At 65.4% G+C, this 44,194-nt stretch carries 37 protein-coding genes; 16 read left to right on the top strand and 21 right to left on the bottom strand.

Annotated features, from left to right (window positions below; all coding sequences use genetic code 11):
* The coding region (locus AC1DSF_RS29150) for an SDR family NAD(P)-dependent oxidoreductase (RefSeq protein WP_478183960.1) at nt 1-308 on the bottom strand (308 nt) is incomplete at its 3' end.
* A gap of 123 nt (nt 309-431) precedes the next feature.
* Here AC1DSF_RS29150 and AC1DSF_RS29145 point away from each other — a divergent pair.
* Entirely contained in the window at nt 432-2,519 is a 2,088-nt protein-coding gene (locus AC1DSF_RS29145; RefSeq protein ID WP_478126309.1) for an AsmA family protein, read from the top strand.
* Nucleotides 2,520-2,521: 2 nt separating this feature from the next.
* Here the strand turns inward: AC1DSF_RS29145 and AC1DSF_RS29140 are convergent, their stop codons facing one another.
* Both AC1DSF_RS29140 and AC1DSF_RS29135 read right to left on the bottom strand, forming a co-directional pair.
* A complete protein-coding gene (locus tag AC1DSF_RS29140) occupies nt 2,522-2,755 on the bottom strand; it encodes a hypothetical protein (RefSeq protein ID WP_478126308.1) in 234 nt (77 codons plus the stop codon).
* 149 nt (nt 2,756-2,904) lie between these two features.
* The gene (locus tag AC1DSF_RS29135; RefSeq protein ID WP_478126307.1) at nt 2,905-3,858 is read right to left on the bottom strand and encodes a hypothetical protein; all 954 of its coding nucleotides are present in this window, start codon (nt 3,856-3,858) and stop codon (nt 2,905-2,907) included.
* A gap of 198 nt (nt 3,859-4,056) precedes the next feature.
* Between AC1DSF_RS29135 and AC1DSF_RS29130 the strand changes: the two genes are divergently transcribed.
* The 5 genes from AC1DSF_RS29130 (at nt 4,057) to AC1DSF_RS29110 (ending at nt 8,763) form a co-directional block, all read left to right on the top strand.
* Nucleotides 4,057-4,353, top strand: a complete 297-nt coding sequence (locus tag AC1DSF_RS29130; protein ID WP_478126306.1) for a hypothetical protein — start codon at nt 4,057-4,059, stop codon at nt 4,351-4,353.
* A 92-nt stretch (nt 4,354-4,445) separates the two neighbouring features.
* Nucleotides 4,446-5,603: a UDP-galactopyranose mutase gene (gene glf, locus AC1DSF_RS29125; RefSeq protein WP_478126305.1), complete on the top strand. Its 1,158-nt coding sequence runs from the start codon at nt 4,446-4,448 to the stop codon at nt 5,601-5,603.
* A 37-nt stretch (nt 5,604-5,640) separates the two neighbouring features.
* Entirely contained in the window at nt 5,641-6,504 is an 864-nt protein-coding gene (locus AC1DSF_RS29120) for a hypothetical protein (protein ID WP_478183959.1), read from the top strand.
* An 11-nt stretch (nt 6,505-6,515) separates the two neighbouring features.
* On the top strand, nt 6,516-8,060 hold the full coding sequence (locus tag AC1DSF_RS29115) for a mannitol dehydrogenase family protein (RefSeq protein WP_478126303.1): 1,545 nt from the start codon (nt 6,516-6,518) through the stop codon (nt 8,058-8,060).
* A 1-nt stretch (nt 8,061) separates the two neighbouring features.
* Nucleotides 8,062-8,763 (top strand): HAD family hydrolase, encoded by a 702-nt coding sequence (locus AC1DSF_RS29110; protein ID WP_478126302.1) that lies wholly within the window; start codon nt 8,062-8,064, stop codon nt 8,761-8,763.
* A gap of 8 nt (nt 8,764-8,771) precedes the next feature.
* Here AC1DSF_RS29110 and AC1DSF_RS29105 read toward each other — a convergent pair whose 3' ends face one another.
* The 3 genes from AC1DSF_RS29105 to rpoN all read right to left on the bottom strand — a co-directional run bounded on the left by AC1DSF_RS29105 (nt 8,772) and on the right by rpoN (nt 13,099).
* Nucleotides 8,772-9,641, bottom strand: coding sequence for a hypothetical protein (locus tag AC1DSF_RS29105; RefSeq protein WP_478183958.1), 870 nt, complete (start codon nt 9,639-9,641; stop codon nt 8,772-8,774).
* Between the two features lie 112 nt (nt 9,642-9,753).
* Nucleotides 9,754-11,580 carry a glycoside hydrolase family 2 TIM barrel-domain containing protein gene (locus AC1DSF_RS29100; protein WP_478126300.1) on the bottom strand — a complete coding sequence of 609 codons (1,827 nt, stop codon included), beginning with the start codon at nt 11,578-11,580 and terminating at the stop codon, nt 9,754-9,756.
* A 106-nt stretch (nt 11,581-11,686) separates the two neighbouring features.
* Nucleotides 11,687-13,099 (bottom strand): RNA polymerase factor sigma-54, encoded by a 1,413-nt coding sequence (gene rpoN / locus AC1DSF_RS29095; RefSeq protein ID WP_478126299.1) that lies wholly within the window; start codon nt 13,097-13,099, stop codon nt 11,687-11,689.
* 227 nt (nt 13,100-13,326) lie between these two features.
* Here rpoN and AC1DSF_RS29090 point away from each other — a divergent pair, with 227 nt between their 5' ends.
* The 3 genes from AC1DSF_RS29090 (at nt 13,327) to AC1DSF_RS29080 (ending at nt 15,049) form a co-directional block, all read left to right on the top strand.
* Nucleotides 13,327-13,722 carry a hypothetical protein gene (locus AC1DSF_RS29090; protein ID WP_478126298.1) on the top strand — a complete coding sequence of 132 codons (396 nt, stop codon included), beginning with the start codon at nt 13,327-13,329 and terminating at the stop codon, nt 13,720-13,722.
* 169 nt (nt 13,723-13,891) lie between these two features.
* Entirely contained in the window at nt 13,892-14,230 is a 339-nt protein-coding gene (locus tag AC1DSF_RS29085) for a hypothetical protein (RefSeq protein ID WP_478183957.1), read from the top strand.
* Nucleotides 14,231-14,338: 108 nt separating this feature from the next.
* Nucleotides 14,339-15,049: a YebC/PmpR family DNA-binding transcriptional regulator gene (locus AC1DSF_RS29080; protein WP_478126296.1), complete on the top strand. Its 711-nt coding sequence runs from the start codon at nt 14,339-14,341 to the stop codon at nt 15,047-15,049.
* On the opposite strand, the gene AC1DSF_RS29075 is transcribed toward AC1DSF_RS29080, so the two are convergent.
* Complete coding sequence (locus AC1DSF_RS29075) at nt 15,046-17,787, bottom strand: MGH1-like glycoside hydrolase domain-containing protein (protein ID WP_478183956.1); 2,742 nt, start codon at nt 17,785-17,787, stop codon at nt 15,046-15,048. The genes AC1DSF_RS29080 and AC1DSF_RS29075 overlap by 4 nt on opposite strands.
* A 154-nt stretch (nt 17,788-17,941) precedes the next feature.
* Here AC1DSF_RS29075 and AC1DSF_RS29070 point away from each other — a divergent pair, with 154 nt between their 5' ends.
* The 4 genes from AC1DSF_RS29070 to AC1DSF_RS29055 are packed head-to-tail and all read left to right on the top strand — an operon-like array spanning nt 17,942 to nt 23,165.
* Nucleotides 17,942-18,709, top strand: coding sequence for a glucose 1-dehydrogenase (locus AC1DSF_RS29070; RefSeq protein WP_478126294.1), 768 nt, complete (start codon nt 17,942-17,944; stop codon nt 18,707-18,709).
* 5 nt (nt 18,710-18,714) lie between these two features.
* Entirely contained in the window at nt 18,715-20,262 is a 1,548-nt protein-coding gene (locus AC1DSF_RS29065) for a GMC oxidoreductase (RefSeq protein ID WP_478126293.1), read from the top strand.
* A 3-nt stretch (nt 20,263-20,265) separates the two neighbouring features.
* Nucleotides 20,266-21,459, top strand: a complete 1,194-nt coding sequence (locus AC1DSF_RS29060; RefSeq protein ID WP_478183955.1) for an MFS transporter — start codon at nt 20,266-20,268, stop codon at nt 21,457-21,459.
* Between the two features lie 8 nt (nt 21,460-21,467).
* Nucleotides 21,468-23,165: a SulP family inorganic anion transporter gene (locus AC1DSF_RS29055; protein ID WP_478183954.1), complete on the top strand. Its 1,698-nt coding sequence runs from the start codon at nt 21,468-21,470 to the stop codon at nt 23,163-23,165.
* A gap of 11 nt (nt 23,166-23,176) precedes the next feature.
* On the opposite strand, the gene AC1DSF_RS29050 is transcribed toward AC1DSF_RS29055, so the two are convergent.
* Nucleotides 23,177-24,454, bottom strand: coding sequence for an SGNH/GDSL hydrolase family protein (locus AC1DSF_RS29050; RefSeq protein ID WP_478183953.1), 1,278 nt, complete (start codon nt 24,452-24,454; stop codon nt 23,177-23,179).
* Nucleotides 24,455-24,555: 101 nt separating this feature from the next.
* On the opposite strand from AC1DSF_RS29050, the gene AC1DSF_RS29045 reads away from it, so the two are divergent.
* Together AC1DSF_RS29045 and AC1DSF_RS29040 are read left to right on the top strand one after the other, a co-directional pair.
* On the top strand, nt 24,556-25,443 hold the full coding sequence (locus AC1DSF_RS29045) for a LysR family transcriptional regulator (RefSeq protein ID WP_478183952.1): 888 nt from the start codon (nt 24,556-24,558) through the stop codon (nt 25,441-25,443).
* Between the two features lie 147 nt (nt 25,444-25,590).
* On the top strand, nt 25,591-25,959 hold the full coding sequence (locus AC1DSF_RS29040) for a response regulator transcription factor (RefSeq protein WP_478145560.1): 369 nt from the start codon (nt 25,591-25,593) through the stop codon (nt 25,957-25,959).
* Here AC1DSF_RS29040 and AC1DSF_RS29035 read toward each other — a convergent pair.
* The 9 genes from AC1DSF_RS29035 to AC1DSF_RS28995 all read right to left on the bottom strand — a co-directional run bounded on the left by AC1DSF_RS29035 (nt 25,935) and on the right by AC1DSF_RS28995 (nt 37,947).
* A complete protein-coding gene (locus AC1DSF_RS29035; RefSeq protein ID WP_478183951.1) occupies nt 25,935-28,376 on the bottom strand; it encodes an efflux RND transporter permease subunit in 2,442 nt (813 codons plus the stop codon). The genes AC1DSF_RS29040 and AC1DSF_RS29035 overlap by 25 nt on opposite strands.
* Nucleotides 28,376-29,440 carry a WD40/YVTN/BNR-like repeat-containing protein gene (locus tag AC1DSF_RS29030; protein WP_478183950.1) on the bottom strand — a complete coding sequence of 355 codons (1,065 nt, stop codon included), beginning with the start codon at nt 29,438-29,440 and terminating at the stop codon, nt 28,376-28,378. The genes AC1DSF_RS29035 and AC1DSF_RS29030 overlap by 1 nt, the downstream gene beginning before the upstream one ends.
* Nucleotides 29,441-29,453: 13 nt before the next feature.
* A complete protein-coding gene (locus tag AC1DSF_RS29025; RefSeq protein WP_478183949.1) occupies nt 29,454-30,815 on the bottom strand; it encodes a DUF1329 domain-containing protein in 1,362 nt (453 codons plus the stop codon).
* A gap of 41 nt (nt 30,816-30,856) precedes the next feature.
* Nucleotides 30,857-32,692 carry a DUF1302 domain-containing protein gene (locus AC1DSF_RS29020; RefSeq protein WP_478183948.1) on the bottom strand — a complete coding sequence of 612 codons (1,836 nt, stop codon included), beginning with the start codon at nt 32,690-32,692 and terminating at the stop codon, nt 30,857-30,859.
* A gap of 77 nt (nt 32,693-32,769) precedes the next feature.
* A complete protein-coding gene (locus tag AC1DSF_RS29015) occupies nt 32,770-33,573 on the bottom strand; it encodes an SDR family NAD(P)-dependent oxidoreductase (protein WP_478126283.1) in 804 nt (267 codons plus the stop codon).
* Between the two features lie 9 nt (nt 33,574-33,582).
* Nucleotides 33,583-34,824 (bottom strand): thiolase family protein, encoded by a 1,242-nt coding sequence (locus AC1DSF_RS29010; protein WP_478183947.1) that lies wholly within the window; start codon nt 34,822-34,824, stop codon nt 33,583-33,585.
* Between the two features lie 7 nt (nt 34,825-34,831).
* Nucleotides 34,832-35,194, bottom strand: a complete 363-nt coding sequence (locus AC1DSF_RS29005) for a hypothetical protein (RefSeq protein WP_478126281.1) — start codon at nt 35,192-35,194, stop codon at nt 34,832-34,834.
* 45 nt (nt 35,195-35,239) lie between these two features.
* Entirely contained in the window at nt 35,240-36,796 is a 1,557-nt protein-coding gene (locus tag AC1DSF_RS29000; protein ID WP_478126280.1) for a class I adenylate-forming enzyme family protein, read from the bottom strand.
* A 17-nt stretch (nt 36,797-36,813) separates the two neighbouring features.
* On the bottom strand, nt 36,814-37,947 hold the full coding sequence (locus tag AC1DSF_RS28995; RefSeq protein WP_478183946.1) for a saccharopine dehydrogenase family protein: 1,134 nt from the start codon (nt 37,945-37,947) through the stop codon (nt 36,814-36,816).
* Between the two features lie 365 nt (nt 37,948-38,312).
* Between AC1DSF_RS28995 and AC1DSF_RS28990 the strand changes: the two genes are divergently transcribed.
* Nucleotides 38,313-40,859, top strand: coding sequence for a winged helix-turn-helix domain-containing protein (locus AC1DSF_RS28990; RefSeq protein WP_478183945.1), 2,547 nt, complete (start codon nt 38,313-38,315; stop codon nt 40,857-40,859).
* A 34-nt stretch (nt 40,860-40,893) separates the two neighbouring features.
* Here the strand turns inward: AC1DSF_RS28990 and AC1DSF_RS28985 are convergent, their stop codons facing one another.
* The 4 genes from AC1DSF_RS28985 to AC1DSF_RS28970 form a co-directional block, all read right to left on the bottom strand.
* Entirely contained in the window at nt 40,894-42,387 is a 1,494-nt protein-coding gene (locus AC1DSF_RS28985; protein WP_478183944.1) for a DUF1254 domain-containing protein, read from the bottom strand.
* 147 nt (nt 42,388-42,534) lie between these two features.
* The gene (locus AC1DSF_RS28980; RefSeq protein WP_478145549.1) at nt 42,535-42,915 is read right to left on the bottom strand and encodes a response regulator transcription factor; all 381 of its coding nucleotides are present in this window, start codon (nt 42,913-42,915) and stop codon (nt 42,535-42,537) included.
* 41 nt (nt 42,916-42,956) lie between these two features.
* Nucleotides 42,957-43,604: a response regulator transcription factor gene (locus AC1DSF_RS28975; RefSeq protein WP_478183943.1), complete on the bottom strand. Its 648-nt coding sequence runs from the start codon at nt 43,602-43,604 to the stop codon at nt 42,957-42,959.
* The coding region (locus AC1DSF_RS28970; RefSeq protein WP_478183942.1) for a sensor histidine kinase at nt 43,601-44,194 on the bottom strand (594 nt) is incomplete at its 5' end. The genes AC1DSF_RS28970 and AC1DSF_RS28975, both read right to left, overlap by 4 nt.

Raw genomic sequence — 44,194 nt, 5'->3', positions numbered from 1 at the left:
GCGCGGCGCTGCATGCCGGCGTTGTTGACCAGGATGTCGATCGGTCCGATATCGGCTTCGATCCGTTCGACCGCAGCGTTCACGGCATTGCCATCGCTGACGTCGAAAGCCGCGGTGAAGACCGTGCCGCCTTCGCCGCGCAATTGCGCTGCGGCCTTCTCCAGCTTGTCAGGGGAACGGGCATTGAGGATCACGCGGGCGCCCGCCCCTGCCAAGCCTCGCGCGAGTGCGTATCCGATGCCGGCGCTCGAACCGGTGAGCAGAGCTGTTCGACCAGCCAGGGAGAAGTTGTCGAGCACGGATTGCATGGGACCTCCAGGGATGTAAGGGGCTGCGCGCGGGAATCATCCCACACGTCTTTCCCGCCCGCTCCCACGGCCGGGCTGCGCCAAAGCGCAGATGTTGGGGGCTGGCCGTTTCGAAGTCTTGCCATGCCTTCTCGCCTGCCGGTGTTCGTGGGGCGCCATCCTGTCTGGTCCGTCATCGCGGCGCTCTTCGTGGTGCTGGTGGCGTTCGTCCTGGTGTTCGACTGGAACTGGGTCCGCCCTTCGCTCGATCGCTATATCTCCAGGAAGACGGAGCGCGAATTCCACAGCGCCGATCTTCACGTCAAGCTCGGACTGACGCCCACCATCGTCATGCGCGACGTCTACTTCGGCAACGCGGCGTGGTCGAAGGACGCGCCCGCCATGGCGAAGATAGAGCGCCTGGAGTTCTCGGTCGCCTTGCGCGACCTGCCTGAGAAGATCCTGGTTCCGCGCGTGGCGCTCACGCGTCCCGACCTTGTCTTCGAGCGATTGCCAGACAACCGCAAGAACTGGATTCTGTCCGACCCATCGGACACATCACCCAGCAAGTTGCGCATCAGCACGCTGTCGGTGGACCAGGGCCATTTGATCTACATCGACCATGGGGAGCCCTTCACGATCGATATCCAGGGAAGCACCTTCGATCCGAACGCGCAAGAGCAGGTCAAGAATGCGAATACCAAACCGTCCAACAACCGCTACACGACCCAGTACGACTTCAAGGGCAAATACCACGACGCGGCGTTCTCGGGACGCGCGCTCACGGGTGATGTGCTGAGCTTCCAGGAGTCCGGGGTGCCGTTTCCGCTCAAGGGCCAGTTGGACGCGGGCACGACGAAGCTCGCCGTCGAAGGCACGATCGCCGACGCGGCCAACATCACGGCCATCGACACCCAATTGCGCATCGAAGGCCAGACGCTGGCCAATCTGTATCCCTTCCTGCTGTTGCCGCTGCCGGCCTCTCCGCCCTATCGCCTGCAGGGCCATCTGATTCTCAAGGGCAACCGGTACAGCATGGACGACCTTGCCGGGCGGATCGGCTCGACCGACGTCACCGGCAAAGGCGCCTACGTCGATCAGAAGCCGCGCCCGCTGCTGACAGCCGATCTGCACAGCAAGCTGCTGAACCTTGCCGACCTCGGTCCGCTGATTGGTGTGCAGACGAAGCAGAGCGGTGGCAAGCCGAACGTATCGCAGGCCGAGACCCGCGACAGGCCCACAGCCAAGGCGAAGGAAAAGCAGATCGATCCCACGCACGTGCTGCCCGCGGGCACTTTCGACGGCAGCCGATTGCAGAAGATCGATGCCGAGGTCGACCTCGTCGCTACCAGGCTCGAGGTGCCTCAGTTCCTGCCCCTGGAGAGCCTCAAGGCTTCGCTTCGCCTGCACGATTCGATGCTCAAGGTGGCCCCGCTCGACTTCGGCTTTGCGGGCGGCAGCATCGCATCGCAGGTCGCGCTGGACGCGCGCGAGCCCACGTTGAAGTCCGACGTCCACATCGACCTGCAGCGCGTGCGCATCGATCAGCTCGCGCCCGACAGCAAGACGATCGCAAAGGGCGCGGGCCGCGTCGGTGCCACCTTGCACCTGAAGGGCACGGGCAACTCCATCGCCGACGCCGCCGCCAAGGCCGACGGCCGCATCGTCGCTACCGTGGTCAACGGCCGGGTGTCGAACCTGCTGGACGCCGCGAGCGGCCTCAACGGCGGCAAGGTGCTCATGTTGCTGGCCGGCGGCGACAAGGACATCGTCATCAACTGCGGTGGCGCGGCGTTCGACGTGAAGGACGGCCAGGGCAAGTCTTCGCTCTTCGTGGTGGACACCGAGCAGACGCAGGTGCTCGGCGGCGGCACCTTCGATCTCGAACACGAGCGCTTCGACATGACCATTGCACCGAAGCCGAAGGAAGTCGGTCTGCTCTCCCTGCGCACGCCGGTGCGCGTGTATGGCACCTTCAGGCAGCCTCGCTTCGAGATCGAGAAGGGACCGCTCGTTGCGCGCGCGGGCGCCATGGCGGCGCTGGCAGTGGTGAATCCGCTGGCGGCGCTGGTGCCATTGATCGAGACGGGCCCGGGCGAAAACACGAACTGCGGCGCCATTGAAAATCGAACGGCGGGTGCGGTCCAGCAAGCCGAGGGCGGCAAGCCAGGGATTGCGCCCAAGGCCAAGCCCAAGGCCAAGCCCGACCTGGAGGCGAAGGGCAAGCGCTGACGCTACTTGGGCTCTGTCTTGAACAGGCCCCTGACGTTCAGGATGGCCAGGCACACCTGCAAGGCGATGAGTGCCCAGGCGTCGGTGTGAAGCCCCCAGGCCACCCAAAGAACGTTGCTGAGCAGGAAGATCCAGAAGCCCGCATTGCGCCTTCCCCTTGAACTGGAAGCAACGAGGTAGGCGGCCGCGACGGAAGCCGCGAACGCGGGCCACTGCACCAGGTCCAGCAGGTCCACGCCGGTCACTCACCGGACGAACAACGCAATGAGGATGATGATCGGGATCGGTACGCCAAGAAACCAAAGAAGAAGTGAGCGCATGGGAGTTCTCCTGAATTCGAGACGAGGGAGTGAAGTCTTGTCAACGCGTCGCGCGGACCACCGGCTCAGAGATCACGGCGCCGGCCGCCGTAGATGGCCGCGAAGCTCGCGACGAAAGCGCCGATCAGCATCGAGACCACGAGCCAGAGAGACGCGTATGCAGAAGCTTTGCGCGCCGCGTCGGCCGCTTCCTGCGCCTTGGTCTTGGCGTCGTTGAGCGTCGCCTGCGCCTTGTTGTAGGTGTCGGTCACTCGCCTTTCAGCGTCTTGCTGACTGAGCCCTGTGCGCTGCGCGACGAGCTGCCCGACGTACTTGGTGTCTTCGGGCGACAGCGTGCCTGCGCGGAAGCTGTTCACGAAGATGCGGGCGACCTCGGACGCCGGTGCGTTGCCCGCCGAGCTATCGGAGGGCGCCGCACCGGCGGCGCTCGGGTCCCGGCGGAATAACGAGTCGACGAAGTAGCCGACCGGGCCCGAGCTCGAGTTCGAGCTCGAAGAAGAGTCGCCGGTGGAAGATTCCGCTGCCCCAGCGGCCGTTGCAGAAGCTGCGGCGGTTGCTGCCCCACCCGCGGCCGTGGCGCCCACTTGCGCACCCGTACCAACGATCGATCCGACGGCCGACGTAAGGAGCGCTGCGGTAAGCAATGTCGCAACAGCCCAGGCCAGGAAGCCATGCGCTGTGTCGCGGAAGTACACCTCGTCCGTGTGCAAGCCGGCCCATTTGGTGCGCAGCCTGCCCGCCAGATAACCGCCCATGCCGGATGCGGCAAGCTGAACGATCGACAGCCACACCACGGACGCGACACCGATGGTCGTGGCACTGGCGCCCTTGTTGGCCCACGGGCTGACCGTGGACAGGCCAAGGCCGGTGCCAAGCAGCAGAAGGACCAGCGACAACGCCGCAGCGCCGGCCGCGCCCGCGAATATGGCACCCCAGGAAACGCCACTGGCGCTGGACCACTCCTCGACGCGAGCGCTGCCACGCGGCTGCACGGTGGGATCAACTCTGTATTCAGCCATGGGCGCTCCTCATTTGTGAAGGCTGCACTCTGGATTTGGGCGCGACCCGACGTGGTCATCCAGTCACTACACGTAGAGTAGGCAATGGACTCAACAGTCCACTCTGGTCCCTTCCTACATGAGTCCGTCCGGCAACCCGACAGTGGTGCCGATGCCAAAGGGAAGAATGGGTGCACACCCCGACTCGATGGAGACCCAATGGACATCGACCTGATCAGACAACCCTTGAATGACGCGCCAAACGCGCCACCATTGACCGATGCCGATGTGGCGGCATTGGATGCGACGACGCCGGCGCCAACTCCTGATGCGATGGCGCCGAAGACCTTCAGGCAAAAGCTCGATCAAGCGCTCGATGTTTGCACGGTCCGCACAAAGGCCTACATTGCCGAGCGCCCCGTGAGCGCGGCCTTGATGAGTGCCGCTGCTGGTGCTGCGCTGACGATCTTCCTCAAGCGCACCTTGGGCCTGTCCCAGCGCCAACGCCTCGACTGACACTGAAGGATTCATAGCGCAGCGGGCACGCGGTTTGCCGAGGAGAGTGGGTGCATTCACCCCAACCCCCACTCCCAACCTCCACAAACCACATGGCCCACCCCACCACCAGCGCTTCCGCGCGCGACGGCTCCCGTTCTTTCGACTACCTCATCGTTGGAGGCGGCTTCGCCGGCTGCGTCCTCGCCGAGCGGCTTGCCAGCCAACTCGACCGGCGCGTGCTCATCGTCGACCGGCGCAACCACATCGGAGGCAACGCCTTCGATCATCTCGACGAATCCGGCTTGCTCGTGCATCGCTACGGGCCTCACATCTTTCACACCAATTCGCAGCGCGTGCTCGACTATCTGTCGCAGTTCACCGAGTGGCGGCCTTATGAACACCGCGTGCTGGCGATGGTCGACGACCAACTCGTGCCGATCCCTATCAATCTGACCACCATCAACAGGCTGTATGGACTGAAGCTCGATGCCGCCGGCGCGGCAGCCTTCCTGGCGGCGCGCGCGCAACCGACCGAGAACATCGTGAGCTCACGCGACGTCGTGGTGAGCCAGGTGGGTGAAGAGCTTTACCGCAAATTTTTCGAGGGCTACACGCGCAAGCAGTGGGGCATCGATGCCTCTCAACTGGACAAGGCGGTGACCGCACGCGTGCCGACTCGCACGGATGCGGACGACCGCTACTTCCAGGACAAGTACCAGTGCATGCCTTCGCACGGCTACACACGCATGTTCGAGCGGATGATCGACCATCCGAACATCACCTTCCTGCCCAACACCGACCATGCTGACGTGAAGGACGTGATCCCGCACGATCACCTGATCTATTCGGGTCCGATCGACGAGTACTTCGGCTTTTGCTTCGGCAAGCTTCCCTACCGCTCGTTGCGCTTCGAGCACAGCACGCTCGATCAGCCATGGCTGCAACGGGTGGCGGTGGTGAACTATCCCGCGCCTGACGTGCCCTTTACCCGCATCACTGAATACAAGCACCTGACGGGGCAAACGCATGCGCGCACGAGCATCACACGCGAGTTCCCGACTGACGAGGGCGACCCGTACTACCCGATCCCCGCGCCGCATAACGCAGCGCTCTACAGGAAGTACGAAGAGCTGGCCGAACGCACGCGCGGCGTGACCTTCACGGGCCGGCTCGGCACTTACCGCTACTACAACATGGACCAGGTGGTAGCCCAAAGTCTCGCGTTGTTCGCGCGCCTGGAGCAGGAAAGCGACCTGGAGGCGGCCTGAAGGCAGCCGTCCCGCTACCGATGGTCTTCCTATGGCTATGGCACGTCAAAACCTGGTGGTCGCCCGCGTCGGCCGCCACTCGCTCCATCCATCCTGGCTCGGTACCGCGGGCCAGCGCAACTGGGATCTCTATCTTTGCCCCTACCAGGCGCTGCAGCCGCAAGACGATCTCGAATGCACCGTAGGCGACGTGATCCCCGGACCCAAGTGGACAGGCCTGCGAGAGCTTCTTGGGGGTTGGACCGGCTGGCGCGAGTACGAGCGCATATGGCTGCCGGACGACGACATCTTTGCGACGGCAGACGCGATCGACAGGATGTTCACGCACTCAGCGGCGCTCTCCTTCGATCTCTGCGCGCCTGCATTGCACGAGGCGTCCTACTACGCGCACTACAGCACCATGCGCAACAAACGCTGCTTTGCACGGCGCACGGGCTTCGTGGAAATCATGATGCCGTGCTTCAGCCGATGGGCGCTCGATCGGCTTCTGCCGACTCTTGAACTCAGCTCGACCGGGTGGGGATGGGGCCTGGATTCACTTTGGCCGAAGCTGCTTGGTTATCGCAACCTCGGCATCATCGACGCGGCGCCGGTGCTTCACACGCGGCCGGTGGGCATGTTCCGCGATGCCGAGCTCGGCCGCCGCGTGCATGCGGAGTCCGACCGGATCATGGAGGACTTTGATTGCGCGCAAATCCACAAGACCTTCGCGATTGTCGGCCCGGAGCGGGAGACGCTCGGCCTGGAGCCCGATGCACTCGCGGTCATGCTCGCCGACGGCTGGCGTTATTTGCTGCAAAGCAATCCAGCGGTGCTGCCACTGCTCTTGCAGGCACAGCAGCCTGAAGGTGGTTGGGGCGGCTACCCGATCGCGGGGACGCCATCATGCGTGGCAGCCTGAGCAGCAGCTCCTTGCATTGCACAGACCTGGCGCGTCCGCAGCCGTTGCGTCTCTCGCGCGCATGCATGGACCTCGCGCCGCCGGAAGTGCGGCGGCCGGACTTCGGACCCGGCAAGCTGCGCCCGGGAATCCTGCACCTGGGCTGCGGATCGTTTCATCGTGCGCACCAGGCCTTCCTCACGCAGCGCGCCGTCGAATGGGAATACGGCCCCGCAAAACGCCTGCGGGGCAGCGAACCACCCGCCTGGGGCATCGTCGCGGCCAGCCTGGTCACGCCGGGCACCGTCGATACGCTCGCTGCGCAGGATGGCCTCTACACGGTCCTTGAACGAGGGAGCCAGGGAACACGCGTCACCGTGGTGGGCACATTGAGTGAGCTCGTCTACGCGCCGCGCGACCCGCTGCCGCTGCAGCGCGCCTTCGCCGATCCTGCGATCAGGGTCGTGACACTCACCATCACGGTCGGCGGCTATGGCGCGGACGCCTGCGGCAGGCTCGACACGAGCACAGCGGCGCAGGGGGATTGGCGGCTCCCGCAACCCCGCACGGCCATTGGCGTACTCGTCGCGGGCCTTCGGCAGCGGTGGCGGACGGGCACTGCCCCACCCGTGGTCCTGTCGTGCGACAACGTGCCTTCGAACGGGCGCCTTTTGCGCCAGCTGTGCATCGACATGGCCGCGCTGGAGGATGACCGCCTCTCCGCATGGATCGCGGGACACGTGCAATTCCCCTCGACCATGGTCGACCGGATCGTGCCGGCCACCAGCGCGACCGACCTCAAGGACGCGAGCGCCGCGCTGGGATTGATCGATGCGGCGCCGATCTGCGCCGAGCCCTTTCACCAGTGGGTCATCGAGCGCTTCGACGGCGCGCGCCCGCGCTGGGATGCCGCCGGCGCGGAGTACGTATCGGACGTGACGCCATGGGAAGCCTCGAAGCTGCGCCTCCTCAACGGCGGCCATCTGGCCATCGCCAGCCTGGGCCAGCTCGCAGGCTGCGAGACCATCGCCGACGCGATGGCCGTACCCGGCTTCGCAGCCTTCGCGCTGCGCTTCATGCTCGACGAGCAGAAGCCAACGCTGCCGCCCAGCGACCATGACATCGATGCCTATGCGCGGCAACTGCTCGCGCGCTGGCGCAGCCGCGGTATCGCGCATCGGGTCGAACGGGTGGCCCGCGACGGTTCGTCCAAGCTGCCAGCGCGGCTGCTCGCGTCCTTGAGGGACAACCGGCGGGCGCGCCGGCCGGCACCCTGCACCGTGCTGGCAATCGCCGCATGGATGCGCTGCATCGCAGGGCACGATGATTTCGGCGGTCCAATCTTTGTACCGGACCATCTGTGCGCCACGCTGCAACGCAGTGCTGCCGATGCACATGACGATCCCCGCCGGCTCGTCGACCTCCTGCTGGGCCTGCCGAGCATCTTCGGAGACGATTTGCCGAGAGACATCGGCCTGCGCCGGAGCCTGATCGACGCAGTCACCATGCTCCGGCAGCGCGGCGCACGCGGGGCCGTGGCGGCATGCGTTTCTGGCATGCTTGCGCTGGATGACTGACATGGACATGGCACCTGAAACCCTGGATCGACTGGTTGCGTCGGCCGTTGTGTTCGACATGGACGGGCTCCTGCTCAACACGGAGCACCTGGCGCGCCGAGCCCTGAGGCTGGCCGGGGAGGAGGTCGGGCTCGATCTGCACGACGACGTCTGCGCGCTGATGATTGGCGTGCCGGCCGACGGCTGCCGGCGGCTGCTGCTCGAACACTACGGCGAAGGGGCGCCCGCCGACGACCTCTTCGCGGCTTCGTCACGCCACCTGCTCGCGCTCATCGATGGCGGCGGCATGCAGCTCCAGCCGGGCGCGTCCGAGTTGCTGGCGCTGCTCGAAGAGGCGGGCGTGCCGCATGCCGTTGCGACATCGTCGTCGCGAGAAAAAGCGCATCACCACCTCGAACGCGCAGGCATCGTGCAGCGCTTCGATGCCATCGTGACGCGAGACGACGTGGCGCGCGGCAAGCCCTACCCTGACCTCTTCCTGCGAGCCGGCCAACTGCTCGATACATCGCCGGGCGACTGCCTCGCGCTCGAAGACTCCTACAACGGCGTGCGAGCGGCGCATGCGGCTCGCATGCCGGTCGTGATGGTTCCCGACCTCCTGGTGCCAACGGACGAGATGCGTGAGAAGGCCATCGCCGTGCTGCCCGACCTGCATGCAGTGGCCAGGCTGTTGCACTTCAAGCCCCGACCCGCACCGCGATGACCTGACGCTCAGGGCGAAAGCTCGGCGGTTGCAGGAGCGGTCGCGGTTGCGGTCCCGGTCGCGGATCCCGTCGAAATTGCAGAGGCAGCCAGCGCCGCCGCGCCAGCCGTGGTCACCGGCCGTTGCGGCGCGATGGTGCCGCCGCGCGCGAGATGCGCTTCGATCTTGCGCTTCTCCATCCATGCCACCAGCCCCTCTTCATCGAGCCCCGGCAGCTCGCGGCTGTATCGATGGCCATGCTCCAGCGTGCGCATTTCGCCCCACTCCGGAAACGTGCGATGCACTTCCGCGAGTTCTTCATCCGGATCGATGCCCATGCTGCGCAGCCTGCGATAGAACGGACCTTCGACGCGGTCCATCGGCTTGGTGTGGTCCATTGGCACAGCATCGACGATGCTGATGCGGTTCTGCCCGTCCAGCAGCGACGACCACGCGTAATCGATGCCCCAGGTACAGCGGGTGAGCAGAAAGGTCGGCAACAGCACCTCCAGCGCATCGCGCGAGAAGCATGGCGCCATCACCTCGACAAAATTCACCTGGCGGACCGCACAAACCGGATTGCGGATGTTGATCAGGTGGTTGACGTTGCTCCCCCACGCAATGGCCGGTTGGCTCAGGAACAGCCGGTTGGTCTCGCAGATGCGAAAGAAGCGGGACACGTCGCCAGGCGCAAAGCGAAGGTCGTCGTCGATCATCATCACGTAGCGGTAGGGCATGTTGGCGACGGAGCCGCCGAACATCTCATTGAAGGCTTCGAACTTGTTGAGAGCACCGGGCTGGAACAGTTCGGCCCCGAAATCCTCGGCCTTGCTGCCGGGAGGCGCTTCCCACCCGTTGATGCAGCAGTCCCAATTCCGGTCGGGGTCGTTCGCAAGCATTTCGGGGTGCAGGGAATTCCTTCCCGCTCGGACGAAAACAAGATAGTCGCGCATGGATGTGAGTGAAGTGGAGGTCGATCCGCACTTCAGGGCAAGCGGCGTGCCCGCCGGTCTACACGGTGCCTGGGATCCATGAGCGCGACAGGCTGGTCGCGGCCTTGATCCGCTCCAGCGGAATCTTGGGCGTGCGGTCCGCATTCAGCAGACCGTTGGCCTCCTGGAACGTGTCGGCGAACTGGGTGTAGCAAAAGCCACTGAAGATCGCCGCGTGGACGATGGTTTCCAGCAGCCGCGCATACAGCTCGCCGAACTCCTCCGCGCCATGCGCCACCGCGTAGCCCCAGACCTTCTTGGTGTCGTGCCCCACGGGCAATGCCAGCGGCGCGGGCTCGGCCTGCTTCGCATGAAAGGCGATGCCGCCGAATTCGGTCAGCATGATGGGCTGGCCTTCATGCGGATGATCGTCCAGCGTCAGCACGCGGCCGGCCGGCCAGCGATGCTCCAGCAGTGCCTGCCGCGCGGTTTCGGCGCCGCCGTAGCGCTTGCGCAGGTTTTCGGTGTCGGCGTCGTAGTCGTGCACGCCGATGATGTCCGTCGCGCTCGACTCCCAACCGTCGTTCCCAATCACCGGCCGGCTCCCGTCGAGCGTCTTGGTCAGATGGAACAGCGCCTGCACCGCATGCCGGTGCGCCCCGACCGACGGCAACTCGGGCACGCCCCACGACTCGTTGAACGGCACCCAGACGATGATGCACGGATGGCTGTAGTCGCGGTCGATGGCCTCTGTCCATTCGCGCACGGTTCGCTTGATCGCGCCGCGCGTGAAACGATAGGCGGAAGGCATCTCTTCCCACACCAGCAGGCCCAGCCTGTCGGCCCAGTACAGATAGCGGGGGTCCTCGATCTTCTGGTGCTTGCGCACTCCGTTGAAGCCCATTGCCTTCGCGAGTTCGACGTCGCGGCGAAGCGCGTCGTCATCGGGCGGAGCCAGCAGCGTGTCCGGCCAGTAGCCCTGGTCCAGCACGAGGCGCAGCAGGTAGGGCCGGCCGTTGAGCATGAAGCGGTCGCGCAGGATGTGAACGGAGCGAAGCGCGGTGTATGAATCGATCGTGTCGATCACTCTTCCGTTGCGCAGCAGACGCAGCTTGGCATCCAGCAGCGTCGGACGCTCGGGGGTCCAGAGCATCTCGTTGCGGAAGTCGTCGATGCCTGGGTCCGACAGCACGATGGAGCGGTCGACCTCGCCTTCGATCACCTGGTAGCGGTCACGCGCGAGCAGCTTGTCGGCATGCCGCAATTCGATCTCGATCGCCAGATCGTCCGAGATGTCTCCGGCGATGCGAGCTTCGAAATAGAGCGCGTAGCCCTCCACCTTCGGCGTCCAGCGGATCTTGTCGATGTAGGTCCTGCCGACGCGTTCCAGCCACACGGTCTGCCAGATGCCTGTCGTGCGCGGATACCAGATCCCGTGCGGTTCGGCTTGCCAGTCCTGCTTGCCGCGCGGCTTGGTGAGATCGCACGGATCGTCCTCGGCCCGCACCGTGACAACCTGCCGACCCGCAGGGTCGAGCAGATGGGTGATGTCCGCGGAAAACGGCGTATGGCCGCCGTCGTGCGTGACAGCGAGCCGGCCATTGACCCAGACGCGCGCGGCATAGTCGACCGCGCCGAAGCGCAGGATGACCCGGCCACCGTCGGGCGGAAGTTCGACGTCGCGCTGGTACCAGCAGACGTAGTGGAAGCCGCGGTCGCCAATTCCGCTCGCTTCTGATTCAGGCGGAAACGGAACGCGTATCTCACGAGGCCACGCGGAGATGTCGTCCGGGCTGAGAAAGGCGCGTTCGTCGTCGAAGCAGAAACGCCACACGCCATTGAGCGACATCCAGTCATCTCGTCGAAGTTGAGGGCGCGGATAGGCAGGGTTCAAGGCAGAGTCCAAGTCGTGCTCCTTGTGCATTCCCCCGGCCCGGGCGGGGCGCGGCCGGCCGGACAGGTTAGGGGCTCGCCCGACCGGAGCGTGTCGGAGCATGCCGCATATGCCGCATCTAAGGCCGCGGCTGCGCGCCCCTGCGCCGCTGTTCGAGCGGCGCGATGTTCAGGGCCTGCCGGTACTTGGCCACCGTGCGCCTGGCGATGCGAAACCCCTGGGTCGCGAGCGCCTGCGCCAGCGCAGGGTCGCTCAGCGGAGCGTCTTTCTGTTCGCCTTCGATCAGCTCACCGATAAGGATCTGAAGGGCCGCCGGCGCCGTCTCGCCACCGGCTTCGTGCGGCATGCCGCGCGAAAAGAAATGATGCAGCTCGAACACGCCGTGCGGCGTCGTCATGTACTTGTGGTGGACGGCCCGCGACACCGTCGACGAATGCACGCCGACCTCATCGGCGATCGCTCGCAGGCCCAGCGGTTTCAGCGCGAGCGGTCCATGGTCCAGGAAGAGCTTCTGACGGCCGACGATGGCCGTGGCGATGTCGAGGATCGTCGAAACGCGCTGCGCCGCGTTGCGCACAGTCCATCGCGCCTGGTCCAGGCAAGCCTTCATGGCCGAGTCGCCTTCGGTCCTGTGCTTTTCGAAAAGGGCGGCGTAGGCCTGATGCATGCGCACCCGTGGAATCGCGCTTTCGTTCAGCGACGTCCGCCACGCGCCTCGCACCTTGGAGACGACCACGTCGGGAACCACGACGCGCGCGATGCCATCCGCGTAGCGCCAACCCGGGCGCGCATCCAGCGACCGTATGCAGGCGGCGGCGCGCTGCACTTCGGCCTTTGACGCATTCAGCAGCTTGGCAAGCTTGTCCAGCTTGTGAGCGGCCAACAGCTCGAGATGCGCATCGGCGATGGCGCGGGCCATGGCGCGCGTCGGCGAATGCGGCAGCGCGTCGAGCTGAAGCCGCAGGCATTCGCCGAGCGAACGGGCGCCGACGCCCACCGGGTCGAAAGCCTGCACGCGGCGCAACGCGACCCGCAACTCGCATTGCGCATCCGTCCCGGCTTCCCCCAGGGCCGTGCCGAGCTCGTCCAGCGAGATGCGCAGGTAGCCGTCGTCGTCCAGCGCTTCCACCACCGCGTCGGCGAAGTAGCGCTCGCGCGCGTCGAGCCGCAGCACCCCCACCTGCGCGTGCAAATGCTCGCGCAATCCGGCGGGGACGGGCAGGTTCTGCAGGTGGTCCGCGCTGTCCTCGTGCGAGAGGCGCTGCCGGGGGTCGTGCCCCCACATCCGGTCGAGTCCGGCGGCCCAGTCCGACTCCGATTCGAAGCGAGCGGCGGCAGGAGTTGACTGCGGGTTTTCCGGAAGGCTTCCGGGCATGTATTCCAGGTCGAGGAAGGGGTTGCCTTGCGCAACCTCCTGCAGAGTGTCCGCATAGTCCATCGAGGACATCTGCAGCAGGCGCACCGCATGCTGGAGCCTGGGAGAAAAGACCATGCTTTGCGCCAAGCGCGCCTGGAGGTGTATTTCCGTCATCGCCTTCTACATTGAACGTCGAGCGACCGATGCGCAACGATCATGCCAATCGCCTGTTGCCGGCGCTCCAGAGGCGCAAGCCTTCATGCGCCTGAAGCGGCCTGCAAGTTGGCGGCCACCCCTCGCAATCCATGCGGCAAATCTTGCGGGAGACGGAGCGAGCAGGGGGTGCTTCGCGGGCACGGCTATTGCTCGAACGACATGGACGATCACCCCGGAAGAGCGCCATGAAATGGACAGAATGCTACGAGCGAATTCAGATGCTGAGTCCGAAGTCGGCCAAGCTTGCCGCGCGAATGCTCCGCAAGGACCGCCTTGTTCCGTCGAGCTGGGCTTTCTCGCTCGACCTGGCGCTCACGTGCCGCGCAAAAGGCTCAGGGCCCGTCACCGAAGGCGACTTCGAAGTCATCGCCACCAATCAGAAGGCGGAAATGTCGCAGCCGCCTGAGACGCTTGATGGAGATCAGCGGCGGGCCTGGGAGTTCGCAGCAGCGGTGAGGGGGTTCCCTGTTCACAAACCCAGGGTTGAGAGCGAACGCGAACCCATGGAGGCGCGCGAGCCCGCACTGGCGCAAATCGACAGGAGTGTTGCGACCGGCCGACACCGTTTGGCTGCAAAGTAACTTGATGAAGCTCTTTTTGCCGCAAACCTTACCGGCTTCCTGGGGCCGCGGCGTCGGTTTGCGCTTACGACAAAAGGGCTGACCTTCGTGCGCCGCAAGAGCGGCCGGGGCAGTCATGCTGGCAGTCCACGTCCTTGACGTGTTTCGGTTCCACCCGCCTGGAGAATTCATGGACAGCGACAAAGCTCAAGTTTTTCCCTTTCCCACTGCCGAGCATCACGACAAGCTGCCCGAGATGGCTGAGCGGCCCGTGGAGCAGGCGCCGACCGAGTCGGCACTCGACCACGGCATCGAGGAGTCCTTTCCTGCCAGCGACCCGGTGTCGGTGAATGTAAGCAAGGTAAAGCACGCGCCGGTTGCGCCAGTGACGTCGCCGGACGCGAACGCACCGGGCAAGCCGGGCGGCGAGTCGCGATCATTGAAGAACCCGCTGACCTGGGTCTACGCGGCTGCGGCCGTCGGAGCGGCCGTGGTGTATGCGGCGACGCGCCGCAAGCGCCTGTATTAAGGCGCCACGCCCGACGCCTTATGGCGCCCGGGAGCCGCCCGGCAGCCCATGCTTCGCCTGCGGCAGAATCCTTGACCCGCAGCAAGTCGACTTCAAGGAACATCACACATGGGCGCGCAATGGAAAGCCAAGCACAAGGATCTGGCGGCGAACGCCAAGGGGCGCTTGTTCGGCAAGCTGGCCAAGGAAATCATGATTGCAGCGCGCAGCGGGGCCGATCCGGCATCGAATGCGCGCCTGCGGCTGGTGGTCGAGCAGGCTCGCAAGGTGTCCATGCCCAAGGACACGCTGGAGCGCGCGATCAAGAAAGGCGCCGGCCTGACCGGCGAATCCGTGCATTTCGATCATGTGATCTATGAAGGCTTCGCGCCGCACCGCGTTCCGGTAATGGTCGAATGCCTGACCGACAACGTGAACCGAACGGCGCCTGAGATGCGCGTGCTGTTCCGCAAGGGCCAGTTGGGCGCCTCCGGTTCAGTGGCCTGGGATTTCGATCACCTCGGCATGATCGAGGCCGAACCCCAGCAACCCGACGCCGACCCCGAACTCGCCGCCATCGAGGCTGGCGCACAGGACTTCGAGCAGGGCGAAGAAGGCGTTGCGGTGTTCCTGACCGATCCCGTCGATCTCGACCTCGTCAGCCGCGCGCTGCCGGCGCAGGGCTTTTCCGTGCTGTCGGCCAAGCTCGGCTACAAGGCCAAAAACCCGATCGATCCGGCCAGCCTGAGCGCCGAGGCGCTGGAAGAAGTCGAGAGCTTCCTGGCCGCCATCGATGCGAACGACGACGTACAGAACGTGTTCGTGGGGCTGGCGGGTTAACTGCGCGTGAAGTGCGGCGGCACCGGTACCTGTCCGCCTGCGTCTTTCAGCGCGTACTCGCCATGCTGCCGGATCAGCTTGGCGACCAGCCCGGTCCAGCCGGTCTGGTGGCTGGCGCCGAGGCCGGCGCCACTCTCGCCGTCGAAGTACTCATAGAAGAGCACCAGGTCCCGCCAATGCGGATCGCTGTTGAACTTCTCGTATCGGCCATTCGAAGGGCGCTTGCCGTTCCCGTCGCGCAGGAAGATATTGACCAGCCGCTGCGACAGGTCGGTGGTCACCTGCCAGAGAGTCATCGAATGGCCGGTGCGCGCGGGCTCGGGCACCTTGAAATCGTCGCCGAGGAAATAGTGGTGCTTCTGCAGCGCCTCGATCAGCAGGAAGTTCAGCGGAAACCACACCGGGCCGCGCCAGTTCGAGTTGCCGCCGAACATGCCGCTGGTCGACTCCGCCGGTTCGTAGTCGAGCGTGAAGGTCTGGCCCTCGATATTCATTACGCAAGGGTTCTGCGCATGCGTCTTTGAGACGGAGCGAATTCCGTGCGGACTCAGAAGGTGCGCTTCGTCGAGCACGATCTCCAGCAGGCGCGCGAGCTTGTGCGAATCGACGAGAGCCAGTCGCATGCGTTCGTGAACGCCGATATGGGTCATGTCGGCCAGGTTGCGCAGCAGTTCGGGCCGGTTATCCGCAAACCACTGATAGCGTTGTTCGTAGTCGCGGAAGCTGTCGAGCATGTCTTTTTCGCCGACAGCGATCGCGAACAGCGGCACGAGGCCCGCGACGGTATAGGCATTGACGGGAAAGCGGCGCCCGTCGGACAGCAGCAGCACGTCGAAGTAGTAACCGCGCTCCTCGTCCCACAGGCCACGCGTCTCCGTGCCGATGTGGTTCATCGCGTCGCCGATGTAGACGAAGTGCTCGAAGAACTTGGTCGCCACGTCTTCGTAGGTCGGATTCTCGAAGGCCAGCACCAGCGCGATGTTGAGCATGTTGAGGCAATAGGTCGCCATCCAGCTGGTGCCATCGGCCTGCTCCAGATGGCCGCCGCCGGGGAGGCCTGAGGTGCGATCGAACGCGCCGATGTTGTCCAGCCCGAGAAAGCCGCCCTCGAACAGGTTGTTGCCTTCCTGGTCCTTGCGATTGACCCACCACGTGAAGTTGATGAGCAGCTTGCGGAAGATGCGTTCGAGAAAGACCGTGTCCATCCGGCCGGTCATCTTCTGCTCGATCTGGCAGATGCGGATCGCGGCCCAGGCATGCACCGGCGGATTGACGTCCCCGAAGGACCACTCGTAGGCGGGGATCTGCCCATTCGGATGCATGTACCACTCGCGGGTGAGCAGCAGCAACTGGTCTTTTGCGAAGTCGGCGTCGATCATCGCGAACGCGACGCAATGAAAGGCCATGTCCCAGGCTGCGAACCACGGGTATTCCCATTTGTCGGGCATCGACAGCACGTCGCCCGTGGCAAGGTGGGTCCATTCGTGGTCGCGGCCCTGCTTGCGCTCCTCGGGCGGCGGCGACTGCAGCTTGTCGCCTTGCAGCCAGTGCGCAACCACGAAGTGGTAGTACTGCTTGCTCCAGAGCATGCCGGCGAAAGCCTGGCGCTGCACGTTGCGCATGTCCGGCGGCAGGTCGAAGGGCGTGATGCGCTGGTAGAAGGCATCGGCCTCTTCGGTACGGCGCGCGAACACCGCATCGAACCCACTGCCGAGTGCGTCCGAGAGCCGGCCGTCGTTCGACAGCCGCAGCTTGACCACGCAGCTTTCGCCCGGCTGCAAGGTGCGCCGGTAGAGCGGCGCGGCCTTGGTGCCGACGTTCGCGCGATTGACCGCATCGTGGCGCCCGTGCACCACGAAGTCGCCAAAGGCGTCCTTCGCGAATCCCTGCGCCGGACTGCCCCAGAGCCGGGCGGCGTTGCTTTCGTTGTCGGTAAAGAGCAGGTCATCGGAGGGTTCGTGGTAGAGCCAGTACGTACCGAGCCTGGCGTGCGTGGCGGCGATCGCATGAGGCTGCGCAGGGTCCTTGGCGAGCCGCGGCTTGGGCTTCCTGCCGGACCACGACCATTCATTGCGAAACCACAGCGTGGGCAGCAGATCGAGCGGCGCCGGCTCGGCGCCGCGATTGAACGCGCTGATGCGCACCAGCACGTCGTCCGTGCCCGCCTTCGCATATTCGACGAAGACGTCGAAGTAGCGGTCCTCGTCGAAGATGCCGGTGTCGAGCAGCTCGTATTCGGGGTCGTGACGGCCGCGCCGGCCGTTCTCAGCGACGAGCTGGGCATACGGAAAGGCCTGCTGCGGGTACTTGTACAGGTATTTCATGTACGCGTGGCTCGGCAGGTTGTCGAGGTAGAAGTAGTACTCCTTCACGTCCTCGCCGTGATTGCCTTCCTTGCCGGTGAGCCCGAACATCCGCTCTTTGAGGATCGGATCGGCACCGTTCCATAGCGCCAGCGCAAAGCACAGGCGCTGCTGGTCGTCGGAGATGCCGGCGATGCCGTCTTCGCCCCAACGGTAGGCGCGTGAACGCGCCTGGTCATGGGTGAAGCTCTCCCATGCATCGCCGTTGGCGCTGTAGTCTTCGCGCACCGTGCCCCACTGCCTCTCGCTCACATAGGGCCCGAAGCGGCGCCATGGGACCTGCTTGTCGCGAACTTCGGCCAGGCGCTTGTCTTCTTCCGAGGGTTCGGCTGGGGCGGATGGGGTAGGTGCGGTGGGTGTGGTGGGTGTGGTCAATTCGGCTTTTTTCCGCTGCGGTGGGCCCGCCTGCTTTTACTGCCGCCCGAAGCGCCAGTCAAAGTCAGGCACTGCGAGGCAAATCGGGGTACAAATCCGACGGTCGCACGACCAGCGACATCACCAGCCACATCACCAGCCAAAGAGGAACGCCATGTCACTCAAAGGAAAGATCGCCATCGTCACGGGTGGAAACAGCGGAATCGGCAAAGCCATCGCGCTGGGGCTGGCCAAGGCCGGTGCCAACGTCGTGATCGACTATGTCGCCAATCCGGAGGCGACCGACGAACTGGAGCGGGAGATCACGGCGCTGGGCGACCAGTCGATCGGGGTGGAGGCCGACGTCAGCAAGGTCGACGACCTGCAGCGGCTCGTCGATGCCGCCGTCACGAAATTCGGCAGGATCGACATCATGGTCAACAACGCCGGCGTCGAGACCCGCACGTCGGTGCTCGACACGACCGAGGCCCAATACGAGAAGGTGCTGGACATCAATCTCAAGAGTGCCTTCTTCGGCACCCAGTTGGCGGCCAGGCAGATGATCAAGCAGGGCGGCGGCGGGCGGATCATCAACATCACCTCGGTGCACGAGGATTGGCCGATGCCCGGCAACACCGCCTATTGCCTGTCGAAGGGCGGCATGCGCATGCTCACCCGAACCGCCGGTGTCGAACTGGCGCCGCACGGCATCGGCGTCGTCGGCGTCGGCCCCGGCGCAGTGGCCACGCCGATCAATCTCTCGACCATGCAGAACCCCACCTTGCTGGCGGTGCTCAACAAGGCCATTCCGCTCGGCCGCATGGCCCAGCCCGAAGAAATCGCCAACGTCGTGGTGTTCCTCGCAGGCGACGGTGCCAGCTACGTGACCGCCACCACGATATTCGCGGACGGCGGCATCATGCAGAGCAGCCCCGGGCTGTAGCCGCCATGGACGGGCACTACGACGTCATCATCATCGGCAGCGGCGCCGGCGGCGGCACACTCGCGCATCGCCTGGCGCCTTCGGGCAAGAAGGTGCTGATCCTCGAACGCGGCGACTGGCTGCCGCGCGAGGCGGCCAACTGGAGCGTTGCGGAGGTCTTCGCCGACAACCGCTACATCTCGGCGGACACCTGGTATCTGCCCAGCGGCAAGGCCTTTCAGCCGCAGGTGCACTACTTCGTCGGCGGCGCGACCAAGATGTACGGCGCGGCGCTCTTTCGCCTCCGCAAGGAGGACTTCGGCGTGATGCGGCATCACGACGGAATTTCGCCCGCCTGGCCCGTCGGCTACGAAGAGTTCGAGCCCTACTACACAGAGGCCGAACAGCTGTACCAGGTGCATGGCGAACGCGGCACCGACCCGACCGAGCCGCCAGCCAGCGCGCCCTACCCCGCTCCGCCGATCTCGAGCGAGCCGCGCATCGCAAAGCTCGCCGAAGACCTGAAGGCAGCCGGCTACAAGCCCTTTCACGCGCCGTCGGCGGTGATGATGAACGAGGCCGACATGGCCTACAGCCGCTGCATCCGCTGCCAGACCTGCGACGGCTTTCCATGCCTGGTGCATGCCAAGAGCGATGCCGAGGTGATCGCCGTGCGGCCTGCGCTGGAACACGCCAACGTCACCCTGGTGCGCAATGCACGGGCGCTCAAGCTCGAGAGCAACGGGGCCAGCGTTACCGGCGTGCTGGCCAATGTGGCGGGCATCGAGCAGCGCTTCTCGGCCGACATCGTGGTGGTTGCCTGCGGCGCTGCCAATTCAGCGGCCCTGCTGCTGCGTTCGGCGAGCGATGCGCATCCCGCCGGCCTGGCCAATGGGTCGGGCCAGGTCGGTCGCAACTACATGTTCCACAACAGCCAGGCGGTGCTTGCGCTGTCGCTGACGCCGAACGACACGACATTCCAGAAGACGCTCGCTCTCAACGACTTCTATTTCGGCATGGACGGGTTCGACTATCCGATGGGCAACATCCAGATGATCGGCAAGACGCTCGGCGGCATGTACCGCGCCGAGAAGGCGCTGCTGACCGCACTGGTGCCCAGCCGTGCGCTGGACGACATCGCGCGGCATGCGGTCGACTTCTGGTTGACCACCGAGGACCTGCCCGATCCGGACAACCGCGTGACTGTCGATGGCGATGGGCGACTGACGCTTGCCTACACGCCCAACAATCAGGTCGCCAAGCAGAAGCTCTACGAAAAGCTCCGTTCGATGCTCTCGCAGCTCGGCTTCAAGTCCCACCATCTGCTGGGACGGAACGTCTACATGCAGAGCGACATCGCGCTGGCCGGCTGCGCGCACCAGGCCGGCACCTGCCGCTTCGGCGACGACCCGGCCAGCTCGGTGCTCGACCGCAACTGCAAGGCGCATGAGCTCGACAACCTGTATGTCGTGGACACCAGTTTCTTTCCCAGCATCGGCGCGGTGAATCCGTCGCTGACCGCGATCGCCAACGCATTGCGCGTTGGCGACCACCTGCTGCAGCGGCTCGGCTGAAGCGTGGCCCGCACTGCAAGTCGATTCGAAGTCGGCGTCCTCTATGCCGCCGGCGTGGTGCAGGGACTGGCGCTGGTGAGCTTTCCGGCCGCAAGCGCCATCCTGACCAGTCCGTCCGGCTTCGGCTTGTCCAGCACGCAATTCGGGCTGATGTTCGTGCCGCAGGTGGTGCTGGCGATCCTGGCGTCCGCCTTCGGCTCGCGTCTGGCGCTGCGCCTGAGCCTGCGGGGCGTGCTGTTGCTGGGGCTCGTCGGCGATCTGATCGCGATGGCACTGTTGGCCGCGAGCCAACTCTGGATGGGCGCGCCAGCGGCTTTCGTGCTGCTGTGCATTGCCACCGGCGCGCTGGGTATCGGCTTCGGTGCAACGGTGATGGCCCTGAACACGCTGGTGGAAGGCTTCTTCCCGGACAACGCCGACAGCGCCGTCCTGCTGTTGAACGCGCTGCTCGGCGTGGGGACTGCATTGGCGCCGCTGCTGGTTGCGTTGTTCACAGGCTTGGGCGCATGGTGGGGCTTGCCGCTGCTGATGGTGGCGTTGATCGCGTTGCTGCTGCTTGCCACGGCCAGCGCCGCGCTGCGCCTGCCCTACAAGCCTTCCGGCGGCGACAGCCAGCTGCCGCGCCGCTTCTGGTGGTATGCCGCCGCGGTGCTGCTCTATGGTGTGGTCGAGACGCTGAGCGGCAACTGGGCGACGCTCTATCTGTCCAGCCAGCGCGGCGTGCAGGCCAGGGACGCGTCGTTCGCGCTCACCGCCTTCTGGTCGGCCGTGACCCTGGGACGGGTGCTGATCGCCTTCCTCGAACGTGCGGTGCCCGCGCGCTGGATCTACCTGGCGCTGCCGGTGCTGCTGGCCGCAGTCTTCCAGTGGGTCGCCCGGGTCGACGGCGCCTGGGGCGGCATCGCCGCCTTCGGCTTGGCCGGGCTGGCCTGCTCGGCTTTTCTCCCGCTCAGCATCAGCTTCGCCGGCACCGAGATGCCGCGCCAGGCAGCCACGATGTCGGGCGTGCTCATTGCGTTCTATCAAGTGGGCTACGGCGTGGCGGCCTTCGGCGTTGGACCCTTGCGCGGACTCACCGGCCTCGACTACGCGAGCCTGTTCGCAGTCGGCAGCGTGGTTGCGCTGGTACTCGCCGCCGTGGCGGTCGGGCTGGTCCGCCGTCCCCGCCGTCCCCGCCGTCCCGCACCTGCGGCATAGTGCCGGGCATGCAGTTTCGCCTCTTTGCTTCGCTGCGCGGCTATCGCGCGGCATGGTTGTCTCGCGACCTGGTCGCCGGGCTCATGCTGGCGGCCATCGCCATACCCGGACAGCTCGCGACCGCGCGCCTCGCCGGCATGCCGCCCGAGACGGGTCTTTATGCCTTCGCCGCCGGCTCGATCGCCTTTGCGGCCTTTGGCGCGAACCGCTTCATGTCGGTAGCGGCCGATTCGACCATCGCGCCGATCTTTGCCGGCGGCCTGGCCTCGATCGCGGTCGGCAGCGCCCTTGCTTATCCGCAACTCGCGAGCCTGCTGGCGCTGATGGTCGGCATCGTGCTCGTGGCGGTGGGGCTGCTGCGCGCCGGCTGGCTCGCAACCTTGCTGTCGGTGCCGGTCACGACCGGCTTTCTGGCCGGCATCGCCGTACACATCATCGTCGGCGAGCTGCCCACACTGTTCGGCGTGCCGGGCGAAGCGGGGCATGTGCTGGTGCGGCTGGTCCATGTTCTGGCGCGGTTGCCCGATGCCAATCCTTATTCAATGGCGCTGGGCTTGGGGGTGCTGGCGACGACGATGCTCGCCTCGCGCATCAGCGCGCGCATACCGGGCGCGCTGATCGGACTGGTCGCGGCCGGCCTTGCGGTTGCGTTGTTCCATCTGCAGGCGCGCGGCGTGAGCCTGCTCGGCGCACTGTCGGTGCCGCTGCCCCACATCGGTGTCCCTGCGCTGCCCGACATCGGCAGTTTCAGCCGCCTGCTGCAACTGGCGCTGGTGGTGGCGATGGTCTGCATCATGCAGACCGCCGCGGTCGCCAGCACCTTTCCGTCGCAAGAAGGGCGGCCCGACGATGTCAGCCGCGACTTCGCCGCCGTCGGCGCGGGCGGCGTGCTCGCGGGGCTGCTCGGCGCCTTCGCCGTCGATGCCAGCCCGCCGAGCACCGCCATCGTCCGCGAATCGGGCGGCCGTTCGCAGATGGCGGCGCTGACGGCAGTGGCGCTGATCGTGCTGCTGGCCGCCGTGGCCTCCGGCCTGATGGCCTACGTGCCGCATGCGGCGCTCTCGGGCATCCTCGTCTATATCGCGCTGCGCATCTTCCGCGTCGACCAGATGCGCCTGATCAGGCGCCGGGGCGGCAACGAGATCCTGCTGGTGCTGGCCAGCGCCGTGCTGGTGATCGCGCTGCCCATCGAAACCGGCATGCTGCTGGCGATCGTGATGTCTTTCGTGCATAGCCTCTACGTGGTGGCGCGGCCTTCATGCGTCGAACTCGCGCGCGTGCCGGGCAGCACCGTGTGGTGGCCGCCGGTGCCCGGCGCACCGGGGGAGCAGGTCGCCGGCGTGGTGGTGATCGCGCCCGGGGCACCGCTCAACTTCACCAATGCCGAGCACATCTGCGCCTACATCGACGCGGCCATCGCGCGGCAGGTACAGCCGGTGAAGCTGTTGGTGATCGAGGCCACCGGCATCATCGATATCGACTACACCGGATCGCAGATCCTGCGACGGGTGATCACAGAACTCATGCGTGCCGGCACCTCGGTCGCGATCGCGCGGCTCTCGGCCGGCCGTGCACAGGCGCAGGCGCAACGCACCGGCTTGCTCGATACGATCGGTGCCGACCGCGTGTTCATGTCGGTGGAGGATGCGGTGCGCAAGCTTGCGCCCGGTGCGACCGCCATGGCCCCTGCGCTTGCGACTGCCTGAGGCCCCCCGGTTCACCTCGCCAACCCAGCCGCCGTCAACGCCGGAAGCCGCTCGTGGACCTGATCCCCGCCAAGCAACTGCTGCAGGTCGATCGCCTGCCCCATCGCTCGATAGCCCGCATCACTCGGGTGCAGATGGTCTCCCGAATCGAATTGCGCCAGCAGGCGGCTGGGCCGCGCCGGGTCTCGCAGCAGTTGGTCGAAGTCCACCACGGCGTCGAATACGCCGCTCTCGCGGATCCACTGATTGAGCGCTTGGCGGGTCGCGTCCTTCTGGGCGCTGTAGTGGCCTTCGAGCGGAGTGCCCTGCAGGGCATCTTCAAACGGTGACACCGTGGCACCGATCACACGCACGCCCCGCCGATGCGCTTGCGCCACCAGTTGCTGGAAGCCGTCCGTAAGAGCCTTCAGCGTGACCGGCGGCTCGTGCGGCGCGAACGCGCCACCGGGCCAGCCGATGTCATTGGTGCCCAGCATGACGATCACCGCACGCACGCCTGTTTGCTGCAACACGTCCCGCTGCAGGCGCGCCAGGGCGCTTTCGCCCATGCCGTCGCGAAGCAGCCGATTGCCCGAGATGCCTGCATTGAGCATCGCCACGCCATGCGGAGCGAGGCGTTCGGCCAGCACGTCAGGCCAGCGGTGATCCGCACCGGGCGTGGCGCCGTTGCCGTCGGTGATCGAATCGCCCAATGCCACGACGGCGACCGGCGCTCGATCGGACTGCACCGCCACTGCGGCCAGGAACGCACGTGAGTCCAGAGCGTCCCCGCCGGCCGCACCGGCGCGCCCGACGGCATCGCCGGGCAACAGCCACGTGCGCTCGCGGGCGTCCCAATGAAAGCCCGCCGGCCGCGATGTCCCGGGCAGGTGCAAGTCGATGGTCAACCGGGCGCCATCGCCGGCCGCCAGCGCGACCGGGTCGCTCAGCACCTGCGAGCCCGCCGCTATCTCGACCCCTTGCCTGCCCTGGAATGTGACCCGCAAGCCGTCGACGGCGCCTTCGAGCGCCACTTGCGCCCGACCTATCTTCAGCGGCGCCTTTCCGTAGACATTGCTCAGCACCAGCCGGAGGCGCTCGCCGCCCACCGCCAGTCGCAACGACTGGCGCAGCGTGACGTCCTTCATCGTTTCGGGGATGCCCAGCGGGAGCACGAAGTCCGCGTTCCAGGTCGGCTCGGGCGCCGCGATCCAACTGGTGGTCCAGTGCTGCGACGCCGCGCCGCCCCACGCTGCAGTGGCCGCCAGCAGACCGCCGAGCATTGTCACGGTGGCTGAAATTTTCCTCATCGGATGTCCTTGACAGTTTGGATGGTCGGACTTTGAGGTATTCGTATTGGGTATGGAAGACGGCAGAATGGAAGACCTCCTCTTACTTTTTGGAATGGCGTATGGACAGGCTCAGGGCCATGGATGTCTTCGTTCGAGCAGTCGAGTTGGGCAGCCTGTCGGCTGCCGCGCGCGACCTCGGTAGCACCCAACCCACGGTCAGCAAACTGATCGCGGGCCTGGAAGCCAGCGTGGGAGTGCGCCTTCTGGAGCGCGGCAGTGCCCGCGCCGCACCCACGGACGAAGGGCTCCGCTTCGTGGCAAGCGCCCGACAGATCCTCGCCGACTACGAAGAGACCGTGGCCGAGCTCGGCCAGCGAACCCGCGCACCGCGTGGGCTGGTGCGCGTCTCGGCGCCGGTCGCGTTGGGAGAGCTGCATCTCAACAGGCTGATGCTCGAGGCGCTCGGCCAGCATCCGCAGTTGCAGGTCGAGCTGCTGCTTGAAGACCGCTTCGTCGATCCCGTGCAAGAGCGCATCGACATCTCCGTGCGGATCGGCGGCGCGCCCGCTCCGGACCTGGTTGCGCAGCCGCTGGCGGTCTGGCCGCGCTACCTTGTCGCATCGCCCGGCTACCTGAAGCAGCGCGGCAGGCCCCGGCGGCCCGAAGACCTGGGCAAGCACTCGTACCTGCGCTATGGAAGCGGCGGCGATGATGCCCTGGCACTCAGCGCGGCGGACGGGCGCAGTGCGACGGTGCAGGTGCCGGCGCGCTACCGCGTTAACAGCGCGATTGCCCTGCTTGAAGCGGTGCGCTGCGATGCCGGCATTTCGCTGCAGCCGAGCTGGATGGTGAATCCGTTGCTGCGTTCGGGCGAACTCGTCCGCCTGTTGCCTCGCTGGAGCGGCCCTGCGCAGGTTGCCCAGTTGCTGCACGCGCCGCGCCGCCGGCAGGCCATGCGGGTGCAAGTGATGCTTGACTTCCTGCTCGCCACCTTGCACCGCCTGTAGTCAGGCCAGTGAGCGCGCTCCGGCGGTAGAGCGGCCGGTGTTGTCAAAGAGTCGCGACCGCACCAAAGGGCAGTTTCGCAAATCCCGTTCCTTCGGTAACTTGAGGGCCGAAGCCAAAGTTCCGGCGCGCCTTCAAAGACCGAGATTGTGGACCGACACACTGTATTCATCATTGATGACGACGAAGCCTGTCGCGACTCAATTCGCGAGCTGGTCCTTGCGGTCGGAATGGCGGCGGTCGTCTTCAGCTCCGCGTTCGAATTCCTGGCGGCCTTGGAGGCGAGCTGGCGAGGCTGCCTGGTGCTGGACTTGCGCATGCCGCGCATGAATGGTCTCGCGCTGCAGCAGCGACTCCGGGAAATGGGCGTTCAACTGCCGATCGTCTTCATCAGCGGCAGCGTCGACATATCAACGGCCACCCAGGCCATCAAGGATGGCGCAGTCGACTTCCTGCAAAAGCCCTATCCGCAGGAACAGTTGCTCGAAGCCATTCAGAGGGCCCTGCGCTGGGATTGAAAATACCGGTCATTGAGCAGGAAGTGCGACAGCGCCGGGATGAGCACCAGCGCGCCGACCATGTTCCAGACGAACATGAAGGTCAGCAGGATGCCCATGTCGGCCTGGAACTTGATGGGCGAGAAAGCCCAGGTGACGACGCCCGCGGCGAGCGTGACACCCACGAGCGCAACGACCCTGCCCGTGAAGGTGACCGCCTCCGAGTACGCCTGGGTCAGGCTGAGCCCGCGCCTCTGGCCTGCCAACTGCACGGAGAGCAGGTACAGCGCATAGTCCACGCCGATGCCCACGCCCAGCGCAATCACCGGCAAGGTCGCCACCTTCACCCCGATGCCCAGCCACACCATCAGCGCCTCGCACAGGATGGAGGTGACCACCAGCGGAATCACCGCCACCAGCACCGCGCGCCACGAGCGGAAGGTCAGGAAGCACAGCGCGATCACCGCCGCATACACGTAGAGCAGCATCGTGCGATTGGCCTCGCGCACCACGATGTTGGTCGCCGCCTCGATGCCGGCCGAGCCCGCAGCCGGCAGGATCTGCACCAACGCAGGGTCGGTCGGATGCGCCTTGACGAAGTCTTCGACGACCGCCAGCACGCTCTGCAGCGTCTTGGCCTTGTGATCCGAGAGATAGACCACCAGCGGCATCACCGAGCACTCGGTGTTGAAGAGTTCCGGATTGTTCACCGTCGCCTGTTGCCCGCCGTAGTTCAGGACATCCTGGTTGCGGCTGATGGTGAGCCACTTCGGGTTGCCCTCGAAGGAGCCGGCCGTGATCTGCCGCACCACATCCTGCAGGCCCACGGTGGCACGCACCTGCGGCAACTGCTGCAGTTCCCAGGCGAGCGCGTCCACGTGCGCGAGCGTGTCGTACTTCAGGCACCCTTCCTTGGGCGTCTTCACGATCACCGCGAACAGGTCGCTGGAGAGTGAGTAGTTCTTCGTGACGAAGGCGTTGTCGCGGTTGTAGCGCGAATCGGGCCGCAGCTCCGGCGCGCCGGGATCGAGGTCGCCCACCTGCAAGTTCAGGCTGACGGCAAAGCCGAAGACAGCGAGCGCCGCCGAAACCAGGACTGCGCTGAGAGCCCAACTGCGCCTGCTGGCGAAGTTGTCCAGCAGGGCCCACAGCCGCGTGCCTCCCCCTGCGGCCTGTTCCTGCTCCACGCGCAGGCTGCGTGCGGCGGCCTTGGGACTCACGCCCACGTACGACAGCAGCACGGGAAGCAACAAGAGGTTGGTGAAGATCAGCACCGCCACCCCGATGCTGGCCGTCATCGCGAGTTCGCGAATCACCGGGATCGGGATCAGCGCCAGCACCGCAAACCCGACCGCATCGGCCATCAGGGCCGTGACGCCGGCGAGGAACAGGCGCCGGAAGGTGTAGCGCGCAGCCACCAGCCGGTGCGTGCCGCGGCCGATGTCCTGCATGATGCCGTTCATCTTCTGCGCGCCGTGGCTCACGCCGATGGCGAAGACGAGGAACGGGACGAGCATCGAATAGGGGTCGAGTTCGAGCCCGAACAGCCTGACCAGGCCCACTTGCCAGACCACCGCGACCAGCGAGCACGCGAGCACCATCGCCGTGCTGCGCACGCAGCGCGTGTAGCCATACAGCAGCAGGGCCGCAATCAGCGTGGCGACGCCGAAGTACATCATCACCTGCAAGAGGCCATCGAGCAGGTCGCCGATGATCTTGGCAAAGCCGATCACGTGCACCTTGACGCCCCAGGGCTTGCCGTCGGGCGCCAGGCCACGCTCGTACTTGTCGCGGATCTGGGTCTCGATCTCGCGCGAGAGGCGCCAATAGTCCAGGCGCCCGCCCTTGTCGTTGTCCAGCAGCGGGGCGACGATGGCGCTGGACTTGAAGTCGTTGGCCACGAGGCTGCCGACGAGCCCCGCGCGCGCGACGTTCAGGCGCAGCTTGTCCACGCTGCCGCTCTTGCCGTCAAAGGTGTCGGGCATCACGGGGCCGCCCTGGAAGCCCTCTTCGGTGACTTCGGTCCAGCGCGTGGCCGGCGTCCACAGCGACTTGACCCAGGCGCGATCGACACCCTGCGTCAGGAACAGGTCGTCGTTGATGTGCTTGAGGGCATCCAGGTAACGTGCATCGAAGATGTCGCCGTTCTCGTTCTCGACGACCACCCGCAAGGTGTTGCCCATGCCGCGCAGCTCGCTGCGGTTTTGCAGGTAATTCTGGATGTAGGGATGACCCACGGGGATCATCTTGTCGAAGCTGGCATTGAGCGACACGCGTGTCGCGAAGAAGCCCAGCACCAGCGTGGCGATCACGCAAGCCAGAGTGACCACCAGGCGATGATTGAAGACCGCGCGCTCGAGCCAGTTGCCCGAGTTGCGCGGAAACTGGGCGAGGTCGCGCACGACCGGCATCTGGCCCAGTCCGGAAGAGGTGGCCATTACTTGTCCTTGGTGATGAGGTCCAGCGTGCGCAGGCCTCGCGGGCCGCCCAGCACGAGCGACGAAGTGCTTGCGAAGGCAATGGCCGCGAGCGGCGCCTGCGAGCCGATGGGCGAGCGCGTGAAGCTCAGGCCGCCGTCAATGCTGAAGGCGATGCCGCCGCCCTGGTCCGCCAGGGCCAAGGTGCCGTTGGCGGCGACCGCGGCACCGACGATGCTCGCGGCCAGCTGCGTATCCACGGGCGACCAGGCCGTCCCGCCATCGGTGCTGATGAACGCATGGCCGCGCATGCCGAAGGTCAGGATGGCGGTCTTGGTGGCCACCAGGCCGAACAAGCTGCCCTTGTACGGCGAGGGCAGCGCCGTGAAGCGCTGGGCGCCCGCGTCCAGCTTGAGCAGCAGGCCGCCCTCCCCCGCGATGTAGACCGCTCCGCCTGCGGCGCGGATCGCGTAGAGATTGAGAAGACCGGGGTTGTCCACGCGATCGAACCACGGCTCCCAGGTCTTGCCACCGTCGGCGGTGCGCATCACGAGCCCGTAGGCCCCCACCACGAAGCCCTCGTTCGCGTTGACGAAGCACAGGTCGAGGAAAGGCTTGTCAGGCCCGGCGTCCGCGTTGCGCTGCGCTTCGTCGAGCAGCTTGCGATCAGCTTCGCTTGCGTCGGACGTGGCGACGCGACGCTTCATATGTTCGAGCACCAGCGCGTTGACCTGGCGGCCATCGAGCAGGCGCGTCCAGCTGTTGCCGCCATCGCGCGTGCCGAGCACGACGCCGTCGTGGCCGGTGATGTACCCGGTCGTGTCATCGACGAAGCTCACGGCCGTGAGGTCCGAGCGCACCGGCACCAGCGCCTGCGTCCAGCTACGGCCGCCATCGCGCGACAGCACCACATGCCCGCGCTGGCCGACCGCGACCAGCCGCTCGCCGGTGCGTGCGATGCCGGTGATCAGCCGCTGGCTGGCCAGCGCACTCATGCGCGCGGGTTGCTCCAGGACCTCGCCGGCGCGCAAGGCGGAGGCGCCCAGCGTGCCGAGCACGGCCAGCAGCATGGTTCTGCGGTGCACAGGTCGCTCCTGCTCAGCGCACGCCCGAGCCCGCCAGCGCGTCGGCGGACCAGGCGTTGGCGGACAGCGGGTCGATGTACTTCACGCCCACGTTGTAGGCGCCCAGCAGCCCGGTCATGTTGTAGCCGCCGCTGGTGAAGTCGTGAAACGACTGGCCCATGGCCGCGGGTGCCGGCAGTTCGTAGGAAGGGTTCGTATAGACGAAGCTCGCGCGATAGAGCTGATCGCGCGCGTCGTACATGTCCGAAGCCACCGCGACCCAGCTGTCCTCGTCCACGTAGAAGGTGCGCTTGGCATAGATGTGGCGCTTGCCAGGCTTGAGCGTCGCCTCCACCACCCACACGCGATGCGCCTCCCAGCGCACGTAGTCCGGGTTCAGGTGGTTGGGCGTCGTCACCGCATACGGGTCCTTGGCGTACACCAGCTTGAAGGTGTTGTAGGGCACCAGCATTTCCTGCTTGCCCACCAGCTTGAAGTCGTAGCGGTCCATCGCGCCGTTGAAGACCCAGGCGTCGTCGTAGGTCGATGCGCCCGCCGAACCCGGATTGGGTGTGTCGTAGGCGATGTCCGGTGCCAGCTTCACGCGGCGCTGGCCCGGCAGGTACTGCCAGGCGCGGCGGCCGTTCTTCATCGGGTTGATGTAGTCCTGCGCGAGCAGCGCCTCTCCGGCACGGCGCGCCGGTGCGGTGTAGGCGATCTTGGTGCGGAAGTAGACATCGTTGTCGGCCGAGGCGCCCGTGCGCTTGGGGTCGTAGTACGGGTAGTCCATGTAGATCTGGCCGGTGGTAGCGAGGACTGCCTTGCCGGCCGAATCGACGTTGATCGAGTCGTACTGCGTGAAGTAGCTTTGGCCGGTGTAGCGCAGCAGGTGGTTCCACATGACCTCGTTGCCGGTCTTGGGGATGGGGAAGGGAATGCCCGCGTAGGTGCCTTCCAGGCCCAGGCCGTCATCGGTGGTCTTCACCGATGTGGCGTTCTTGACGGTGTTGTCCAGGACGTACTTCGGGAAGGCGACCGAGCGGTGCGACGGATAGACGTCCACGCGCATGGTCGGGTATTTCTTCAGCAGTTCCTTCGTGCCCGCTGTGAGCTTGCCTTCGTACTGCGCCATGTTCTGCGCAGTGATCGCATAGAGGGGCTTCTCGGCCGCGAAGGGGTCGGGACGCATGCCCGAGCCCTTCTCGTAGCCAGCCGGGGGCGTGGTCAGGCCGCCGGTGTACTCGGGGATGCTCTTGTCGGCATTGCCTGCACGTTCGGCACCCGTGGGCGTGAGGGTGGTGCCGAGCTTCTTCGCTTCTTCGGCGCTGACGGCGGCCAGCGCCGAATGTGCGGCCAGCGCGAACACTGCGCCTGCCACGATGGAACGGGTCTTCATGGGTTGTCTCCTGATGGGGGTGGGATGGCCTGGAAAGTGGCCTAGAAAGTGGCCTTGAAGGTGAACAGCACGTGGCCGCGGTCGGACAGCACGGCGTTGGTGCCGTTGGCCACGTTCATCGCACCGGTGGGCGTGGTGCTGTAGTCGCCATAGAAGCCCACGTAGCGCAGCGAGAAGTTGTATTTGGCATAGACGTCCGCTGCGATGCCGATGCCGAACGATCCGGCGTTCTTGTTGCCCCCGGAAAGCACGGCGGAGTTGCCCGACAGGCCTCCCGACCAGCTCAGCGGCATGGAAAGGTCCACGCCCGGGAAGACTTGGTACCAGGTGGGCGTGAAGTTCAGGCCCAGGCCGAAATAGTCCTTGCTGACGGCATCGACGTTGGCAGGGTTGGCGATGTAGGCTGCGCTGCCCTTGAAGGCGCCAGGGTTCTGCGAGACGCTCAGCCAGCGGTTCCACACCAGTTCGGCATTCCAGGTGGCGGAGTCGAACACGGGTGTCTTGGAGAGCGTTCCGAGGAAGTTCAGCACACCATGCGCAGTGTTGCCGCGCGCGCCGGGCGTGTCGCCGCCGAGCTGGTTGAGCTGCGCCAGGGAGATCGCGCCCGTCGCCGGGTTGACCAGTGCGGCGGGCAGCACCTGCACCGGCACGCTCTGCAGCGGCATGTCGTGCCGATAGCTGAGCTCGGCGCCCACGCTGATTCCGGCTACGTTCTTTGACAGGCTCACGCCGTACATGTCGATGTCGCGGCCGTAGTAGGCCTGGTACTGGCCGACATAGCCCGCCTGGATCTGCGGCAGCGTGGCCGCGCCGGGGTTGATGTAGCAGGTCGTCGGGCCGATGGCGCGCAGGCCCGCTCTCGCGCAGGCGGCGGCGGGTACGCCTGCGGCCACCGCGGGCAGCAGCGCGAGCTGCGGCTGGATGTCAGCGGTGCGGCGGCCATAGAGCCCCGCGGTGCCGTCGAGCCACTCCGGGCTCCAGCGTGCCGAGAGGCCGAAGTCGCCGGTCTTCTTGGGGTCGCCGCCCGTGCTTTGCAGCAGCCGCTGGCCCGGTCCCGCGATGAGCGAATCACCGCCGTGCAGCAGCGCGTCGTTCACCGTCAGGTAGCTGCCCGACTCCGGATAGCGCACGCTCTCCCAATCAAAGAAGGTCTGCGCCGAGAAGGACAGCTCGGGCGACGGCTGCGCCTGCAAGGTCATCGAGTTGCGCGGACGATAGATCTCCTTGGCCTCGATGCCGGGGGTGGCCAGCGCCTTCCACAGGTCCAGCGAGTACTGGCCGTAGCTGATGCCGTGGATCGCGCCTGCACCCAGCAGGCTCTCGCCCCAGTACACGGTGTGCTTGCCAAGGCGCAGGCTGACATCGGTCTCGCCGAAGGTCTTGCTGCCGAAGACGAAAGCATCGAGCAGTTCGCCCGAGGGGCCCTTCGCATAGCGCGAGGTGTAGTCCGAGAGCGCACCGGCCGTGGGCAGACCGTAGACCAGCGTATTGGCGGTGGCGTTGCTGCGGTTGTCCAGGTTGCTGTATGCCGCGTCGTACCAGGCCGCGCCGCTGACGCGAAAGCCGTAGTTCTTGTCGACCACCAGGTCGAGTTCGCTCAACAGGTCCAGGCGGTTGGCAATCAGCGAGTGATTGTTGAAGTTGCGGTCGCCATCGTCGAAGTTCGGGTTGCCGAGAATCGCCCTGTCCTGCCCTTGCGTGCGCTGGCCGAGGTTGTAGCGAATGGTGTTGTCCCAGCGCAGGACGACGTCCGGGTTGCCGGTGTCGATCTCGATGGCGTGTGACGTGGATGCGAGCGTGCAGAGCACGAGCGTTGCGCAAGTCAATGCGCTGAGGCGGTGCGCGGCAAAAGGCGTGCGCGCGAAGTGGTGAGGCATGAGCTTGTCTCTTGGTTTTTAGTTCTGATGGATGACGCAATGACGACGATGGCGGCGATGACGCCGAAGTGTTGGGCTCAGGCGATCAGCTTCACGAGGCTGTGATAGCTGTTGGGCATCAGGCGCGACAGCCAGAACAGCGTTGTCGACTGATTGCCCGTTACCACGCGCTTCTTGCCTTGGCGCACCCCTTTCAGGATGGCGGCGGCACAGTCTTCTGGCGGGGTGGTCAAGAGCCTCTCGCCCAGGGCCGAGAAGCGCGCTTCTTCCTGTCCGGAATTTCTGCAGCGCCGGCCCGCTCGCTCGAAGTTCGTCTTGATGCCGCCCGGATGCACTGAGAGTGCTCGCACGCCCGTCCCTTCGAGTTCGCGCCAGAGGCACTCGGTGAGCCCTCGAACGCCAAACTTGGAGATGTTGTAGGCACTCTGGGCCGGAAAGCCGACCAGCCCGAAGACGCTCGACAGGTTCACGATGCAGCCTTCGCGCTGCGACAGCATCATCGGCAGAAAGGCCTTGGTGCCGTAGATCACGCCCCAGAGGTTGATGCCGAGCTGCCACTCAATCTCGTCGATCTCCAGATGCTCCACCGTGCCGATCACGGTGACGCCTGCGTTGTTGAAGACGAAGTGCGCTGTGCCGAAATCGCGCCTCACGTCCTCCGCGTGCGCAAACACGGCCTCTCGCGACGAAACATCGAGCGCATAGCCGCGCACTTCGGTGCCGGCGGGAAGCAGGCGGATGGTCTGGGCGAGTCCTGTCGGATCGACATCGGAAAGAGCGAGCCGGGCGCCGCCCGCCGCCATTTGAAGGGCCAGTGCCCGACCGATGCCGGAACCGGCGCCGGTGACGACCGCGACCTTGTCTTTGAAATACGTTTGCACGATGTCTCCTTAGTTCTTGGTAAGAATGTGAATGGCCAGGGCAGCCTCTTCGACGCCATGGAGGCCGCCCCCGTTTTCCTGAATGGCACGGCGTGCGCCCTGGACCTGCCGCGCGCCGGCTTCACCGCGCAGCTGCGTGACCAGTTCGTGGATCTGGCCCAGTCCGGTCGCGCCCAACGGGTGGCCCTTGGATTCGAGCCCGCCGGACGGGTTGATCGGAATGCGTCCGCCGATGGTGAAGTCGCCTCGCTCCGCGGCGGGTCCGCCTTGTCCGAGTGGGACGAGGCCGAGGTTTTCGGCCTGGATGATCTCGCCCATCGCCGTCGCGTCGTGCACTTCGGCCACATGCATGTCGGCCGGGCCGAGGCCGGCCTGTTCGTAGGCCTGCTGCGCGGCGAGCCGGCCGATGTTGAGCTCCGGCTGATCGAGCCCACGCACCGTGAAGCTGCGCATCACGCTCGCAGCGAGCTTGACGTTGCGCGACGGCAATGCGCCGATGCGGCGCAGTCCGCTGGCGCTGCAGAGCACGACCGCCGCGGCACCGTCCGACAGCGGCGCGCACATCGGCAAAGTCAGCGGGTAGGTGATCGGCGGCGCGGCCAGGACTTCGTCGATCGAAAAGGGCTTGCGAATCTGCGAGAGCGGGTTGTGCACCGAGTGCAGATGATTCTTGGCCGACACGGCCGCGATCTGCCGCTGTGTGGTGCCGTGGGTCTTCATGTGGTGGCGGCACAGGGCTGCATAGATCGCCATGAAGCGGCTGTACGGCTTGTCGGACTCGGATCCGGGCGGCGGCGTGATGCCCTCGCCCATTCGCATCAATTGCTCGTAGTTCTGCTGCGCGCGCGAGACGTCCCAGCCGGCCTCGAAAAGTGCAAGCGCCCGGGGCTTGTCGGCGATGTTCATCTTTTCCGCACCCAGAGCCAGTGCGATGTCGCAGGCGCCGGCCTTCAGATACTGGACCGCCAGGTGCAGCGCCGTGCTGCCGGAGGCGCAGGCGTTCTCGACGTTGAAGATCGGAATGCCCGCGATGCCGCTCTTGCCCAGCACGACCTGCCCCGGGATCGAGAACTGCCCCTGCAAGGGCCCGTTGGTGACGCCCGCGTAGAAGGCCGCACCGACATCGCCGACGGCACAGCCGGCATCGCGCAAGGCGCCGTTCAGCGCTTCGCGTGCCATGTCCTCGAGCGAGCGCTCCGCGTGGCGCCCGAACACGGTCATGCCGACGCCGGCGATGTAGATGTCGCTCATGAGGAACTCAGGCGGGGGTGCGCTGAAGGAAGCGCAGGAACAGCAGCGAGTAGATGACGTCGCCGCTCACCAGCAGGGCCATCTGCGGCGTCGTGCTGCCGGAAACCCAGTTCGCCCAAACGATCGCCACGACCGCCAGCTTGCCGAGCACCCCGAGCGCGACGATGCCGCGGTAGGCCCTCGGCGCCATGCCGACCAGCCCGTAGCCGCATCCGAAAACGAAGATGGCACCGAGTGTGATCTGGCCGAACAGGGATTGCAGCGGCGGCTCCAGGCCCAGGGGGCGCGCGAACAGCACGAAGATCAGGACGGCGCCCCAGTTGAAGAGCGCGGCGGAATAGAAAAGCGCCCGGGTTTGTGCAAGTGTCATCGTGGTTCTCGCAGTTCTTGTGGATGTACCGCGCAATGCGAGCACTCAGATCGCGCGTGCGGCGTCGGCCCAGTACGGCGCGCGCAGGTCCTTCTTGAGGACCTTGCCTGCGGCGCTGCGCGGGAGTGCAGGCGTGAAGTCGATTGTCTTCGGCGACTTCACGGCACCGAGCTTTTCGCGGCACAGCGCGATCAACTCCTCGGCTGCGACTTCGTGGCCGGGGCTCAGCTCCACGATGGCCTTCACCGCCTCGCCCCATTTCTCATCGGGCACGCCGATGACGGCGCAGTCCTGCACGGCCGGATGCGCCCAGATCACCTGCTCGACTTCGCTCGGATAGACGTTGAAGCCGCCGCTGATGATCATGTCCTTCTTGCGGTCCGTGATGTGCAGGTAGCCCGCCGCGTCGAGGTGCCCGACGTCGCCGGTGTGCAGCCAGCCGTCGACGATGGTCTCGGCGGTCTTTTCCGGGGCCTTGTAGTAGCCCTTCATGACCAGGTCGCCCCGCACGCAGATCTCGCCGGTCTCGCCCGGTGCGAGCAGCTCGCCACGGTCGTTCATGATCTCCACACGGACCAGCGCATTCGGCCGCCCGACGGAAGACAGGCGTTCATCCCCTGCGATGCGGCCCAGGACGAAGTGCTCCGCCGGTGTCAGGAACGAGATCGAGGCCGGGCATTCGGTCTGGCCGTAGCCGCCCATCATCACCGGCCCGAAGACCTCGATCGCGCGCTTGAGCTTTTCGACGGACATGGGCGCCGCACCGTAGAGAAAGTAGCGCAGCGAGGCGAAGTCGACCTTTTCGATGCCGGGGATGTCCAGCAGCTTGTAGATCACCGTCGGAGGCAGGAAGACTTCCGTGACTCTGTGGCGAGCGATCGATCCGAGCAGGACGGCAGGGTCCGGCTTGGTCAGGACGACGACGGTGCCGCCGCGCGCCGTGCACGGAACTGCCAGCATCCCGGCGGTGTGAGTGATCGGCGCGGCGGCGAGGTTCACCGGGTATTCGTCGCCCCCATAGCTCGCGGCGGTCATGAAGTGCGCAATGAAAGCCTGCAGGCTGCGGTGCGTGTTCATCACGCCCTTGGGCATGCCGGTGGTGCCACCGGTGGGCGACACCGCGACCACGTCATCCATGTCGACGCTCACCTCCGGCCGGGTGGTCGGGGCCGATTCGATCCAGCTCGCGAGCGATTCGACGCCCGGCAGGGAACCGTCCAGGCAGATCCAGCGCTGGACCTTGGGCAGGCGCTCGCGCAGCGCGGCAATCTGTGCGCCAAAAGCTTCCTGGAAGAACACCACTTCGCAATCGAAGCTCTCCAGGATGTAGAAGTTCTCTTCCGCGGCGTTGCGGACGTTGATCGGAATCCACGTCATGTTCGCGCGCCAGAGGCCGAGGGTGCAGATCCATGCGGTCACGTCGTTGCCCGCCCAGACGGCACCGCGCGTGCCCTTGGGAAAGCCGTCCGCAAGCAGTTGGTTGGCGATGCGGCAGGACAGGCTGCCGACCTCGTCGAAGCTGAACTTGCGCTCGTCCTGGATGTAGGCGATGCCTGTCGGATTGATGCGCCAGCCGCGGTCGAAGAAATCGATGATGGCCATGGGGCCTCCTTGAAGTGTCAGAGCTGCGTGACGGTGGCTCGTGCGAGTCCGCGCTGCTCGAGGAAGCCCAGCAGGTAGCGATGGCCGAGTGCCTTGACCGCCGAAGCGAAGCCGACCTTGGCGGTATCGCCGTCGATCAGCTTGACCGCGGCCGCTGCCTGCAGCACGCCGGTGGAGATGTACGGGGTCAGCCCATGCACCGTGGCGCGCACTGCCGCCAGATGGCCGCGGCCGATGGCGAAGTCGACCGTGCGCTGGGCCGTGGTGCGTTCGCGCGGCGGCATCTGGGGCGTCGTGGAGTCGACAAGATGCTTGACGACCGCAGCCTGTTCGCCTGCGCTCAGGTGCTTGTACTCGGCTTCCCATTTCTGGCCGACCGAATGCACCAGCCTCATCACCTCGTTGTCATAGAAGCCGACTGACGATATGCACGAGCGCACGCGTGAGTCCTGCTCCAGGAAAACCGGCAACGAGGTGCCGCCCCAGGGCAGGCAGAAGATCGGCTGCATGAAGTCGGGGGACACGATGTTGAAGCTCGTGCCGGCCGCATGCGGGACAAGCTTTTTCTCCCAGAGGTAAAGCTCCTGCTGGCGGTACTGGCCGAAGATCGAAGCGGTCGAACCGACGGTCACGCCCGCGCCGACGCCGCGCAGGCCACGGCACAAGGTCGCAGTCTCGAGCGCGTCCACACCTTCCGTTTCGAGCGCCAGCTCGGCGGCGATCTCCGCGAAGGTGAACATGTAGGAAGTCGACGGCGCGACGAGGAGCCCGGCCTGGCGGAACAGTGCGCCGAACTGCTCGCGCACCTGCAGGATGTAGGCCTGCTCGCCGGTGCTGTCGAGATAGTGGCAGCCGGCCTTGAGCGCGGCTTCGACCCCGACCAATCCGTAATCGATAAACGGGCCCACCGTGTTGCAGACAACCTTGGCGCCCTTGAACGCTTTCGTGAGCGATTCAACGTCGTGGTCGCATTCGATGATTTCGTAGGTGGCCGATTCCAGCCGGACCACGCGCTGCGCCATCATTTCCCGCGTGCGGGCAGCATTGCGGGCAACGGCCGTGAAAGGAATGTTCTGGTCGATGAGCGCGTCCATGATGAGCATGCCGGTGTAACCACTGGCTCCATAGACGACGACGGGGTGCTTTGCCATTTGAGTGTCTCCTGATTGAATGTCTGCGCTGCTTGACGAAAGGGCTGAATGCCTCAGCCTTGCAGCGAGTGTCCGGACTTGCCGCCCGCGCCTCAATCCCGGAAAGCCGGGAATTCATTGGCCACACCCATTCACGGAAATCCGTGAACGGGCCCGCGGCAGCACCGGCGTCCATCGCGCGACCTGCGCCTTCGCCATAGGTATTTACGTAAGCCGGAATCGAAGTTGCCAGTGGGACAATCGCCGCACCCCGAAAGCCACCGCCCGCTTCTGTGATGTTGTCCCATGCTCCAAGGCCGCTTTCTCTGAAGCTGTGCGCTCCCCGTCCGGTTCCTCATGAGATAGAACGCACCGCAGTCGCTGCATTGATTGCACAGTCGCCTGCGAAGGTGGTGCTGGTCAATGCACCAGCGGGATACGGCAAATCCACCGCCATGGGGCAATGCCATCGCGCGCTGCAAAGCCAAGGTACTCCAGTGGCCTGGCTCACGGTCGATCACGACGACAACGATCCGGAACGTTTCATCTTCGATCTGCAATCGGCACTGGCGCCGGTGTTTTCAAAGCCGCCTCCCGGCGAAGCAGGCGGGCGTGCCCATCGGCTGCTCGATGAACTGGCCGCATTCCAAGGCGGCTTCGTGCTGCTTGTCGATGATCTCGAACACCTCGAGAGCCCGGAGATCCTGCAAACGTTCGCCCGCGTCATCGATGCGCTGGGACCGAATCAACGCGTGGTGATCGGCTCGCGTTCAATGCCGTCGCTGGCCTTGGGTCGGCTCCGCGCGCAGGGTGCGTTGCTGGAGATCGATCGAAAGTCTCTGCGCTTTTCGATGGAGGACCTGCGCGATTACCTCGCGGCTCGCCTGGCGGCACGCGTCGACGAGGCGAACCTGACCCTGCTCCAGAGCCAGACCGATGGCTGGCCCGTGGCCGTGCAGCTGGTTGCTTCGCTCATGGGTCCAGCAGGCGCCGATGCCGCATTGCGGACGCCGGACTTCTCGCGGGCCATGGCGAGCTATCTTGCGGAAGACGTTCTCGCCAGGCTGCCGGCGCACGAGTTGCACTTCCTGTTCCAGACCGCTTTGCTCGAAAGCTTCTGCGCCGCCATGTGCGACACCGTCCTGGAGCGCCAGGACAGCACGGCCTTGCTGCAGAAGATCGAGCGCGAAAACATTCTTCTCTTTGCCGTTGAATCCGAGGGTGGCGGCTGGTTTGAATACCACCCGTTGTTTCTGGCGTTTCTTCGCAGCCGGCCGGGAGTGCCGGCGGGCGAAGACGCAAAGGGGATGCATGTCAAAGCCGCAACCTGGCTGGCCCACGAAGGCCGGCTGACACAGGCGATCCATCATGCACTCGCGGGTGGGGCCAGCGAAGTGGCCGCGGAGTGGATGTCGCTTTGCGCCTTGGAGATGATCAATACCGGGCAGATCGACATCTTGCGTAACTGGGTCGACGCGACGCCCGAACACCTGTTGGAAAGGCACCCTGAACTGGCGCTTTCCGGCGCCTACGCCATGGCCATCCGGCATCGCCATACGGCCGCCATCCGGCTGATCGACCTCGTCGAACGCGCGGCGCCCCTGGACCCGCAAGTCGCCTCGGAAGTGGTGGGCGCAAGACTCGCTGCTTTCTCGTGGGGTGACGAGGTCCCCAAAGCGACGGCACTCGCCCGTGCCCACGTGAGCGGTCTGGACGATGCCCCCCCGAGAGTCCGCGGCCTGGTCCTGAACGTGGCCGCCTACGAGTGCATCAGCCGGGGAAACTACGCCCAGGCACTGCACCATCTCGCCACTGCGAAGCGCGCCTATGGCGGCGAGATCCACGGGATCAACCACACCCTCTGCTTCGAAGGGGCCATAGAGTTGCATCAAGGCAATGTCGCCGAAGCGCGCCTGCGTTTCGAGGCCACATTGCGCAGGATCATCGATGCGGGGTATCGCTTCACCGATGCATCGGGCGTTGCCGCCGCTCATCTGGCCGAAGCTCTCTACGAGCAGAACGACCTGCAAGCCGTGGAGCTTCTGCTCGAAGACTACCTGCCCACCATTCGCGACGCCTGCACCGCCGATCACGTGATCGTCGCCTATCGAGTGGCCGCGCGCACGCACGCCTTGCGAGGACGCCTTCGATCCGCCCAGCAGACACTCTCGGAACTGCTGGACCTTGGCGACGCCTGGGCCATCCCCCGCATCGCCGCTGCAGCCCGGCACGAGAGGCTGAGACTCGCACTCTTGGGCGGCGACCTCGCCAGTGCGCGCCATCTGATGGCGTTGATGGAACAAAGCGTCAGCTGGAAGGCCGACGCCGGCCAGTTCCTCCATGCCGACGATCTCGACGATGGCTTCATCGCGTCCGTGCGGCTCTCGATGCGCTCGGGCGCGGCACCGTCGATGATTCCTCGCGTGCAGGAGGCAGTGGCCAAGGCCGAGGCCGCGCATCACACCCGCCGTGCCGTGCGCCTGCGCTGCCTATTGGCGCAAGCCTGCGAGGCCGCGCTGAAGCGCTCGCAAGCGCTGGAGGTGCTCGAGCAAGCGCTGCGCGTTGCCAGCACCAAGGGGCTGATTCGCGTGGTGGCCGATGAGCCCTGGCACCTTCAGCCCCTGCTCGATGCGATAGGAACGCGTGACGGCATTCACCTACCCCACCTGGCCGCCGTCTGCGACGCCATGCAGCCGATGCTGACCCCTGTGCTTGCCGCTTCGGAACCGAGCGCCGGCGAAGCACTGCTGAGCGATCGCGAGCGCCAAGTACTGCGCCTCCTGGCCGATGGGCTGTCGAACAAGCAACTGAGCCGCGACCTGTTCATCAGCGAGAACACGGTGGAGAGCCACCTTCGCCGCATCAATGGAAAGCTCGGCGTGAGGAATCGCATGCAGGCGGTCACGCGAGCGCGCGAGCTGGGCCTGGTCTAGCGGTACCTCTTCCGCGCGCTTTCTTCCGAAGCCATCAGGGCTGCAGTTCGATCTCTCCGGGGCGCCAGGTCTTGTTGAACCATGGTTCCAATGGGCCGTACAGGCGCAGGAGCATGAACCAGCCCTTGCCTGGAATCGTCTGCACCCAGTTGTTCTCCATGCCCGCCGGGGCCTTCGGCCCGAAGTAGACATCCACCGAGCCGTCCGCATTGGTCTTGACGCCCTTGTCCTGGCTGCTGACGCTCGGGGCCTTTTGGTCGGTTTGCACCATGGAGCGGGTCTGGTTGTCATAGACGATGACTGACCAGAAATCCTTGACCGGAACGTTGGGCGGAAGGCGCAGCTTGTAGTTCTTGCCGCCATCCAGCGGATTGCCCTTCGCATCCTGCACCGACCACGGGTATTGCGAGCCACGGCCTACCATCTTCTCCTCCATCGCCGGCGTCACGGCAATGGCGAAGTAATAGAAGAAGACCGCGCCGTCCAGGTTGCTGACACCCGGCGCGGATTCGAACTTGTAGCCGCCGAGGAACGGCAAGCGCCAAGCGCTGTTGGGGAAGAAATAGGCGTCCTTGGACCGAATCTTGAAGGCGATTGATCGAGCCGTCACAGCACCGATGTTGGCCGCGTCCGTCAGGATCTTCTTCATTCGCTCGTCAGGATTGAATGGCTGGCCCTTGACGATGCCGATCGAGGCGAACAGGCCCAGGGTGGTTGGATCGGAGCCATTGGCCGGCTCTTCCTGGATGACCTGGTTCAACAAGGTCCAGAACGAGTAGTCACCCGGTGAAACGAAGTTCGCGGGAACGCCGGAAGCGTTGACAAAATTCATTCGCGGCGGATTGGCGGCCTCGGCGAGGGGATAGATCCGCAGGTTCTTCTTGGCGGAGTCGATCGCGGGTTGCGTGGAACCCTCTACCAGGAATGAGCGAAAGACAAGATAGCTGCCAAATGTGTTCGGCCGCAATACGTGGTAGCCGGCTGGAATGCTGCCCTGGAACCCGGGCGGCAACAGGAGGTACTTGCCACCCTCGCCTTTATCGGCCCCGGTGATGCCGATGTCGCCCACCCACTTGTACCAAAAGTCGTCGACCGTCCCGAGGACCTTGGGCGGAATCTCGGCCACGACCGGACCTTTGCTCGTGTCCACCCACATGAAGTTGTAGATCGTGTTGTCGTTGCCCGTCAGCGCGACGGTCTTCGAATCCATCAGACTCTCCCAGATCACGTTGGTCTGGTTGTCGGGTCCGAACTTGCGCAGCGACTCTCGCATGCCTGCCTGGTTGACGATAGGAATGGCCAGCAGATAAGCCTGCAGCGCCCTCGAACGGTCCAGGTTGTCGTAGATCTTCTCGACCGTGTCGGCCGACGGGTAGCCGTAGTCGAGGTTCAGGGTCCCGATCGACGACTCGATCTTGTCCGGCACAGCGACGCCCGGCGCGATAGGTGTCGTCATCTTGAAGGGCTGTGCGGAAGCTGTCGTCGCGAAGGCGGCGGCGATCGCCAGGCCGAGCAGTAGCTGTTTCATTACCTGGATTCCTCTTCTTCTCTTGTAGATCTCGCAGCCTGCAAGTAGAGCTACCCGCAGTTTGTGCTGCGCAGAGTACCGACAAACGCCGCCGCACGCACCTTCCCTAAAGGGCAGTAGACACCCTGGCGATGAAAGACGGGCGGCTCAGGCAGCCGCTCGGCGGATGGCAGCCAGCACATCGGCCCCAAGGTCGTTCTTGCGAAAGTAGGCCGCGCAGCCGATGGCTTGCGCCGCGGCACGCGTTTCGGGGTCATCGTGCGCAGTGATGAAAATGAAGGGCGCATGTGCGCCTTCGACGCTTTCGCTCACCAGCCGCTGCGCCAATTCGATGCCGGACATTCCCCCGAGCTGGACGTCGAACACCAGGCAGTCGAAGCGGGGCCGCTTCGCATCCGCAAGAAACGCTTCTGCCGATCCATAGGTGATCGGCTGCATGCCAGCCGCGCGCAGCAGCCTGCCGAGGGATCGGCAATGGCTCTCGTCGTCATCGACGACGGCAACGTAGAAGGGGGTGATGGTGCTCATCGGAGGTCGACGCCGACTTTGGGCGTCACCCAGGCCGCTGTCTACTGCCCCTTAGGGAAGGTGGGCAAACCCGCGGTCATGACACCCGCTTCCTGTGACAACTGCGTGAGCGCCGCGACGGACGCCACGCCGAGTTTCGCCATCATTGCGGCCCGGTGCAGTTTCACGGTGCGCTCGTTGATTCCCAGGTCGCCGGCTATTTGCTTGTTGAGCCGGCCCCGCAGGACATGCCGGAGAACCTCGAGCTCTCGCGACGACAAGGCGCCGAAGCGCTGCTCCATCTCGCGTTGGCGAGACCTCGCCTCCCGTTCAAGCCCGTTGCGCGCCAGGGCGCGGCGGATGGCGTCGATCAGTTCGTCCCTGGAAGCCCGCTTCTCCAGAAAGTCTTCCGCGCCGCCGCGCATCGCGCGCACGGTCGACGCGATATCGCCGTCGCCGGTCAGGAAGACCAGCGGCAGCGGATTGCGCGTCGCAGCGAGTGCCGATTGCAGGTCGAGCCCATTCAGGCCAGGCATCCGCAGGTCCGCCACCACACAACCCTGCGCGTCGCTGTCGCACTGCGCCAGAAACTCATTCGCGGACAGAAAGCTTTTCACGGCAAACCCGCTGACGCGCAGCATTCGGGTGGTCGCGGTGAGAAACGACTCGTCGTCATCGACGACATAGACGATGGGCTCGATCATGATCATGTTGCAGTCATTTCCACTTCGCCCGACGGCGTCGCTACATTGCGTGCGGGGATCTGCGCGACCGGCAGCGTAAAGCGCAGGCTTGCGCCGCCACCTTCGCTGTTCTCGGCCCACAAGCGCCCTCCATGCGCCTCGATCAACGAGCGCGAGATCGACAGGCCCATGCCCATCCCGGCGGATTTGGTCGTGAAGAACGACTCGAAGATTTGCTCCGTTCGCTCCTTGGCAATGCCGGCACCGGTGTCGTTGACGGCGATCTCGACCGTGCCGGCGGCACGGCGCATTGCGCTGACCACAATGCGCCGGCCCTTGCCTGCGGCTTCATCGATGGCGTCCATGCCGTTGGAGATGAGGTTGAGCAGCACCTGCTGCAGATGGATTCGGTCCCCAAGCACCGCGGGCAGACCGTGAGGCACTTGCAAGACCACCCGAATATGCCGTGCCGCCGCATCGGGGCGCACCAGCGCGGTGGCGTCCTCCAGCAGCTCATCGACCTTCAGGGGAACGACTTCGATTTCGTGGCGCCGCAGCATCGCGCGCATGCGGTCGATCACGGCACCGGCGCGCTGATCATCGGCGCGGATGTCTTC

It is taken from the genome of Variovorax sp. 01N429, from assembly GCF_056399425.1.
The sequence above is the reverse complement of the archived record's forward strand: the minus strand, read 5'-3'. Positions and strand labels throughout refer to the sequence as shown.

What these genes read in the sequence shown, in the direction of transcription:
- AC1DSF_RS29035 (WP_478183951.1), bottom strand. Translation starts at nt 28,376, where the DNA reads ATGGCCACCTCTTCCGGACTGGGCCAGATGCCGGTCGTGCGCGACCTC.
- AC1DSF_RS28975 (WP_478183943.1), bottom strand. Translation starts at nt 43,604, where the DNA reads ATGATCATGATCGAGCCCATCGTCTATGTCGTCGATGACGACGAGTCG.
- AC1DSF_RS28985 (WP_478183944.1), bottom strand. Translation starts at nt 42,387, where the DNA reads ATGAAACAGCTACTGCTCGGCCTGGCGATCGCCGCCGCCTTCGCGACG.
- AC1DSF_RS29080 (WP_478126296.1), top strand. Translation starts at nt 14,339, where the DNA reads ATGGGCGCGCAATGGAAAGCCAAGCACAAGGATCTGGCGGCGAACGCC.
- AC1DSF_RS29010 (WP_478183947.1), bottom strand. Translation starts at nt 34,824, where the DNA reads ATGAGCGACATCTACATCGCCGGCGTCGGCATGACCGTGTTCGGGCGC.
- AC1DSF_RS29110 (WP_478126302.1), top strand. Translation starts at nt 8,062, where the DNA reads ATGGACATGGCACCTGAAACCCTGGATCGACTGGTTGCGTCGGCCGTT.
- AC1DSF_RS29135 (WP_478126307.1), bottom strand. Translation starts at nt 3,858, where the DNA reads ATGGCTGAATACAGAGTTGATCCCACCGTGCAGCCGCGTGGCAGCGCT.
- AC1DSF_RS29070 (WP_478126294.1), top strand. Translation starts at nt 17,942, where the DNA reads ATGTCACTCAAAGGAAAGATCGCCATCGTCACGGGTGGAAACAGCGGA.
- AC1DSF_RS29085 (WP_478183957.1), top strand. Translation starts at nt 13,892, where the DNA reads ATGGACAGCGACAAAGCTCAAGTTTTTCCCTTTCCCACTGCCGAGCAT.
- AC1DSF_RS29025 (WP_478183949.1), bottom strand. Translation starts at nt 30,815, where the DNA reads ATGAAGACCCGTTCCATCGTGGCAGGCGCAGTGTTCGCGCTGGCCGCA.
- AC1DSF_RS29120 (WP_478183959.1), top strand. Translation starts at nt 5,641, where the DNA reads ATGGCACGTCAAAACCTGGTGGTCGCCCGCGTCGGCCGCCACTCGCTC.
- AC1DSF_RS29000 (WP_478126280.1), bottom strand. Translation starts at nt 36,796, where the DNA reads ATGGCCATCATCGATTTCTTCGACCGCGGCTGGCGCATCAATCCGACA.
- AC1DSF_RS29105 (WP_478183958.1), bottom strand. Translation starts at nt 9,641, where the DNA reads ATGCTTGCGAACGACCCCGACCGGAATTGGGACTGCTGCATCAACGGG.
- AC1DSF_RS29145 (WP_478126309.1), top strand. Translation starts at nt 432, where the DNA reads ATGCCTTCTCGCCTGCCGGTGTTCGTGGGGCGCCATCCTGTCTGGTCC.
- AC1DSF_RS29020 (WP_478183948.1), bottom strand. Translation starts at nt 32,692, where the DNA reads ATGCCTCACCACTTCGCGCGCACGCCTTTTGCCGCGCACCGCCTCAGC.
- AC1DSF_RS28980 (WP_478145549.1), bottom strand. Translation starts at nt 42,915, where the DNA reads ATGAGCACCATCACCCCCTTCTACGTTGCCGTCGTCGATGACGACGAG.
- rpoN (WP_478126299.1), bottom strand. Translation starts at nt 13,099, where the DNA reads ATGACGGAAATACACCTCCAGGCGCGCTTGGCGCAAAGCATGGTCTTT.
- AC1DSF_RS28995 (WP_478183946.1), bottom strand. Translation starts at nt 37,947, where the DNA reads ATGGCAAAGCACCCCGTCGTCGTCTATGGAGCCAGTGGTTACACCGGC.
- AC1DSF_RS29050 (WP_478183953.1), bottom strand. Translation starts at nt 24,454, where the DNA reads ATGAGGAAAATTTCAGCCACCGTGACAATGCTCGGCGGTCTGCTGGCG.
- AC1DSF_RS29065 (WP_478126293.1), top strand. Translation starts at nt 18,715, where the DNA reads ATGGACGGGCACTACGACGTCATCATCATCGGCAGCGGCGCCGGCGGC.
- AC1DSF_RS29055 (WP_478183954.1), top strand. Translation starts at nt 21,468, where the DNA reads ATGCAGTTTCGCCTCTTTGCTTCGCTGCGCGGCTATCGCGCGGCATGG.
- glf (WP_478126305.1), top strand. Translation starts at nt 4,446, where the DNA reads ATGGCCCACCCCACCACCAGCGCTTCCGCGCGCGACGGCTCCCGTTCT.
- AC1DSF_RS29090 (WP_478126298.1), top strand. Translation starts at nt 13,327, where the DNA reads ATGAAATGGACAGAATGCTACGAGCGAATTCAGATGCTGAGTCCGAAG.
- AC1DSF_RS29005 (WP_478126281.1), bottom strand. Translation starts at nt 35,194, where the DNA reads ATGACACTTGCACAAACCCGGGCGCTTTTCTATTCCGCCGCGCTCTTC.
- AC1DSF_RS29130 (WP_478126306.1), top strand. Translation starts at nt 4,057, where the DNA reads ATGGACATCGACCTGATCAGACAACCCTTGAATGACGCGCCAAACGCG.
- AC1DSF_RS29045 (WP_478183952.1), top strand. Translation starts at nt 24,556, where the DNA reads ATGGACAGGCTCAGGGCCATGGATGTCTTCGTTCGAGCAGTCGAGTTG.